This is a genomic window from Streptomyces sp. NPDC007929 (genome assembly GCF_042959065.1).
Taxonomy (GTDB): Bacteria; Actinomycetota; Actinomycetes; order Streptomycetales; family Streptomycetaceae; genus Streptomyces.
On the sequence record NZ_JBIBKD010000013.1, the window covers coordinates 125,883 to 180,381 of the forward strand.

47 protein-coding genes are annotated in these 54,499 nt (G+C 71.4%); 31 read left to right on the forward strand and 16 right to left on the reverse strand.

The window, feature by feature from the left end:
* Positions 1 to 237: 237 nt before the first annotated feature.
* A complete protein-coding gene (locus ACFZDE_RS34315; RefSeq protein ID WP_391206925.1) occupies positions 238 to 507 on the forward strand; it encodes a hypothetical protein in 270 nt (89 codons plus the stop codon).
* 112 nt (positions 508 to 619) lie between these two features.
* Here the strand turns inward: ACFZDE_RS34315 and ACFZDE_RS34320 are convergent, their stop codons facing one another.
* Both ACFZDE_RS34320 and ACFZDE_RS34325 read right to left on the reverse strand, forming a co-directional pair.
* On the reverse strand, positions 620 to 1,885 hold the full coding sequence (locus tag ACFZDE_RS34320; RefSeq protein ID WP_391206928.1) for a ParB/RepB/Spo0J family partition protein: 1,266 nt from the start codon (positions 1,883 to 1,885) through the stop codon (positions 620 to 622).
* Positions 1,882 to 3,147 carry an AAA family ATPase gene (locus ACFZDE_RS34325; protein ID WP_391206931.1) on the reverse strand — a complete coding sequence of 422 codons (1,266 nt, stop codon included), beginning with the start codon at positions 3,145 to 3,147 and terminating at the stop codon, positions 1,882 to 1,884. The genes ACFZDE_RS34320 and ACFZDE_RS34325 overlap by 4 nt, the downstream gene beginning before the upstream one ends.
* A 691-nt stretch (positions 3,148 to 3,838) precedes the next feature.
* On the opposite strand from ACFZDE_RS34325, the gene ACFZDE_RS34330 reads away from it, so the two are divergent.
* From ACFZDE_RS34330 to ACFZDE_RS34340, 3 genes are read left to right on the forward strand one after another with little or no spacing between them, the layout of a single operon-like run.
* A complete protein-coding gene (locus ACFZDE_RS34330) occupies positions 3,839 to 4,954 on the forward strand; it encodes a bifunctional DNA primase/polymerase (protein WP_391206940.1) in 1,116 nt (371 codons plus the stop codon).
* Positions 4,951 to 6,474: a phage/plasmid primase, P4 family gene (locus tag ACFZDE_RS34335; protein ID WP_391005249.1), complete on the forward strand. Its 1,524-nt coding sequence runs from the start codon at positions 4,951 to 4,953 to the stop codon at positions 6,472 to 6,474. The genes ACFZDE_RS34330 and ACFZDE_RS34335 overlap by 4 nt, the downstream gene beginning before the upstream one ends.
* Positions 6,471 to 6,872 (forward strand): DUF6009 family protein, encoded by a 402-nt coding sequence (locus ACFZDE_RS34340; RefSeq protein WP_391005251.1) that lies wholly within the window; start codon positions 6,471 to 6,473, stop codon positions 6,870 to 6,872. Before ACFZDE_RS34335 ends, ACFZDE_RS34340 begins: the two co-directional genes overlap by 4 nt.
* Positions 6,873 to 7,007: 135 nt before the next feature.
* Here the strand turns inward: ACFZDE_RS34340 and ACFZDE_RS34345 are convergent, their stop codons facing one another.
* From ACFZDE_RS34345 to ACFZDE_RS34355, 3 genes are all read right to left on the reverse strand, one after another.
* Entirely contained in the window at positions 7,008 to 7,382 is a 375-nt protein-coding gene (locus ACFZDE_RS34345; protein ID WP_391005253.1) for a DUF6009 family protein, read from the reverse strand.
* Positions 7,383 to 7,570: 188 nt separating this feature from the next.
* Positions 7,571 to 9,067 (reverse strand): phage/plasmid primase, P4 family, encoded by a 1,497-nt coding sequence (locus tag ACFZDE_RS34350; protein ID WP_391207041.1) that lies wholly within the window; start codon positions 9,065 to 9,067, stop codon positions 7,571 to 7,573.
* A 1,566-nt stretch (positions 9,068 to 10,633) separates the two neighbouring features.
* Positions 10,634 to 11,542, reverse strand: a complete 909-nt coding sequence (locus tag ACFZDE_RS34355) for an EamA family transporter (protein ID WP_391206943.1) — start codon at positions 11,540 to 11,542, stop codon at positions 10,634 to 10,636.
* Between the two features lie 251 nt (positions 11,543 to 11,793).
* Between ACFZDE_RS34355 and ACFZDE_RS34360 the strand changes: the two genes are divergently transcribed.
* Both ACFZDE_RS34360 and ACFZDE_RS34365 read left to right on the forward strand, forming a co-directional pair.
* Positions 11,794 to 12,879, forward strand: coding sequence for an S-(hydroxymethyl)mycothiol dehydrogenase (locus ACFZDE_RS34360; protein ID WP_391005257.1), 1,086 nt, complete (start codon positions 11,794 to 11,796; stop codon positions 12,877 to 12,879).
* Positions 12,880 to 12,884: 5 nt separating this feature from the next.
* Positions 12,885 to 13,508, forward strand: coding sequence for an MBL fold metallo-hydrolase (locus ACFZDE_RS34365; protein ID WP_391206946.1), 624 nt, complete (start codon positions 12,885 to 12,887; stop codon positions 13,506 to 13,508).
* A gap of 24 nt (positions 13,509 to 13,532) precedes the next feature.
* Here the strand turns inward: ACFZDE_RS34365 and ACFZDE_RS34370 are convergent, their stop codons facing one another.
* Positions 13,533 to 14,168 carry a TetR family transcriptional regulator C-terminal domain-containing protein gene (locus tag ACFZDE_RS34370; RefSeq protein WP_391005261.1) on the reverse strand — a complete coding sequence of 212 codons (636 nt, stop codon included), beginning with the start codon at positions 14,166 to 14,168 and terminating at the stop codon, positions 13,533 to 13,535.
* Positions 14,169 to 15,118: 950 nt separating this feature from the next.
* Between ACFZDE_RS34370 and ACFZDE_RS34375 the strand changes: the two genes are divergently transcribed.
* From ACFZDE_RS34375 to ACFZDE_RS34390, 4 genes are read left to right on the forward strand one after another with little or no spacing between them, the layout of a single operon-like run.
* On the forward strand, positions 15,119 to 16,027 hold the full coding sequence (locus ACFZDE_RS34375; RefSeq protein ID WP_391005263.1) for an ABC transporter permease subunit: 909 nt from the start codon (positions 15,119 to 15,121) through the stop codon (positions 16,025 to 16,027).
* Entirely contained in the window at positions 16,012 to 16,932 is a 921-nt protein-coding gene (locus ACFZDE_RS34380) for an ABC transporter permease subunit (protein WP_391005265.1), read from the forward strand. Before ACFZDE_RS34375 ends, ACFZDE_RS34380 begins: the two co-directional genes overlap by 16 nt.
* The gene (locus tag ACFZDE_RS34385; protein WP_391206949.1) at positions 16,929 to 17,924 is read left to right on the forward strand and encodes an oligopeptide/dipeptide ABC transporter ATP-binding protein; all 996 of its coding nucleotides are present in this window, start codon (positions 16,929 to 16,931) and stop codon (positions 17,922 to 17,924) included. Before ACFZDE_RS34380 ends, ACFZDE_RS34385 begins: the two co-directional genes overlap by 4 nt.
* On the forward strand, positions 17,921 to 18,748 hold the full coding sequence (locus ACFZDE_RS34390) for an ATP-binding cassette domain-containing protein (protein WP_391005269.1): 828 nt from the start codon (positions 17,921 to 17,923) through the stop codon (positions 18,746 to 18,748). Before ACFZDE_RS34385 ends, ACFZDE_RS34390 begins: the two co-directional genes overlap by 4 nt.
* A 22-nt stretch (positions 18,749 to 18,770) precedes the next feature.
* Here the strand turns inward: ACFZDE_RS34390 and ACFZDE_RS34395 are convergent, their stop codons facing one another.
* Entirely contained in the window at positions 18,771 to 19,754 is a 984-nt protein-coding gene (locus tag ACFZDE_RS34395) for a lytic transglycosylase domain-containing protein (RefSeq protein ID WP_391206953.1), read from the reverse strand.
* 332 nt (positions 19,755 to 20,086) lie between these two features.
* On the opposite strand from ACFZDE_RS34395, the gene ACFZDE_RS34400 reads away from it, so the two are divergent.
* Both ACFZDE_RS34400 and ACFZDE_RS34405 read left to right on the forward strand, forming a co-directional pair.
* Entirely contained in the window at positions 20,087 to 21,442 is a 1,356-nt protein-coding gene (locus tag ACFZDE_RS34400; RefSeq protein ID WP_391206956.1) for a hypothetical protein, read from the forward strand.
* Positions 21,443 to 21,490: 48 nt separating this feature from the next.
* Positions 21,491 to 21,886, forward strand: a complete 396-nt coding sequence (locus ACFZDE_RS34405) for a PAAR domain-containing protein (protein WP_391005275.1) — start codon at positions 21,491 to 21,493, stop codon at positions 21,884 to 21,886.
* A gap of 29 nt (positions 21,887 to 21,915) precedes the next feature.
* Here the strand turns inward: ACFZDE_RS34405 and ACFZDE_RS34410 are convergent, their stop codons facing one another.
* A complete protein-coding gene (locus ACFZDE_RS34410; RefSeq protein WP_391206967.1) occupies positions 21,916 to 22,842 on the reverse strand; it encodes a helix-turn-helix domain-containing protein in 927 nt (308 codons plus the stop codon).
* A gap of 242 nt (positions 22,843 to 23,084) precedes the next feature.
* On the opposite strand from ACFZDE_RS34410, the gene ACFZDE_RS34415 reads away from it, so the two are divergent.
* Positions 23,085 to 25,979 (forward strand): AAA family ATPase, encoded by a 2,895-nt coding sequence (locus tag ACFZDE_RS34415; RefSeq protein ID WP_391206971.1) that lies wholly within the window; start codon positions 23,085 to 23,087, stop codon positions 25,977 to 25,979.
* A 291-nt stretch (positions 25,980 to 26,270) separates the two neighbouring features.
* The gene (locus tag ACFZDE_RS34420) at positions 26,271 to 28,508 is read left to right on the forward strand and encodes a sulfatase-like hydrolase/transferase (protein WP_391206973.1); all 2,238 of its coding nucleotides are present in this window, start codon (positions 26,271 to 26,273) and stop codon (positions 28,506 to 28,508) included.
* Between the two features lie 62 nt (positions 28,509 to 28,570).
* On the opposite strand, the gene ACFZDE_RS34425 is transcribed toward ACFZDE_RS34420, so the two are convergent.
* From ACFZDE_RS34425 to ACFZDE_RS34445, 5 genes are all read right to left on the reverse strand, one after another.
* Entirely contained in the window at positions 28,571 to 29,800 is a 1,230-nt protein-coding gene (locus ACFZDE_RS34425) for a mannosyltransferase family protein (protein WP_391005284.1), read from the reverse strand.
* Between the two features lie 8 nt (positions 29,801 to 29,808).
* A complete protein-coding gene (locus ACFZDE_RS34430) occupies positions 29,809 to 30,192 on the reverse strand; it encodes a hypothetical protein (RefSeq protein ID WP_391206976.1) in 384 nt (127 codons plus the stop codon).
* On the reverse strand, positions 30,185 to 30,682 hold the full coding sequence (locus tag ACFZDE_RS34435; protein ID WP_391005288.1) for a SigE family RNA polymerase sigma factor: 498 nt from the start codon (positions 30,680 to 30,682) through the stop codon (positions 30,185 to 30,187). The genes ACFZDE_RS34430 and ACFZDE_RS34435 overlap by 8 nt, the downstream gene beginning before the upstream one ends.
* Before the next feature lie 240 nt (positions 30,683 to 30,922).
* Positions 30,923 to 31,399: a phenolic acid decarboxylase gene (locus ACFZDE_RS34440; RefSeq protein WP_391005290.1), complete on the reverse strand. Its 477-nt coding sequence runs from the start codon at positions 31,397 to 31,399 to the stop codon at positions 30,923 to 30,925.
* Between the two features lie 106 nt (positions 31,400 to 31,505).
* Complete coding sequence (locus tag ACFZDE_RS34445) at positions 31,506 to 32,771, reverse strand: RICIN domain-containing protein (RefSeq protein WP_391206979.1); 1,266 nt, start codon at positions 32,769 to 32,771, stop codon at positions 31,506 to 31,508.
* 744 nt (positions 32,772 to 33,515) lie between these two features.
* Between ACFZDE_RS34445 and ACFZDE_RS34450 the strand changes: the two genes are divergently transcribed.
* The 9 genes from ACFZDE_RS34450 (at position 33,516) to ACFZDE_RS34490 (ending at position 43,185) form a co-directional block, all read left to right on the forward strand.
* Positions 33,516 to 34,592, forward strand: a complete 1,077-nt coding sequence (locus ACFZDE_RS34450; protein WP_391005296.1) for a substrate-binding domain-containing protein — start codon at positions 33,516 to 33,518, stop codon at positions 34,590 to 34,592.
* Between the two features lie 45 nt (positions 34,593 to 34,637).
* Positions 34,638 to 36,203: an ATP-binding cassette domain-containing protein gene (locus ACFZDE_RS34455; RefSeq protein WP_391206982.1), complete on the forward strand. Its 1,566-nt coding sequence runs from the start codon at positions 34,638 to 34,640 to the stop codon at positions 36,201 to 36,203.
* Positions 36,196 to 37,236, forward strand: coding sequence for an ABC transporter permease (locus ACFZDE_RS34460; RefSeq protein WP_391005300.1), 1,041 nt, complete (start codon positions 36,196 to 36,198; stop codon positions 37,234 to 37,236). The genes ACFZDE_RS34455 and ACFZDE_RS34460 overlap by 8 nt, the downstream gene beginning before the upstream one ends.
* A gap of 88 nt (positions 37,237 to 37,324) precedes the next feature.
* A complete protein-coding gene (locus tag ACFZDE_RS34465) occupies positions 37,325 to 38,650 on the forward strand; it encodes an enolase C-terminal domain-like protein (RefSeq protein ID WP_391206986.1) in 1,326 nt (441 codons plus the stop codon).
* Positions 38,643 to 39,542 carry an amidohydrolase family protein gene (locus ACFZDE_RS34470; RefSeq protein ID WP_391206989.1) on the forward strand — a complete coding sequence of 300 codons (900 nt, stop codon included), beginning with the start codon at positions 38,643 to 38,645 and terminating at the stop codon, positions 39,540 to 39,542. Before ACFZDE_RS34465 ends, ACFZDE_RS34470 begins: the two co-directional genes overlap by 8 nt.
* Before the next feature lie 47 nt (positions 39,543 to 39,589).
* Positions 39,590 to 40,633, forward strand: a complete 1,044-nt coding sequence (locus ACFZDE_RS34475; protein WP_391206992.1) for an alcohol dehydrogenase catalytic domain-containing protein — start codon at positions 39,590 to 39,592, stop codon at positions 40,631 to 40,633.
* Positions 40,630 to 41,391 (forward strand): SDR family NAD(P)-dependent oxidoreductase, encoded by a 762-nt coding sequence (locus ACFZDE_RS34480; RefSeq protein WP_391206995.1) that lies wholly within the window; start codon positions 40,630 to 40,632, stop codon positions 41,389 to 41,391. The genes ACFZDE_RS34475 and ACFZDE_RS34480 overlap by 4 nt, the downstream gene beginning before the upstream one ends.
* Before the next feature lie 40 nt (positions 41,392 to 41,431).
* Positions 41,432 to 42,460: an aldo/keto reductase gene (locus ACFZDE_RS34485; RefSeq protein ID WP_391206998.1), complete on the forward strand. Its 1,029-nt coding sequence runs from the start codon at positions 41,432 to 41,434 to the stop codon at positions 42,458 to 42,460.
* Positions 42,451 to 43,185 (forward strand): FCD domain-containing protein, encoded by a 735-nt coding sequence (locus ACFZDE_RS34490; RefSeq protein ID WP_391207001.1) that lies wholly within the window; start codon positions 42,451 to 42,453, stop codon positions 43,183 to 43,185. The genes ACFZDE_RS34485 and ACFZDE_RS34490 overlap by 10 nt, the downstream gene beginning before the upstream one ends.
* A gap of 15 nt (positions 43,186 to 43,200) precedes the next feature.
* On the opposite strand, the gene ACFZDE_RS34495 is transcribed toward ACFZDE_RS34490, so the two are convergent.
* Positions 43,201 to 44,181 (reverse strand): hypothetical protein, encoded by a 981-nt coding sequence (locus ACFZDE_RS34495; protein ID WP_391207004.1) that lies wholly within the window; start codon positions 44,179 to 44,181, stop codon positions 43,201 to 43,203.
* Positions 44,182 to 45,317: 1,136 nt separating this feature from the next.
* On the opposite strand from ACFZDE_RS34495, the gene ACFZDE_RS34500 reads away from it, so the two are divergent.
* The 4 genes from ACFZDE_RS34500 to ACFZDE_RS34515 all read left to right on the forward strand — a co-directional run bounded on the left by ACFZDE_RS34500 (position 45,318) and on the right by ACFZDE_RS34515 (position 49,834).
* Entirely contained in the window at positions 45,318 to 46,796 is a 1,479-nt protein-coding gene (locus tag ACFZDE_RS34500) for a cellulose binding domain-containing protein (protein ID WP_391207007.1), read from the forward strand.
* Between the two features lie 108 nt (positions 46,797 to 46,904).
* Positions 46,905 to 47,297 (forward strand): hypothetical protein, encoded by a 393-nt coding sequence (locus tag ACFZDE_RS34505; protein ID WP_391005318.1) that lies wholly within the window; start codon positions 46,905 to 46,907, stop codon positions 47,295 to 47,297.
* Positions 47,294 to 49,456: a SpoIIE family protein phosphatase gene (locus ACFZDE_RS34510; RefSeq protein WP_391207011.1), complete on the forward strand. Its 2,163-nt coding sequence runs from the start codon at positions 47,294 to 47,296 to the stop codon at positions 49,454 to 49,456. Before ACFZDE_RS34505 ends, ACFZDE_RS34510 begins: the two co-directional genes overlap by 4 nt.
* Before the next feature lie 150 nt (positions 49,457 to 49,606).
* Positions 49,607 to 49,834: a hypothetical protein gene (locus tag ACFZDE_RS34515; RefSeq protein WP_391005322.1), complete on the forward strand. Its 228-nt coding sequence runs from the start codon at positions 49,607 to 49,609 to the stop codon at positions 49,832 to 49,834.
* Positions 49,835 to 50,009: 175 nt separating this feature from the next.
* On the opposite strand, the gene ACFZDE_RS34520 is transcribed toward ACFZDE_RS34515, so the two are convergent.
* Positions 50,010 to 50,375 carry a hypothetical protein gene (locus ACFZDE_RS34520; protein WP_391207014.1) on the reverse strand — a complete coding sequence of 122 codons (366 nt, stop codon included), beginning with the start codon at positions 50,373 to 50,375 and terminating at the stop codon, positions 50,010 to 50,012.
* Positions 50,376 to 50,527: 152 nt separating this feature from the next.
* Between ACFZDE_RS34520 and ACFZDE_RS34525 the strand changes: the two genes are divergently transcribed.
* From ACFZDE_RS34525 to ACFZDE_RS34535, 3 genes are all read left to right on the forward strand, one after another.
* Positions 50,528 to 50,881: a hypothetical protein gene (locus ACFZDE_RS34525; RefSeq protein WP_391005326.1), complete on the forward strand. Its 354-nt coding sequence runs from the start codon at positions 50,528 to 50,530 to the stop codon at positions 50,879 to 50,881.
* Entirely contained in the window at positions 50,878 to 51,687 is an 810-nt protein-coding gene (locus ACFZDE_RS34530) for a hypothetical protein (RefSeq protein WP_391207017.1), read from the forward strand. Before ACFZDE_RS34525 ends, ACFZDE_RS34530 begins: the two co-directional genes overlap by 4 nt.
* Positions 51,688 to 51,815: 128 nt before the next feature.
* Positions 51,816 to 52,205 (forward strand): roadblock/LC7 domain-containing protein, encoded by a 390-nt coding sequence (locus ACFZDE_RS34535; RefSeq protein ID WP_391005330.1) that lies wholly within the window; start codon positions 51,816 to 51,818, stop codon positions 52,203 to 52,205.
* Positions 52,206 to 52,333: 128 nt separating this feature from the next.
* Here ACFZDE_RS34535 and ACFZDE_RS34540 read toward each other — a convergent pair whose 3' ends face one another.
* Positions 52,334 to 53,116 (reverse strand): SDR family NAD(P)-dependent oxidoreductase, encoded by a 783-nt coding sequence (locus tag ACFZDE_RS34540; RefSeq protein WP_391207021.1) that lies wholly within the window; start codon positions 53,114 to 53,116, stop codon positions 52,334 to 52,336.
* Between the two features lie 99 nt (positions 53,117 to 53,215).
* Here ACFZDE_RS34540 and ACFZDE_RS34545 point away from each other — a divergent pair, with 99 nt between their 5' ends.
* On the forward strand, positions 53,216 to 53,809 hold the full coding sequence (locus ACFZDE_RS34545; protein ID WP_391207023.1) for a WHG domain-containing protein: 594 nt from the start codon (positions 53,216 to 53,218) through the stop codon (positions 53,807 to 53,809).
* Positions 53,810 to 54,499 lie beyond the last annotated feature (690 nt).

The window sequence follows — 54,499 nt, forward strand, 5'->3', positions numbered from 1 at the left end:
AGCGAAGGCCAGGCTCCGGGGATCCGGCGCGACACTGCGCACCGAACGTGCGCGGGGCGAAGTGCCGCCGCCATGCGGCTGCTTACGGCGCGAAGAGGACAAGTCCCCAAACGAGTCGAGCGGTTGTCGACAGGGCGGGTGAACATCTGGCAGGACACCACCTGTTGGCGCGATGCTGCCCCGGCAGACGGAAGCCCCCGGTACGCCGCCACCTGTCGTAGCGGACCGGCACAGCTCGTGATGTCCCTGGGGGGCCGCACCACATTCGTGCACGGCCCGGCGGCCCTGCACGGGGCGGACGCGCCCCTGCTGCACACCGCGCTGCTGGAGCACGACTACGGCCTGGTCCTGCGGCGCTCGGGGCATACGGCGCTCACCGACAAGTGGTGCGACGAGGCACAGCAGCGGCTTCGCAAGCTCCAGGCCCCGCCCTTCCTCGAACGCTGCGCCCAGGACATGTCCCGGCCCGCGCAGCCCGCCACGGGGGCCGGGGAACTTCCGTCGTGATCGAACTCAGCGCCAGGGAACGGGAAGATCGAGTATCACCTCAGCCGCGTCTACGAGAAGCTGGGCATCAGCAACCGCCGCGCACTGCGGGACCAGGTGCAGCGCGGCATCCTCACTCAGGAGCAGGAGCGGGCTTCTCCCTTCGCTGCTGGTGCTGATTGAGAAGGACCAGCATCTTGTCGAACTCGGTGTCGCTCATCTTCTTGATCAGATGCATCGCGACGAAGATCCCGTCGTCGTAGGGGATCCTCGTCAGCTCGCGGGGCTTCGGAACGGATTGCGGGGACGTCGCCGGGGCCGAGGTGGGCTGCCGGAGGACGGCAGGTGCCGTCGGCCGCTCGCCGTCCGTGCCACCCAGGGGGGCACCCTGTCGGGAGTCCTCGGTGATTACGTCGTAATCACTTCCGCCGAGGGAAGCCACTCCCCCACCGCCGTTGCCGTTCACGACGCTTCCGCCGGCTCCGGCGCTCCCAGAGGTGATTACGTCGTAATCACCGGCCCGGCCGGGGAGGTCTCCGCCGCCGCGCTCCTCTGTGCCGCCGTCGGTGATTACGTCGTAATCACTCGGACCCGCGGGCGCCGCCGCGGGCGGGTTGTCTTCGGCCGCCCGAAGAGGCGGCGCCGCCTTCACCGTCGGAGCTGTCGGAGCTGCCTGGGCTGCCTTCGCTGCCTGGGCCTCGGCTCGTTGCGTCTTCAGTTCCTCCAGCGCCGCTTCCTGCTCCTCCGGGGGCCGGTTGCCGACCGCCCTCAGAAGATCGATCGGCTCCTCTCCGATACGTGCCTGGAGCGCGGGAGTCAGATTCCGCAGGGCGAGCCGCTGAGAGACCCAGCCCTGGGAGCGGTGCAGCCGCTTGGCGAGAGCGCGCTGGCTGCCGTGGATGGCCAGCAGCCGCTCCAGGGCGCGGGCTTCGTCGAGCTCGTCGAGGTCCTGCCGGTGGATATTGGCGACCAGCGCGGACTCCAGGAGTTCCTCGGATGTGGATCCCTGGTCGTCGCTCACCATCACCTTGATGGTGGGGAGGTCGGCTTCGCGGGCGGCGGCGAGCCGGCTGCTGCCGTCGATGACCACATACGTGGTGTCCGGTTCCAGGTCGCTTTCGCGCTCCGGATTCACCTTGATGTAGACGTCGCGGTTCATGACCGTGATGGCCTGCTTCTGCCCGTGCGTCCGCAGGCTGCCGGCGAGGTCCGTCAGGTCGCCGAGGTCCGAACGGGGGTTGTCCGGGTTCAGGCTGATGCGGTGCGGGGGGAGTTCGGTCGGTGGTGCCACCCCGTCCGTCGGTACTCCGGTCGCCGCGGCGACCGCTTGACGACGGGCGCTGACGGGACGGCCTCCGCCGCCGAACCGCCCGGTTCCCAGCTGACTGGCCTTGCTCACAGCACCTCCCTGGCAAGCGCACGCATGCCGACGGCCTGCTGGGAGCGGGGCGCATACGACAGCAGGGGCTTCTTCACGCGGACGGCCTCCTTCTGCTCCTTGAGATCACCGATGAGCCCGACGACCCTCGGATCCTTTATGTCGACCCAGCCCTGGAGCGACGAGGTCGCGATGTATCCACGGCGGGAGTCGTAGAGGTTGACGACGATGCCGAGATAGTCGATGTCGACCTGGAGGTCACCACGCAGATCGTCGATCTGGGTGGTCAGCAGCTCATAGGCGTCCGCGGAACTGTCCTCGGCCTGGACCACGATCAGCGCACCCGACTGCCCGGGCTTCTCGCCTTCGCGGCGACGGCCGTAGTACGCGGCGGCGTCCATGCTGAGCCCGAGGCTCGGCGGGCAGTCGACGATGATTACGTCGTAATCACTTTCCAGCGGGGCGAGGGCCCGCTCCAGTGCCGATTCGCGCGCCCGCACCGCGGACAGCCGCACATCCAGCAGGAAGGCGTCGTTGCACGCGGGCAGCAGGTGCAGCCGTCCGTCGAACGCCTCGTCGTCCACGGAGACGATGAGGTCACGCAGATCGCCCTTGGGGTCGCCCGCCATGTGGTTGGTGAGGCTGTCGCCGTTCATCGGCAGCGGCTCGGCACCGAGCTGGTTGGTGAGGTGGCACTGGGGGTCGAAGTCGACCAGGAGGACCCGCTGTCCAGGGCCGGGCAGACTCTCGACCTCAAGCGACATGTCGTCCACGTCGGCGTCGGCACCCTGCGTTTCGCTGGCCTTGAGTGCCTTGGTGAGGGCCTTGGAGACCCGGACCGGGTGGAGGGTGTCTGCGTCCTCCGCCAGAGCTTCGCCGAGTCCGGCCGTGATGGCCGTCTTGCCGACACCGCCCTTCTGGTTGCAGACGACGATGCGGCGGGTGACCTCGGGACGCTCCACGTCCGGGGCCGGATTGGTGTCGAGCCACAACTGCACGGACTGGGCGAGTCCCTGAATGAGGGACACCTTCCGGTCGGAGCTGATCTCCCGGAACTGCTCCCACTGGCCTTCCGGCAGGAAGGTGGAGAAGGAGTCGGCACCGGCCGTGTCCACGGAGGCCGTGGCGGAGGCGAGGTCACACCACGCGCTGATGCCCTGTTCCACCGCGGTCTGAATCTCCACGCCGTGCTGCGCGGCTCTGACTTTGAGGTTCTGCCGAAGCCATGTCGGCAGCTTGGAGACGACCTTCTCGCGGTCGCTGGGGGAGGTTGGCGCACTCATGGGGGACACCATACTAACGCTCAAGATCCTTTGAAGTAGTGACACGTTAGTTTTGCTGACGTCCCGCCAGTCGAGGGTTCGATATGTCCGATACGCAGGGGTGATTACGCCGTAATCACCCGGTGGGGCCCCCTGCCAGGAGAACACCGTCACTCCGCTGAGCAGAAGCAACTTCGCACCGCGAGTGAGCACATCGCGCACCTCACTGCTCAGCCTGCTGGGCGGGGGAGTGATGGCCGGTCGCTTCAGTCGCTGCCCCCTTTCGCCCCTCACCCAGCAGCGACTGAAGCCCAGCTACTCAGCGACTGTTCAGTCGCTGCTTCAGTCGAGGGGTAAAACCGCAGGTCAGACGCCCTACACTCGCCAAGACAGCGACTGAAGCGACTGAAGTTCCGCATATATGAAGGACTCCTGTGTGCGCGTGTGCGTGATATATAGGGACCTTCAGTCGCTTCAGTCGCTGTTTCGTTGTGCACACCCCCTCTGAACTGGGCTTTTATCTCGCCCGTTTGAGTAGCTACCGAAACCTCCTCAGTAGCTGCCCCGCCCGTTCAGTCGCTGGGCACCCCTCCGACGGTCGCATCATCGACACAGAGGTCCTTCGTTACGCATGTGCTCCACGTTCCCTCGCACCACGTTCGCTAGTGTGTGTCCGTCGTTGAGTCGCTTCGGTCGCTGTCAGGGGGTGCGGATGTCTGCTGAACTGCGGTTTCCCTTCAGCGACTCACGGGTGCGCGACGAGCGTCCGGCAGTCGCTGAGCAGTCGTTGGCGATCGCCCGCTGGTGTGCCCGCCGGGGATGGCCCGTCCACCCCCTGTCCGCGGGCCTCAAGACCCCGGCCGCCAACTGCCGCGAGTGCCGCACCCACCCGCACCCGCCCGCCGCCTGCCCCTGCATCCCCGCCGGTCGCTGGTGCCACGGCTTCCACGCCGCCACCCTCGACCAGAACCGCATCGGCGACTGGTGGGGCAGGCACCCCGAGTACGGCATCGGCGTCTCCTGCGGCCCGGCCGGGCTGGTCGTCGTCGACATCGACGCCCACCACGCCGAACCCCCCACCCGCGACCGCATCCTGCCGGGCATCCCCATCGCCGACCACGTCGACCTCACCGGGCTGGCCAACGGCTTCCACACCCTCGCCCTGCTCGCCGCGCTCAGGGGCAGGCCGAGCCCCGCCGACGACGAGACCACCCTGCGCGTGCGCACCCCCTCGGGCGGCATGCACGTCTGGTACCGGGCCAGGGACAGCCGCCGCTGGCAGTCCTCCGTCGGATCCGGCCGGGGCCGCGCCCTGGCCTGGCAGGTCGACATCCGCGCCCACGGCAGCTACATCGTCGCGCCCGGCACCACCACACGGCACGGCACCTACACCCCCGTGGGCCAGCCCCGCCAGCCGGCCGCCCTGCCCCTCTGGCTCGCCCAGGAGCTGGAACGCACCGGGCATCTGCCCGCCCCGCACATCCCCGCCCCCAGACCCGTCCCACCCCGCGCCCGGCAGGCCGTCCTCGCCGCGGGCGGCGGCAAGGACCGTGCCCGGTACGTCCTCGCCACCGTGCTGGCCCCCGTGGAGGCCTGCGGGCAGGTCGCCGAGGGCGCCGGGTTCTCCGACGCCCTCAACCGGGCGGCCTTCACCCTCGGCGGACTGGTCGCGGCGGGACGCCTCGGCCGGGAGGAGGCCCAACAGGCGCTGCGAGAAGCCGCTGTGGCGGCCCGTCCGGGGCAGACGCGACGCATCGAGCAGATCATCCGCAGCGGTCTGACCGCGGGCCAGGAAAAGCCCCTGCACGGAGGAGGGAGGCGTTCGTGACGTCACCCAAGCCGGAAGCACTCTTCGAGTTCAACCCCGAAGCCGTCGCCGCTCAGATCCGTGCTCAGGGCGCGACCACCGTCCCGCGCCCGGCGCAGCCCGGCAGCGACCGTGCCCCGACGGGCGCGGCGACGGCCGACGGGCTGCTGCCGGACACCCTGACCGACCGCGGCAACGCCAAGCTGTTCGTGAAGCTGTACGCCAACGACTACCGGCACGTCCCCGGCATCGGCTGGTACCGCTGGGACACCACCCGCTGGCAGATCGACGAGGACGACACCGTCCTGTGGGCGGCGGGAGACTTGGCCGAAAGCATCGCCGCCCACGATCCGCGCGGCGTCTTCACGACCACCGCCCTGCAACAGCACCGCCGCCGGGCCCTGTCCACCACCGGCATCAACGCCATGCTGGCCCAGGCCAAATCCGCTCCCGGCATGGTCCTGAACGCCTCCCGGCTGGACGCCGACCCCTACGCCCTGTGCACCCCCGACGGCATCGTCGACCTGCGCACCGGGCTCGTGCAGAACCCCGACCCCAACAAGGACTTCCACTCCCGGTCCACCACGGTCGGCCCACAGCACGGCCCCACGCCCCGCTGGGCGCGGTTCCTCACCGACACCTTCGGCGAGGCCGCCGAGGACAGCGAGATGATCGACTATCTCCAGCTGCTCCTCGGGTACTCCCTGACCGGCGACGTGGGCGCGCAGATCCTGCCCTTCCTCTTCGGCTCCGGCAAGAACGGCAAGTCGGTCCTGCTCGACGTCCTGATGAAGCTCCTGGGGGACTACGCGGACGCGGCGCCGCCCGGCTTCCTGATGGCCCGCCCGTACGAGGGGCACCCCACGGACCTGGCCGAACTGCACGGCCGCCGCGTCATCGTCTGCTCGGAGGTCAAGCCCGGCGACAAGTTCGACGAGGCCCGGGTGAAGCTGCTGACCGGCGGCGACCGCATCAAGGCCCGCCGGATGCGCCAGGACTTCTTCTCCTTCACCCCGACCCACAAGCTCTGGCTGCTGGGCAACCACCGTCCCGAAGTCGGCACCGGCGGCTTCGCGTTCTGGCGCCGCATGCGGCTGATCCCCTTCGAGCACGTCGTGCCCGACCACCGCAAGATCGACAACCTGGCCGACATCCTCGTCACCGAGGAAGGGCCGGGCATCCTCGGCTGGCTCATCGACGGCGCCCGCCGCTACCTCGCCGGCGACCGCGACCTCACCGGCCCCGAGCGCGTCCGCATCGCCACGACCGCCTACGCCGAGACCGAGGACCACACCGGCCGCTTCTACGACGAGGCCTGCGTCCTGGGGCCGGATCTGAGGGCCGAGCAGACGGCCCTCTACGCCGCGTACAAGACCTGGTGCCAGAATGAGGGGGCACCACTGATGTCCTCGAGGGCATTCGCCGCCCGCACTCGGGAACTCGTAGGAATCGCCTCGCCCAAGGAGATGGTCCTGTCCAACCAGCGTAAGCACTACCCGGGTATCGGACTGCTCACCGACCAGGAGGACGCAGGCGCATGAGCTCCCTGATCACCGAGGACGAGATCAGCCACGAGACCTCGCTCGTCTGGCTGGAGGACGTCGAGGACCTCGACTACGTCCGCCAGAGCCTGGACCGCCTGCCCACGCGCAAGGGCAAGCCCGCCTACCACCGCGACGGCCGCATGGTCGGCTACGCCCTGCTGGGACCCACGGCCAAGGCCTCCCGGGCCTCCGGCACCTTCCGCCGTCGCGTCTTCTGGCTGCTGCCCCACGACCGGGACAGCGAACCGGAGGGCCTGTACGCCAAGAGCGCCCCCGCCGAGGCGGTCGACCCGCGCACGCTCCAGGCCCGGGTGAAGGGCTACAAGACGGAGCGCTCCGAGGGCGGCCCGCCCTCGTCCGCCATGCGCAAGCTCGGCATAACTCTGCCCCTGTGACCTCCGGCCGGGGAGCGGCAGCGGTCCGGCTCAGCGCCGGGGGAGTGGCCTCGGTGCAGCCCTCCGCCGTCGCGTGACCGTAGGACCCCGGGCGCCCGGTGCGCCCCGCGCCCGGAGCTCTGCCGACCGGTCCGGTCAGCTCGTCATGGCCGCCGGCCCGCGCTGGGAGCGAGGCGTCTTCTCGCCGACCTTGCGCGGACGGATGGTCCGCGGGTCCACCGCCTCGCCCGGCGCCCCCTCCTGGTAGATCCCGTCGGGCTGGTTGTCACGGTCGTGCGGCAGCAGGAAGAACACGCGCCGCCGGTACAGCCCGCTGTCGGGATCGGCGGGGGCCGAGTCGTCGAGCTCCGTGTATCCGACCATGCGCCCGTCGCGCGCGTACCGCGGCTTGTTGCGGCGGCGCGGTGTCTTGTCGAGGGCCTGGCGCACGTAGTCGAGGCTGCCCACGTTCTCCAGCCACACCACCTGGGCCTCGTAGGTGAGATCGCTGTCGCTCAGTAGCGAACTCATGACCTCGATCCCTCCTCGTTCCGGCCCGCCGGGCGCGACGCCCCGCGGCGGACCGCGCCGACCGTGGCCGGAGCGACGCGCCCGGCGCCGACTTCGGTGTGCGGCCCGCCGCCATCGTATGAGCCGCCCGCAGGAGCCGCGAAGCGTTTCACCTGTCCCGGGCAGCGCGCCCGATCATTTCGCGACACCTAGTCCACCACCAGTCCGATGCCGGGATAGTACTTCCTGCCATTGGATTTGATCATCTCGGCCGGGCTGGACAGCCCCACCTCCTGCCGGACGCGGAGGGCGAACGTCCGTGTGCTGGCGGGACGGATCCCCTCCCCGGCCTGGCACCAGGCACTGTAGGCGGCGTACAGCAGGCCCTGCTCGACGCGGAGTTCGGCACTGGGCTCCGCGTCCCAGGTGCAGCACTCGGCGAGGAAGCGCCCGATGTGGTCCTCGGTCGTGGCGTAGGCGTGGGTGGCGATGCGCACCCGGTCGGGCCCGGTGAGCGGATCCCGGGTGCCGAGGTACCTCTTCGCGCCCTCCACCAGCCACTGCAGGATGCCGGGGCCCTCGTCCCGGACGAGTTCGAAGGCGAGGTTGTCGATCTTGCGTTCGTCGGGCACGACGCGCTCGAAGGGGATCAGCCGGATCCGGCGCCAGAACGCGAAGCCGCCGGTGGAGACTTCGGGCCGGTGATTGCCCAGCAGCCACAGATGGTGCGTCGGCGTGAAGGAGAAGAAGTCCTGCCGCATCCGCCGGGCCTTGATCTTGTCGCCGCCGGTCAGCAGCCGCACCCGGGCCTCGTCGAACTTGTCGTTGGGCTTCAGCTCGCTGCACACCACCAGGCGCCGCCCGTGCAGTTCCGTCAGCTCGGTGGAGTGCTCGGAGAACGAGCCACGGTCCATGAGGAACCCCGGGGGAGCGGCGTCCGCGTAGTCGCCCAGGATCTGGATCATCACGTCCAGCAGCACCGACTTGCCGTTCTTCCCCTCGCCGTGCAGGAACGGCAGCACCTGGGCGCCGACGTCGCCGGTGACGGAGTAGCCGAGCATGAGGTGCAGGAAGTCGATCATCTCCCGCCCCTCGTCGTCGTCGCCGAAGGTGTCCTCGAGGAAACGCCGCCAGCGCGGTATCGGCATGGCCTGCGCGGAGACGCTGGTGGCGCGCGAGTGGCAGCCGCGCTCGGGGTCCGGGGGGTCCAGCAGGCCCGTGTGCAGGTCGATGACCCCGGCGGGGGTGCACAGGGCGTACGGGTCGCCGTCGAGGCTGTCGGGCTCGACGGACAGCCTCGGTGACGCCTTCGCCTGGGTCAGCAGCGCCTTCATCCCCGCCGTCGACAGGGTCCGCCTGCGGTGCATGTACAACTCGCGCTCGGTGAAGCGCCCTCGCGGGTCTCTGTCGGGCATGGCCTCGGCCATCTCGCCAGCGGCCCACAGAGCGGCCTTCTCGCCGCCGGTGCGCTGCCAGCGGTAGCCGTCCCAGGAGAACCAGCCCAGGCCGTCCACGTGGCGGAACTGGCGGCTGAACCGTTCCACGAAGAGCTTGGCGTTGCCACGGTCCGTCAGGGACTCGGGCAGAGCCGCGGGAAGGCCCTCCACAGGCGCTGCGCCGCCCTGGGCGGCCCCGGGGGCCCCCGCGTCCTCAGCGGCCTCTCCAGGCTCCGGGAGGACGCTTTCCAGGGCTTCGAAGTCGAGCATCTGCTGTGCTGCGGCCACCGCGTCGAAGCGCATGCTGCGGCCGCCGCTCACGCGCTCCCCTGAGCCGGGTACCGGTACGGACGAGCCTGCGGGCGGGGGCGGCCCGTGCTGCTCATGCCGTCGCCCGACGCGGGCGTCGCGAGTCCCACCGGTGGACGGACCGATGCTCCGTGCGCGGCACACCGGCGCGCCGCGGTCACCAGTGTCGCGGGGAAGTGGTTCGCAGTCGAAGGCACGTGGTCGTCCTGGACGGTAGGGACTGTTCTTCTCGCAGGAGTTGTGAGCGAAGGCGAGTGAAGCACGGGGCTCCGCAGCACGTTCTATCAGTACTCCGGTCCCTTGAGTCCCTCGTGCCCGACAGCCGGGTACGAGGTCGCCCGGGTCCGTGCGCCGCTGAACTCCCGACCCCACACAAGCACAGTAATCCGATCGTCTGTTCCCACGGGGATGAGATGTTCCCCCGGCAGGGTCTGAAGCCCAGGGGACCGGATCGCCTTCGGTCCCTGACACGTTTTTGCCGGTCAGCGGGGTTTTCGACCCTGAAACAGGGACTGAAGGGACTGAACTTCCCCCTTATCAGCGCTTCACGTGTTTCGGGGGTGAGTTCTCGTATGTGTGTGCGCGCGTACACGTACATGTAAGTCATATATACATACCCATGTGTATTCTCCGCTGATAAGGGGGAAGTTGAGTCCCTTCAGTCCCTGCTGGAGGGCCTTGAATCGCTCTGACCTGCAGTTTCATGGGCAGGGACTGAAAGGGTCCGAGTCCCCGCGGTCTCGGCTCTCCGTCCCTCGGTCACTCCCGCCGTCCGGTGGACGGGCGACGACCCCGGCCCGGCACCCCGTCCCCGCCCCGCAGGCTTCGCGCCCCCGCCCACGAAATGCGGAGGCCGGGGGAGAGGGGGCGAAAGCAACCGGCTCTCCCGTCTGAGCCTTCATGGCCAAACCGTTTCTTCAAGCGGAAGGATTGGCGAATTCCGGGCAACGCGAAAGGTCCCTTCCAGGGGAAACCGCTCTCCCTCGCCGCCGATCTGGCCGAAACGGCGGAGGTACGGGAGCTGAGCGAAGTACGCGATCGCTCACCGGAGATGAGCATTTCCCTGAAGTCGGCCGGTTCTTACCCGTGGGTAGCTAAGATCGGGAAATCGTGCGTTCGGGGAAATGGCCCGCCGCGGCGCCCTCCATCCAGTCCCTGAGTGCCCAAGTCCCTGCGCCCCAGACGGGCCCAGACGGCCCGCTCAGGAGCCCGAGAGGCCGACGTGGGGCCCCGGAGTCCCCGGCCAACTCCCGGCCCGCCACAGGGCCGTTCAGAGCCCCAGGTGAGCCCGCCCGGTCGGAGCCGCCCGCTACTGCCCCCGCCCAGACCGCCGTTCCTCCGGGGCGACCCCACCGTCGCGACCCCACCGTCGCGACCGGACCGGCACTGGGGGAGGGGCGGGAAGTCCACACCAACGGGCGATGTCGTCACCGTGACCGCCCCTGACCACGACCGGACGCCCCGGGCAGGCGTGACGTGTCAGGGGCGACGGTCAGGTGCGCGGGAGGCGGCGGACGGACTCGTGCCTCACGGCGTCGCCGCGGCAGCCGGTACCGGTGTCTTCGCCGGGCGCAGCACGAGGTACATGGCGGCCACGATGAACGCTCCACCGACGAGGGTGCGCGTCCCCGGCGGCGAGCCGATCAGGAAACTGAACAGCGAGACGAACAGCGGCTCGCAGGCCATGACGACGGCGGTGGCGGCGGCCGGCACCCGGGCCTGCGCCCACGTCTGCACCCCGTACATGAACAGGGTCGCCATGACGGTCAGATAGCCGAGCCACGCCCAGCCGGATGCGCTCTCCGGCAGGTCCGGGCCCGAGCGCAGCAGGTCCACCGACGCGATCAGCCCCGCCGCCAGCAACTGCACCGCCGTCATGCCGTACACCGCCCGGCGGTCCCCGAACTGGGACAGCAGCACCATCTGGACGGCGTACCCGAGGGCACCGGCCAGGGTCAGCCAGCTGCCGATGCCCACGCTGACCCCGTTGAAGGAGATGACCGCGAGGCCCGCGGTCGCCACGATCACCGCGGCCCCCACGGCGGGCGTCACCCGGACCCGGAACGCCGCCCACGCCACCAGCGGTGTCAGGACGACGAACAGCGAGGCCAGAAAGCCCGACTGGGACGCGGACAGGTAGCGCTGCCCTTCGGTCTGGAGCAGGGTGGCCAGCCCCAGGCAGAGGCCGGGCGCCGCCCCCGCGAGGGCGGCACGCCGCCCGAGGGAGAACACCGCCCGGGGGCGCAGCAGGACCAGGATCGCGCCCGCCGCGAGGAACCGGACGGCCACCATGCTGGCGGCCCCCATCTCCGGCAGCAGCCACACCACCGCGATGTACGACCATCCCCACACCGCGCTCGCGCAGGCGAGGCCGACGAGCGCGACGCGGTACTCCCAGCGTCCCGCGAACAGGGCCTGCGCCCGGGTGATGGTCATGAGGGTCTCCAGAGGCAGGGTGCCGGGTGATGATACTGACCTATGAATCAGTCAACAGATGCCGTATATGCGCTGTCAAGCAGGTAAACAAGGGGCAAGAGGGCATCGGGAGCGCGGTGGATCACCGCACCGAATATTGACTCATGAATCAGTACCGCCATACGGTCCCCACGGGGTCCGCCCACCCGTCGGCGTGCTCGCCGGTGCACGGGCCCGGCGCCCTGATCACGCACGGACGGAAGGAAGACGACATGACGCAGCGGGTACAGGGGGTCGTGGCCCTGGAGAAGGACGGCCCGGTACGGGTGGAGACGGTCCTGGTGCCGGACGCGGGTCCGGGCGAGGCGGTGGTGCGCGTCCAGGCCTGCGGGGTGTGCCACACCGACCTGCACTACCGGCAGGGCGGGATCGGCGACGACTTCCCGTTCCTGCTCGGCCACGAGGCCGCCGGAGTCGTGGAGCAGGTGGGCCCCGGCGTCACCGAGGTCGAGCCCGGTGACTTCGTGATCCTCAACTGGCGTGCCGTCTGCGGGCGCTGCCGGGCCTGCCTGCGCGGCCGGCCCTGGTACTGCTTCGACACCCACAACGCCCGGCAGCGGATGACCCTGGAGGACGGGCGCGAGCTCTCTGCGGCGCTGGGGATCGGCGCGTTCGCCGAGAAGACACTGGTGGCCGCCGGACAGTGCACCAAGGTCGACCCGGAGGTCGCGCCGGCCGTGGCCGGTCTGCTCGGCTGCGGCGTCATGGCGGGCATCGGCGCCGCGATCAACACCGGCAGCGTCGGCCGGGGCGACAGTGTCGCCGTCATCGGCTGCGGCGGTGTCGGTGACGCCGCGATCGTCGGGGCCCGGCTGGCCGGCGCAGCCCGGATCATCGCCGTGGACATCGACGACCGCAAGCTCGAGACCGCCCGGTCCATGGGCGCCACCCACACCGTCAACTCCCGCGACACCGAGCCGGTCGGCGCCATCCGTGACCTGACCGGCGGTTTCGGCGCTGACGTCGTCATCGACGCCGTCGGCCGCCCCGAGACCTACCGGCAGGCCTTCTACGCCCGTGACCTCGCGGGCACGGTCGTCCTCGTCGGTGTGCCCACGCCCGAGCTGCAGCTGGAACTGCCGCTGCTGGACGTGTTCGGCCGCGGCGGCTCCCTGAAGTCGTCCTGGTACGGCGACTGCCTGCCCTCGCGCGACTTCCCGATGCTGGTCGACCTGCACCGGCAGGGGCGGATCGACCTCGGGGCGTTCGTCACCGAGACCATCGGCCTGGACGGGGTGGAGGACGCCTTCGCGCGGATGAAGGACGGCGACGTCCTGCGCTCGGTGGTCGTGCTGTGAGCGGCGTGCGCATCGAACGGCTGGTCACCGCGGGGGAGTTCACCCTGGACGGCGGCTCCTGGCAGGTCGAGAACAACATCTGGGTCGTCGGGGACGACACCGAGGCGATCGTCATCGACCCCGCCCACGACGCCGGGGCCGTGCTCGGCCTGCTCGGCGGACGCGCCCTGCGGGCCGTGGTGTGCACCCACGCGCACAACGACCACATCGCCGCCGCCCCCGCTCTGGCCGCCGCGACCGGCGCCCCGGTGCTGCTGCACCCCGACGATCTGCCGCTGTGGGAGCTCACCCACCCCGACCGGCTGCCCGACGGGGAGCTGCACGACGGACAGACGCTGAGCGTGGCGGGCACCGACCTCACGGTGCTCCACACCCCGGGTCACGCGCCGGGAGCGGTGTGCCTCCACGCCCCCGCGCTGTCTACGGTCTTCACCGGCGACACGCTCTTCCAGGGCGGCCCCGGGGCGACGGGACGGCTGTACTCCAGCTTCCCGCTCATCATCGAGTCCATCCGGGAGCGGCTGCTGAACCTCCCCGCGGGCACGGAGGTCCGCACCGGGCACGGGGAGCCCACCACCATCGGCGCCGAGGCCCCCCACCTCCAGGACTGGATCCGGCGGGGCCACTAGCAACCTGCCGGGTCCCCCCTTCGCTCACCGCCGCGGGCCCAGCGCCTCCGGGTCGATGCCGAGTTCCGCGGCGGTGCGCTCACGCATCCACTGCATGGCCTCGTCGCGCTTCAGGGCTCCTCGCCGCGCGACCATCTGCACGGCGAGGCCGTCGAGGAACAGCGTGATCCGCCAGGTCGCCGCCCGGGCGTCCGCGCAGTGGAAGTCGCCGCTGGCCATGCCCTCCTCGATCAGCGAGGTGAAGATCTTCTTCCATTCGCCGTCCAGGTCCTGCATGACCTCCATCAGGCCACGGTCGCGCAGCCCGGCGGAGTAGCCGTCGATCCACAGCCGCCAGCCCGGCACCGCCTTGGCGGCGGGGCTGTAGACCCGCAGCAGCGCCTTCAGCCGGGTCACGACCGGGGCGGGACGCGAGAGCACGGCCCGGGCCGCGTCCAGCTCGTTGCGCGCGGCGTGCGCGAACGTCGCCTCGATCAACTGCTCCTTGGTCTCGAAGTGGTAGTAGATCAAGCCGCTGCTCACGCCGAGGGCGCCCGCCACATCCGTGATGCGGGTCGCCGCTATACCGCGCTGCTTGATCTGCTCCACCGTCGCGTCGAGGATCTCCTCGCGCCGCAGGACAACTTTTTTACGGACCACGCCGGTCACCATATCGCTCATCGAGAATGAGCCTTTCGCCGAGGCAGAATGATTGACACGTCAGTCAGCAAGGTACGTCTTGTAGCGATCGAATCCGTCAGTGGCCGGGCGATGCTCCGGTGGCGTCTCCGCTGTCTGGCTCTCCCCGTCGAAGCAGGGCTGGACTGGGATGATAACCCTGAACGAGGCGGTCGGGGTGGGGTCCGGGTGGGGTTCTCAGTCTCTGAGCTGACTTATGGGTCAGTCAGGCAACAGGCAGAAGACGGGCTGCGGAACTCTTGACGGGCCCGGAGGCTCTCTCTACTGTCGCGGTGTCTGCCAGAGCTTTCCGCCCGAGCGTAGTCGCACCGGGCCCGCGCAACCGGGCCCACACGACAGGAGAGCGATCGTGAGGGAACAGGCCTTCATCACCGTCCGCCGCTTACCGGCGACCACCCCGCCGTCAGCGACCATCCCGCCGTCCGTCGCGGGCGAGCCGACCGCTCGCTAGCCCCGGACCTTCGTCTCCCGCTCCGTGACCACCGCGTTCGCGAGCCGCGGATCCCGCGCACCGGACTCGTACCGCGACCCGGGCCCCCTGCCTCCCGCAGCGGCCGGCCACCTCGAGTACACCACCATCCACGTGAGGGCGGACGGCCGTCGTTCGGCCACCGCCCGCTCCCGACCCCCGGCCCGGCGCCGGCACGCGCCGTCCGGCGCCGCGGCGGAGCCAGGAGAGGACCAGAGGTTATGCACCACGACGATGTGGCCGGCGGCAGGTCCTGCCGCCGGCCGGGGATACGGCGGCACCCCCGTCGCGAAAGCCACCACCGCCCGACGGACCCACCCCCGGCCCCGACCACGAACGCCAGGGCCACGAACGCCAGGGCCACGGATGTCCGGGCCACCGCCGCGGCCGTCGGCACCGTCGACGGCCGTGTGCCGGGCGGCCCGGTCCGCCCCGGCGCCGGACCTCTGCGTACGGAGTGGCGATGAGCGGCCTGACTGTCACCTCGCCCGTCGCCGCCAAGGCCGCCCCCGAGGCGGTCGGTACCGCGACGGCCCCCGCCGGCCGCCGGCTGTGGCTCACCGGTGTGCTGCTGCTGTCGGCCCTGGCCCTGCTCGCCCTCCTCGCGCCGCTGACCGGCTCGCCCTACCGCATCCACACCTCGTCGCTGACCCAGCAGGGACTGCCCGGCGGACTGGGGACGGCCGGGCACCTGCTCGGGACGGACGCCATCGGCCGGGACATGCTCGCCCGGGCCGCCTACGGGCTGCGCTCCACCCTGATCATCGCCGCCCTCGCCAACCTGGCCTCCGTGGGCCTCGGCACCGTCGTCGGCCTGGTCGCCGGCTTCTACCGGGGCTGGATCGACCAGGTGCTGATGCGGCTCGTCGACGTCTTCCTGTCCGTGCCCACCGTGCTGTCCGGCCTCGCGCTCGCGAGCATCGTGGGACGCGGCCGCACCGGCGCCATCGTCGTCATCACCGCCCTGTACTGGGCCTGGACGGCCCGTCTCGTGCACGGCGAGGTGACCCGGCTGCGCTCGCGCGGCTACGTCGAGGCCGCCCTCGCGCACGGCGTACCGCCGCGGACCGTGCTGCGCCGGCACGTCCTGCCCCACCTGTCGACGATCCTGCTGAACGTCGCCGCCCTCAACGGCGCCTCCGTCGTGGTCGTCGGCGCCGGACTGTCCTTCCTCGGCGCCGGCATCCAGCCGCCCACCCCCGAGCTCGGCAACCTCCTCGCCGACGGCTCCAACAGCATGATGTACGCCCCGCACACCCTGGTCGTCCCACTCGTCCTCGTCATCGCGACGGTCCTGGCCTTCGTACTCATCGCCGAAGGGCTCAACCGGCGCAACCCTCTCTCGAAGAGACACTCATGGCTCGACGCATAGGCATCCGCATCCTCCTGGGTCTGCTCACCGTCTTCGCGGTGCTGCTGCTGACCTTCGTGCTCCAGTACGTGCTGCCCGGCGACCCGGCCCGCTCCATCGCCGGTCCCAAGGCGAGCGCCGAGGTGCTGGCACAGATCCGGGAGCAGCTGCACCTGAACGACCCGCTGCTCAGCCAGCTGGGTCACTACCTGGCCGGGGCGGCCACCGGCGACCTCGGCACCTCGTACGCCAAGGACGCCCCCGTGCTGTCCCTGATCCTCGACCGCATCCCCGCGACCGCCATGCTGGCCGCCGCCGCGCTGGCCATCGAACTCGTCCTCGGCACCCTGTGGGGCACCTGGGAGGCGCTGCGGCCCAAGCGCAGCTGGCTGCTGGCCACCTTCCACGTCGGCCTGCTGTCCGTGCCCGCGTTCTCCCTCGGCTTCGCCCTGCTGCTGCTGTTCGCCTACGAGATCCCGCTGTTCCCCATCGACGGCGGCACCGGCCTGGCCAAGATCGTGCTGCCCGCCATCACCCTCGGCGTCCTGGGCGCCCCCTTCTACGCCAACGTCGTACGCGACAGCATGCGCGACACGCTCGCCTCGCCCTACGTGCGCACCGCGGTCGGCAAGGGGCTGCGCCGGCGGCGGATCCTGCTGCGGCACGTCACCCGCAACACCGCCTCCCCGGTGGTGACCATGCTCGGCATGGACGTGGCGATCTTCTTCTCCAGCGTCGTCTTCGTCGAGAAGATCTTCGCCTGGCCGGGCGTCGGCCTGCTGCAGACCGAGGCGTTCGCCAACCTGGACCGTCCGCTGCTCACCGGCACGGTGGTCGTGGTCGCCGTCATCGTCGTCCTCGGCAACCTGACCGCCGACATCACCCGCATGTTCATCGACCCGCGCGTCAAGACGGAGGCGCTGTGACCGTACTGGACTCCGCCCCGGTCGCGCTGGGCGACGATGTGCGCATCGACGGGCTCACCGTCGCCTACGGCACCACCCCCGCGCTGCGCGACGCGCATCTGAACATCCCCGCCGGCACCACCACCGCCCTGGTCGGCGAGTCCGGCTCGGGCAAGTCCACGCTCGCCCTCGCGGCGAGCCGGCTGCTCCCGCAGGACGCGCGCATCACCGCCGGATCGGTGCACGTCGGCGACACCGACCTCGCCGCGCTGCGCGGCCGGTCGCTGCGCGAGGCCCGGGGGAGTGTGGCGGCCTACCTCGCCCAGGACGCGTCCGTCGCCCTCAACCCCGTGGTGCGCGTGGGCGCGCAGATCGCCGAGGTGCACCGGGTCCGGCACGGCGCCGGCCGCCGCGAGGCCGCCGAACTCGCCGTGCGCAACCTCGCCGACGTCGGCATCCCCGACCCCGCGCGCGTCGCGCGCTGCTACCCGCACGAACTGTCGGGCGGCATGCGCCAGCGGACCGTCATCGCCATCGCGCTGGCCTTCCGCCCCCGGCTGCTCATCGCCGACGAGCCGACCACCGCCCTCGACGTCACCGTCCAGGCGGAGATCCTCGCCCTGGTGGGCCGCCTCCAGCAGCAGTGCGGACTGACCGTCCTGTGGATCACCCACGACATGTCCGTGGTCGCCGAGATCGCCGATCACGTCGCCGTGATGTACGGCGGGCGGATCGTCGAACAGGGCGATGTGGTCTCGCTGTTCGAGGACGCCCGCCACCCGTACACCCAGGCCCTGCTGCGCTGCTTCCAGGAGGGGCGCACCGCGCGGCCCAAGCAGATCTTCACCACCATCACCGGCTCACCGCCGACCGGGGGAGTTCCCGGCGGCTGCCCCTTCCATCCCCGCTGCCCCAAGGCGGACGGCGACCGCTGCCGGACCGTCCTGCCCGAACCCCGCCTGCTCGGCGCGGACCGCCAGGCGGCCTGTCACCATCTGGAGCTTCCCTCATGACGACCGGGGAACAGCCGCCGCTGCTCAGCGTGCGGGGCGTCACCAAGAAGTTCGGTTCCTTCACCGCCCTCGACGACGTCAGCCTCGACCTGAGTCCGGGCACCACCGCGAGCCTGGTCGGCGAGTCCGGCTCGGGCAAGTCCACCCTGGCCCGGGTCATCGTGGGACTGGAGTCCGTCGACTCCGGCCGGGTGCACTACCGCGGCGCGCCCGTGCGGGGCCGCAAGGCCCGGCGGGAGTTCCGCCGCAGCGTCGGCATGGTCTTCCAGGACCCCTACGAGTCCATCGACCCGCGCTTCACCCTCGGCGACGTCGTGGCCGAACCGCTGCGCGCCCACGGCATGTACGGCAAGAACGGCAGACAGCGGGTGCGCGAACTGCTGGAGTCCGTCGGCATGGGCTCCGTCGACCCGGACTCCTACCCGCACAAGCTCTCCGGCGGCCAGCGCCAGCGCGTCTGCATCGCCCGCGCCCTGGCCACCGGCCCCGACCTGCTGGTCTGCGACGAACCGACCTCGGCGCTGGACGTCTCCGTACAGGCGCAGATCCTCAACCTGCTGCTGCGCCTGCAACAGGAGCACGGGCTGGCCTACCTCTTCATCACCCACGACCTCGACGTGGTCCGGCGCATCAGTGACGAGGTCCACGTCCTCTACCGGGGCTCGGTCGTGGAACACGGACCCGCCCTGACGGTCATCGACGACGCCCAGCACCCCTACACCCAGAAGCTGCTGGGCGCGGTGCTGTCGGACTCCCCGCGCACCCGGCGCGTCGGCAGGGCGCTGAGCGGCTGTCAGGTCGCGGCCGCGGAGGAGGCCGGCTGACCCGGCACCCGCCCTTCTTCCCTCACCGCTCCTCCTCACCGGCCTCTCCCGTCCCGCTGGGCGGGGGCGAGGAGGTGCCGGAGGGATCGGGCCCGTCCGGGGGAGGGACGGAGGACGACCGGCTCGCCGCGGGAGACACCTCGCCGGAGCCGCTGGGTGAGGGCGACGGCGACGGCCCGGTGTCCGAGGCCGACGGCGAGGGGCCGCCGGAGCGGCTGCCGCTCGGCCCGGGGACGGTCTCGGGCGCGGGCGTGCCGGAGAAGTGGTCGATCCAGGCCAGCACGGTGTCGGCATAACGGCCCGACCTGTTGTAGGTGAGGATCGCCGTGCGCAGCTGCCGCCGGTCGGACAGGTCCGGGCTCGCGGCGCACAGATAGCGCCCGGCGCTCAGCGCCGCGTCGTACATGTTGTGCGGGTTCGCCGTCCCGTCGTCGTTGCCGTCCGTGCCCCACACCGCCCAGGTGCCGGGGATGAACTGCATGGGCCCGACCGCCCGGTCCCACCGGGTGTCCCCGTCCAGCCGCCCGTCGTCGGTGTCCTCGACCGCGCCGACCCCGTCGCCGTCGAGGACGGGCCCGAGGACGGGCTCGACGGTGTCACCGCCCGCGGTGAGCGCGCCGCCGCGCGCCTGGCCGGACTCGACCTGGCCGATGCCGGCCAGCACCTGCCACCGCAGCCGGCACGACGGCTGGGACCGGCCGACGCGGCTCTCGGCCTCCGCATAGGCCCGGTAGACGGTGGTGGGCAGGACGGCGCCCGTGGCGGTCACCGTGCGGGAGGAATCCGCGGAAGGGGAAGGGGCGGGCGAGGGGGCGGGGGAGGGCCCCGGCGCGGGAGGCGCGGCCGTGTCGAAGGGCCGGGGCAGGGACTGGACACCGCTGCCCGTGGTGTCGACCGGCGGGTCCGGGGCGCGGCGCTCGTACACCGTCGCGCCGACCGTCACCAGCGTGGCCGCCACCGCGACCGCGGCGAAGCCCTGTGTGGCGCGCTGAATCGCCTCCGCCATCCGTCATGTCCCCCGCGGTCGACCGCCGGGCGGCGCGTCCGTCGGCGACGGCCGGCTCCCGGCCCGGTGCCCGCGGCCCGTGCCGCGGCGCACCCTGCCTCGTCATGCTCGCAATCCGCGGTGGCCCGTGCGTGACCCGGCGGGGAGGGCGACGGGGCAGGGCCCGGTGCCCGAACGGGCAGCGGCAAGGCCGGTGTCCGCCGCCCGGGCCGTCATGGGCGCGGGACACCGGCCGTGACCGGCGGTCCGGCCCCTTCGTGCAGATCACCGGGCCCTTATCGACGCCCCGCCGTCGCTACGTCCCTCACGCCGGGGCAGTGAAAGCTGACCGGGTGGGCGCCATCGTATTGCTGCTGGACGACGACGAGTCGGCCGTTCCCGGAGAGGAGACCCGGCGGGCGGCGCAGATCTGCAACTCCGGTTCCGTGGTGGACCGGTTCGAGCTGGACATCGTCGGCGACGCCAAGGACTGGATCCGCGTCGAACCGTCGGAGGTCAACGTCTTCCCCGACCAGTCCGTCGGTGTGGAGCTGGTGTTCACTCCGCCCCGGTCGGCCGATCTCCCGGCCGGGAAGGTGCCGTTCGCGCTGCGGGTGATGTCGCACGAGGACATCGAGGGCTCGGTGGTCGAGGAGACCAGCGTGAGCGTCGGTGCCTTCACCGACTTCGACGTGCGCCTGACCCCCACGACCAGGAGGGCCCGGTTCGGGGCGCGCTTCCACGCGGTCGTCGACAACCGGGGCAACGCCCCGCTGCGGGTGCGGATGTATGCCTCCGACCGGGATTCGGCCCTGCGCTTCACCTTCGTCTACCCCGAGACGGAGGTCGCCCACGGCAAGGGCGCGCTCGTCCCGGTCAAGGCCACGCCCCTGACCCGGCGGTGGCGGGGGGCCGATCTGGCGCTGCCGTTCCAGGTGCTGGTGGTGCACCACGGCGATGACGCGGTGCAGGAGCGGACCGCGGACGCCGCGGTCGTCCAGGCGCCCCTGCTCTCCGACGCGGTGGTGAAGTTCGTGATGGCGGTGACAGCCGCCGTGCTGGCCCTGATCGCGCTGTGGCTGTTCGTCCTCAAACCCAGTGTCGAGTCCGAGGCCCGCAAGCAACTGCCCCCGGTGGCCGACCCGGCTGACGGTGCCTCGGGGTCCCCGTCGCCCTCGAACGGCACCAGCCCGGGGCCGTCCCCCTCGGGGCCGTCGCCGTCGCCCGGGGGAGCGGACCCGCCCCCCGCGCCGCCCCCGCCCGTCGGCAGCGGCGGCCAGGGCGGGGCCGGGCAGCCCTCCGGCGCGGGCGACGGCGCGGACCGGGAGGGCCCGGACGGCAGGGACGGCCGGGCCTTCGACCAGCGCATCGAGGCGGACGTGACGCCCTCGGCCGCGTTCGACACCCGGGCCCGCTACACCGTGCCCGAGGACGCCACGCTCTTCGTCAGCGACGTCGTCTTCGAGAACGTCGCCGCGGACAAGGGCGTCATCAGGCTCCAGCGCGGGGACACGGTGCTGCGCCGGCTCGCCCTCGACACCTTCAGCAACGAGGAGGAGCACTACGACGAGCCCATCCGCTTCGGACCCGGCGAGGAGGTCGTCCTCGCCGTCAGCTGCCGCACGCCCGGCACGCTCGTCGAGCCCGCCGGCGCGAAGAGCTGCACCCCGGCCGCCTACTTCTCCGGCCGCCTGGTCACCACGTCATGACACGGCCGCGCCCGGCAGGCCGGTCGAGAAGAGAGGAACGAGGACGACATGCCCGGATCACCCGCGGCGGCCTTCGGCGACCGCATCGTCGGCACGGACACGCACATCGTGATGGTGCCCTCGGCCGGAGGCCCGGTCCCCACCCCCGTGGCGCTGCCGTTCACCGGCCCCCTGGTGCAGGGCTGCTGTCCCAGCGTGCTGATCGCGGGCAGGCCGGCCGCGACCGAGGGCAGTGTCGCGCTCAACTCCCCGCCGCACGTACCGCCGGCGGGGGTCTTCCGTACCCCGCCCGACAACAGGGGCACGGTCTCGCGCGGCAGCGCCACGGTGTTCATCGGCGGCCGGCCGGCGGCCCGCGCCCAGGACCCCGCCACGACCTGCAACGATCCCGCGCTCCAGCACACCTCGCGCGTGGTCGCCTCCGCCACGGTCCTGATCGGCTGACGGTGTTCCCGGTCAGCCGGCCAATTTCCTCATCCGCCGACCGCGCGGGCGTCCGAACGCCCCGTCCGGCTGCGGTAGTTCAGCGGCGCGAGCCCCGTGACGGCCTTGAACTGCCTGCTGAACAGGAAGGAGTCGGTGTATCCCAGCTCCGCGGCCACCTGCGCGACCGACCGGTCGTGCCGCTGGAGCAGCACGGCGGCCCGCTGGACGCGCCGGGCGACGATCCACTCCCGGGGCGGCATGCCGAAGGTGCGGCGGAAGACCCGCGAGAAGTAGTCGGGGGACAGCCCGGCGATCCGCGCCAGATCGGAGACCCGGGGCCGCTGGGCGAGGGTGCTGTCCACGTAGTCCTCGACGGCGTACCGCGCCGAGGCGCTGAGCAGCACACCGTCCGGCCGCCAGCTCGCCCGCCGGAACAGCGCGGAGAACAGCACGAGCAGCAGACCGCGTACGAGTTCGTCCCGGTAGGGCTGCGTGGACGGCAGCTCCGCCGTCAGCGCGTCGAACCCGGCCCGCAGGTCCCAGGCGTCCTCCAGACACAGGGCGGGGCCGAGCGGGGCGTCGGTGGCCGGGTCGCCGGTCAGGCGGAAGCGGTGGACGGTGGTGGGCCGGAGTCCGGCGCCGCGCAGCACGAAGGGCGTGCCGGGGCGGATCCACAGCACGCTGCCCGCGGTGAGCGGCCGGTGCTCCCCGTGCGCCGACACGGTGCAGGCCCCCGCGGCGACGAACTGGACGAGGTGGTCGGGCAGCCCGGTGGGGTACTCCAGGCTCCAGCCGGCGGCGAGATCGTGCAGTCCGTGCAGCGGCCCGGGCCGGGAGACGACCCGCTGTGCGCCGACACCGCCCAGCCAGGTGCGCAGGGTGTCCTCGTCCGGATCCGGCGGGCCGGGAGGGGAGGGCGTCGCGGGAACGGGGGACCGTGGGGTGAGCACGGGTGTGACAGAACGATTCAGCATGGTTCTCTCCATGCTGGTCACGCCGGACGGCGACGCACTGGCAGGAACTGCCAGTTACCGTGGGTAGCAGTGAGGGGGTCCGGCGGCTGGGCGCGATGTGCCCCGGGAGTGACTAACATTTTCCGCCAGGGAACGAAGACGGGGCCCCACCCGGCCCCGGCCGTGACCGGCACCGGCCACTGCGTGCGTCACCCGGCGCACGGCGGCCCACCCGGCCCCGGGACGACAAGGGAGGTTCCGCCGTGACGCCGCAGCCCCCCGGCGCCCCGGACCCACACACCCCCGGCGCCTCCGATACGCCGGGCCCGGCGGACGCCGGACCGGGTGCCTCCGGCGGGCGGGAGCGGCGTGGCGTGGCCGATGCGCACGGGGACGTCACCTTCGTGGGACGCGCCACCGAGCTGGAACACATGTCCCAATGCCTGCGCCAGGCCTGGTCCGGCAAGGCCTCCAGCGTGCTCGTCCAGGGCCCGGCCGGCATCGGCAAGACCGCCCTCGTACGCCACTGGCTCGCGCGCCTCACCCCGCAGCGGCACCCCGTCCTGCGCGCCGCCTGCGACCCGGCGGAGGAGGACCTGGCCTACGGCATGATCCGGCAGCTCACCTCCCGCGTCCCGGCCCCCCTCCTCGGCCGCTTCGCACTGCTCACCGGCGTCACCCCGACCGCCGAGCCCTTCCACGTGGGTGCCGAACTGCTGGAACTGATCGGCGAGTTGCAGAGCGACGGCCCGGTGCTCATCGTCGTCGACGACGTCCAGTGGGCCGACCGCCCCTCCGCCCAGGCACTCGGCTTCGTCCTGCGCCGTCTGGAGGCCGACGCCGTCATGACCGTGCTGATCGCCCGCAGCAGCACCGAACCCGGCCGGGCCGGCGGGCTGGACCTGCCCCACCTGATCGCCGGCATGCCGCACAGCTACGACCTGACCCTGACCGGACTGGACACCACCGACGTGGCCGAACTGGCCGCGCGGGTGTACGGCCGCGCCGTCGGCACCGCGACCGTCGAACGGCTGCGGGAGCACACCGCGGGGCATGCCCTGTACCTCCAGACGCTGCTCGCGGAGGTACCGCTGGAGCGGGTGTCCCGCCAGGAGGCCTCCCTGCCGGTGCCCACCTCCCTCGCGCAGGCCCTGCGCCGCCAGCTGGACGCCCTGCCCGGCCCGGCGCGCGGCCTGGTCGAGGGCATCGCCGTGCTCGGCGGCCCGGCCCCCCTGGCCACCGCCGCCCAGGTCGCCTCCGTCCCCGAGCCCGACTCCGCGCTCGAACCCCTGCTGGCGAACGGCATGGTGCGCTGGTGGCCCAGCCGTCCCACGACCCCGGTCGCGATCGATCACGCGCTGCAACGCGACGCGATTCTGGACGCCGTCGCACCCCGCCGGCTGCGGGAGCTGCACGCGGCCGCCGCCGCCCTCGTGGACCGCCCCGCCAGCTGGTCGCACCGGGTCGCGGCCACCCACGGCAGCGACGCGACACTCGCCCGCGAACTGGAGCGGGCCGCGACCGACAGCCGCACCGGCGGCGAGGACGACAGGGCCGCGACCCTGCTGCTGTGGGCGTCGGAAGTGGCCGCCACCCGCGCCGAGCGGGACCGTCTGCTGCTCGTCGCCGCCGCCCGGCTGCTGTGGGCGCAGCAGTACACCCGCGTCGAGCCCCTGCTGAGCCGGATCGAGACCGCCGAGCCCGGCCCCCTGCGCAGCCTGGTATTGGGCGGCTACGCCACGACCCGCCGGGCCCCCGAAGCGGCCGGCCTGCTCATCGAGGCGCTGCACACCGGCCCGGACGGCCCCGACGCCGCGTTCGTGACGGCCATGGCCGGCACCTGGCTGGGCATCAACCGCGTCCTGGACGGCAGCGCCGCACAGGCGGAGCCCCTGCTGCGCGACGTGCTGGCGACCGACCCCCTCGAACCGCAGCTCGCGCCCTGGGTCCTCGGCAGCTGGGGCCTGGCCCGCAGTTACGCCGCCGGGGCCCGCGCCGCCCTGTCCGAGTACGACGCCCTCTCCCGCACCACCGGCGCCCACTCCGCCGCGGACCGGACCATCGAGCGTGCCTACCGGGGCATGCTCCAGATGTGGGCCGGTGACCTCGCCGACGCCCGGCACGAGCTCACCGCCGCTCTGGACATGGCCCGCGCCCAGGGCTGCGCGGCGACGGCGGAGTTCACCTACGCCAACCTCGCGGCCGCGCAGTACTTCCTCGGCGACTGGGACGAGGCCGTCATCAACGCCGATCTCGCCCTCGCCATCGCGGACGCCGAGAACAAACCCTGGGCGTTCTCCTACGCCTACTGTGTGGCCTCCTTCGTGCCCGCGGGGCGCGGCCAGTGGCAGCGGGCCCGCCGGTTCGCCCAGCAGTCGCAGCAGTGGACGCGGACCATGCCGGTCTACGGAGCGCACCACGTCGCTCTCGCGGAGGCCGTCCTGGCGCAGGCCCGGGGCGACCATCGCGCCGTGCTGACCGCCCTGCGCGCCGTTCTGGACGCCCGTCCCGACTCGGGACCGCTGGCGTTCCAGACCTGGTGGCGCCCCCTGCACGTGGAGGCGCTCATCGGCACCGGCGACCTGGACGCCGCCGGTCCGGCCCTCGCCGACCTGGTGGCGCTGAGCGACCAGGCCCCCTCACTGCGGCTCGCCGTGGCCTGGCTCTCCGGGCTTCTCGCCCAGGAACGCGGCGACACCAAGCGGGCCCGGGACCTGTACACCGAAGGCCTCGAGGGTCCGGTCGGCGCCGACGATCCGCCCCTGCACCGGGCGATGCTCGCGCACAGCCACGGCCGGCTGCTGGCCGCGGCGGGGGACCGGCTGCGTGCGGCCGCGTCCTTCACCGAGGCCCGCGAGCTGCTGACGGCCCTGGGGGCGGAGCCGTTTTGCACCCGCTTCCCGGACGACGTCACCCACCGGCCCCCCTCGCCCGGCCCGGCGGCTGCCAGGCTCCCGCTCGCCGAACTGACCGACCGCGAGCGCGACATCTCCCAGCTCATCGGGCGGGGGCTGACCAACAGGGAGATCGCCGCGAGGCTGTTCGTCAGCAGCAAAACGGTCGAGTACCACCTGAGCCACATCTACCAGAAGTTCTCCCTGGCGGGCCGCCGGGAACTGCGCAACCTGGTGCAGCAGCACAACGCCCTCAGCACCTGACCCACTTCCGGTCTCTCCGCTCCCTACGGTCCCTCGCACCCCTTCACCGATCGCCCTGGAACCCCGTGCGGTGAAAATAGTTAGCACGACACTTGCCAAATGGCTTACTCAGAGAAAAAGATTCTCACGCAGTGCGTAAGCAAGTGCGTAAGCAAGTGCGTAAGCAAGTGCGTAAGCAAGTGCGTACGCAAGTGAGAAGGCGAGTGAGAAGGCGAGTGCGTGAGCGGCTCGTCGTCCCGGTCCGCAGGCCATCCCCAAGTCCACCGCGACACCACGTAGTTCGGAGGCGTCATGCCCAACCGCCGCCAGTTCCTGGCCGGATCCGCCGCGGCCCTCTCCCTCGCGGCGCTGCCGCGGACACCGGCCGTGGCAGCGCCCCACGCCGCCGGCCGGGCCCCCAACATCGTGCTGATCCTCGCCGACGACCTCGGTTACGGCGAGCTCGGCTGCTACGGCCAGCAGACCATCCGCACACCGAGGATCGACGCGCTCGCCGCCGAGGGCCTGCGCTTCACCGAGGCCTACTCGTCCTCCCCGGTGTGCGCACCCTCGCGCTGCTCCCTCCTGACGAGCCTGCACACCGGTCACTCGGCCGTGCGGCAGAACCCCTTTCCGGGCGACCCGGGCCAGGGGAGCCTGCGCGCCGGCGACACCACGTTCGCCGAGGTCCTGCGCTCGCGCGGCTACCGCACCGCGTGCATCGGCAAGTGGGGCTTCGGACCGGAACTCGCCGACCAGCCCAGCCATCCCCAGGCCCGCGGCTTCGAGGAGTTCTACGGCTACATCGACCACGGGCACGCCCACGACTACTACCCGGACTACCTCTGGCACAACGGCGAGAAGTCCCCCCTTCCGCAGAACGCGGGCACCGCGCAGGGCGCGTTCGCGGCCGACCTCTTCGAAGAGCGGGCCCTGGACTTCATCGACACACACGCCGCCGGGCCGGATCCGTTCCTGCTGTTCCTCGCACCGACCCTCCCGCACTTCCCCAACGTCGTCCCCGCCGAGGACATGGTCGGCTACACGAAGGAAGGGTGGGGTGCCCCGGAGAAGGCGCACGCCTCACAGGTGGCCCGCCTCGACACCGTCGTCGGCGCGGTCGTCGACCGGCTCGCCCAGCGCGGCATCCGCGAGGACACCCTGATCGTGTTCACCAGCGACAACGGCCCGCACGAGGAGGGCAGTCCGGCGGTCGACCCGGACAAGTACGACGCGAACGGCCCCCTGCGCGGCTACAAGCGCAATCTGTACGAGGGCGGCATCCGCATCCCGCTGATCGTCTCGCAGCCCGGCACGATCGTGCCGGGCACCACCCACCGCCCCACCCCGCAGCTCGACCTGCTGCCCACCTTCGCCGAACTGGCCGCGGCTCCCGCGCCCGGCGACATCGACGGCATGTCGATCGCCCCCCTGCTCGCCGCCGGCACCGCCGCCCCGCACCCGCATCTGTTCTGGCTGCGCAACGACCCCTACCAGGGCACCAAGTCCAACCAGGCGGACGGCGGCCGGGGCAACAGATGGGCGGAGGCCGTGCGCAAGGGCGATCTGAAAGCCGTCCGCTTCGCCCCCGCGCGCGATCCGAAGGCCCCGGACAGCCAGTGGGTGGTGCAGCTGTACAACCTCGCGGCGGACCCGTCGGAGGCGACGGACCTCGCCGCCCGGCCGGAGCACCAGGCGGCCCTCACCGAACTGACGGCGCTGATGCGCACCTCCCAGCGGGCGCACGCCGAGCGCACGCCCTACGGGGTGACGATCGGCGGGACCACCATCGCCGTTCCCGGGCAGGCCTTCACCGTCACCACCACGCTCGCCAACACCTCGGACACCGCCTGGACCAGCACCGCGATGTCGCTCACCGTCCCCGACGGCTGGACGGCCCAGGCGGTCACGGAGCCGACGGCGCAGTCCGTGGCCGCGGGGCAGTCCCGTACGACGACCTGGAAGGTGACGGCGCCCGCCGGGGCCGCCAAGGGCGCGCGGTTCCGGCTGCGCGCGAAGGCCACGGCGACGCTCGACGCCAACTCCCTGACGTTCACCGGCGACAGGGTGCTCACCACGGTCGCGTCCCTGCCCGCCCCGCCCACGGCGACGGCGTACCTGAGTGATCTGGACTGGGCGTGGATGGTCAACGCGTGGGGCCCGGCGGAGCGGGACATGTCCAACGGCAAGCAGGCCGCGGGCGACGGACCCCCCATCAGCCTGGCCGGCAAGACCTACGCCAAGGGTCTCGGCGTGCACGCCAGGTCCGAGATCATCTTCCATCTGGGCGGTGTGGCCGACCGGTTCACCGCCCTGGTCGGCCTGGACGACTTCTCGGTCCGCGTCTCCGGCGCCGGCGGGGTCCGCGCCCGGGTCTTCGGGGACGGCGTGCCCCTCTTCGACAGCCGCCCGCTGAACCCCGCGAGCGGCCCGAAGCAGGTCGACGTGGACGTCACCGGCGTACACGCCCTGCGGCTGCTCGTGGAGGACGCCAACAGCAACGGCTCCTACGACCACACCTCATGGGCGGACGCCAAGGTCACCGTCTGACAGCTGAAGGCGCCCGCGCCCCGGCGCGCGGGCGCCCTTCACCGCCCGGTGCGGTCCGACGGTCAGCCGGCCCACCTCCCGGAGAAGAACGTGACGGCGAAGACGGTGCTCAGCGGAGCCACGACGCACAGGCACAGGGTGCAGATCTGCGGACGGCGCAGACTCGCGGCGGCCACGGCGATCCACAAGGGCCACCACAGCAGCGTGGCCCTGGGGACGGACATGTACCAGTAGGAGGTGCCCAGCGCCCACAGGCTCAGGCCGACGTACACCGCTTCCGCCCAGCGGCGCCGCCGGATCAGCAGCCCCACCAGGAACAGGCCCACCAGCATCGCGACGAGTTCCGCCTGGAGCATGAAGGCGTATCCGGTGCCGTAGGTGTGGTCGAAGGCCCCGTTCCAGGTGTTGCCCCACGCGTCCCAGGGGGTGTGGAAGTCGCGGTACCAGCCCCGCGCCTGGGCCTTCTGCCAGGCCATCCAGTCGCCCGTGTGCGCTTCGAGGAACCAGCTGAAGACGAGGACCGGCAGGGCGGGCAGCACCAGCCAGGGCGCCGACGCCCAGTCCCCGCGCCGCCGTGCGGTCAGCAGGAACTGCACGGCGATCGCGGCGGCGAGGAACAGCCCGCTGATGCGTACGGAGGTGGCCAGGGTGGTCAGGAGCGCGGCGAGGGCCCAGTTGCGGCGCTCGGCGGCGAGCCAGGCCGGCAGGGCGAGAGCCAGGAACACCGCCTCGGTGTAGCCGACGGCCAGGAAGATCGCACACGGCGAGAGCAGCAGAAGCATGACGGTACGGCGGCCGGCGTCCTGGCCGGGCAGAGACCTCTGCGCGATCCGGGCCAGGGACACGACGGCCACGGCACCCGCGACCAGAGAGATCAGCAGACCGGCCGACGTCCAGTGCGCAACGACCAGGTGGACCCCGCGCAGCAGCAGCGGAAAGCCGGGGAAGAAGGCCTCACGGTTGTCCCAGTCCTTCTGCCAGGGCCCGTCAAGGCCGGGGAAGTAGCCGTCCTGGGCTATGCGCGCGTAGTGATGCCAGTCCCACTGCTCGAACGGCGCGAGGAGCGGCCCGGGGTCGCGGGTGTCCTCGTCGGAGGGGAACAACCAGCGTGTGGAGCAGGCCGTGACCCACACACCGATCCGCGTCAGCAGGTACAGCCACAGCACCTGACGGTCCATGGGCCGCAGCCGCCCGGCCCACGACTCCCACCAGGGCCTCTTGCGCCGGCCGGACCCGGGGCGGGGCCGGGCCGGAGACTCCGGCTCCGCTCGTCTTCGCTGCAGGACGGGCACCGGGCTCCTCACGGCTGCCCGGAACGCTGATGTGTCGTCGTCGCACCGCCGGGCAGCGTGGTGGTCGGCGGCGGGAACGTGGTGTGCTCGTCCGGCGGCGGCCAGGTCGTGGTGGCGGAGGACGTGGACGTGGTCGTCGGCGGCTCGGAGGGCTGGTGGAAGGAGGGTGGAGTGGCCGGGACGGCGGGAGCCGGATCCCGGGGCAGCATCACCGCGGTGGCCGCGCCCGCACCGGCCAGGGTCAGACCGGCCACGGCCATCAGGACATGGCGTCGCCGGGTCCGCAGCCCGCGCGCGTTGATCTCCGACACCGGCGCGATGACCGCCCGCCGGCGTCCGGCCTCCGCGGCCTGCTCGAACAGTGAGCGCAGCGGGTCGTGAGACTCAGGCATCGGGGGCCTCCTCAAAGCGCGGGTCCTGAAGCCGATGGGCCAGGGCGATACGGCCGCGGCTCAGATGCGTCTTCACCGTGCTGGCGGACATGCCCGTCTCCCGGGCGATCTGCTCGACGGTGAGGTCGCACAGGTAGTGCAGGGTCAGCGAACGCCGCTGCTGGGCGGGCAGTTCGCGCAGCGCCTCGACCAGCACGATCTGCTCAGGACCAGGCCCTTCCACATGGGACGGGGGCGTACTGCTGCGCCACGCGTCCGAGGACCGGCGGCGAAAACGCCACCGGCTCACGGCCAGCCGCCAGGCGACGGTGCGGATCCACGCCTCGGGCTGCCCGTCCCGGTCGAGCTGGAGGCGCCGGCTCCATCCCTTGACGAACGCCTCCTGCACGACGTCCTGCGCTTCTTGAAGATCGCCGAGCATCACGTACAGCTGCCCGGTGAGCCGCGCGACCGTCTGTACGTAGAACGACTCGAACTCCTCGACGGTCAATGGGCACTCCCCGATTTCAGCTTCATGGCGCATACGCCGGGGAGGGGTCGTTCGGTCGACACCCGGAGCAGGGTTTCCCAGTGACGGTCGTCACAGTCTCATCGGGAGCACCTCGGCCCAGCCCCCGGCAACCCACGGCCCCGGCCCACCCATGCTCACCCCGAAGCAGCCGCACACCGTCAGGGAGAAGTCCTAGTACGGCTTCCCACGACGTCATCCGCCATGAGCCGAGCCTGCCCGTCAGACGGCGATGACCTCCTCGTTGTCCTCGCCGACGTACTCGATCGACATGATCTTCGCGAAGTTCGCGAGGACCTGGACGGGATAGGTCGGACCGGTGTCCCGGAGGGCGCGCATCTCCTCCAGGTGCTCGTTCTGGAACAGGGCGGTCCGGGTGCCGTCGAGCTGGATCCAGCGCGGGAAGAAGATCGTGCCGTGCGCCAGGCGCGCCTCCGGCAGCAGGTTGACCACCACCGACGTGCCCGTCGGCTCGTGCCATGACACCTTGTAGACGCCGTCGGCCAGCCGCACCAGGTCGATCTCCTGGTCCTTCACCCACCGTCCGGCCACCATCCCGCTGTGCACCCGGTAGTCGAGGGTGACGGCGTTCTTCAGGTACATCTCGTACCGCCACCCGTTGGCGTAGGTGTACTTCAGGCGGTGGCCCACGATCCCGGACAGGTCCTGCGCCGGTACGAAGTCGTCGGGGACCGTCATGACTGGCTCCTCGGTGCCGGCCGGAATCAGCGTTGCCGTCCCGTCATTGTGTCCCCCCGGCGTCCGTGCCGCGCGCTGGAGAGCGGCCCTGTTCAGAGGGACGTGATCAATACTTGATCATGGCGTAGCGCTCGGTTCCCCGGACGGTGAGGAAAGCCCAATATCCGTAGCCGTACAAGCTGGAACGACAGAATATCTGCTCGTCCCCGTCGTGGGGCCGGGCCAGTACGACGGGCTGTTCACCTGGACTGGTGCCGGCTTGAAGAGCGAGCCCTGACTGCTTGGCGATGATCCGGTATTCGGCACCGTCTTCTGACCCCGGATCCGTCTCGTCAGGGGCGAATCCTGACACCTGGGCACAGTCCCGGAACTCACCGTCCTGGAATTTCTGAAGCAGCCACTTCTGGCTGTCACCCTCGTGCCATCCGCTCTGTACCACGGCGGCTCCGGCAGCTGTTCCGCCGGCCTCGAGCGCCATGCTCGAATGGTGAACCAGAATACGGTGGTACCCTTCTCCGTCCGGTTCCAGAAGGAAATGCCCCAGCGTCCAGGGTTCGGGGAAGTCCGCTACGACGAGAGCGGCGCCTTCTCCTGCCGTCCGGCTCACCGGCGGTGCGGTGTCGGGGCCGGTGCTATGCCAGCCGATGGCCGCGACCGCGTCGGCGACGTCGGCCAAGGACCGCTCAGGGTTCAGAGAGCGGACGACCTCCTCGGTGAGAGGCTGCCCAGCCAGGATGTGCTGAATCGCCGCCGTTCGCGCTGATGAGGCCTGTTCCACACCCAGCCCCTCCGCCAGCATGATCGTCCCTGGCCCTGGTGCGATGAGATCGGCCAATACCTCATCCGCGCAATCCGTAACCAAGTGCCCTTCTTCGTCGGCGGGGCTGAACTCGGCCGTCCTCCACTCCACGTCTCCCGGAAGCCGCCACATAACCGCTGTGACGAGGGGCATTTCATCACAGTACGAATGGTCTTCGGGTTCATTGTCGCCGTGCCAGAGACAGTGACGCAGAGATTCGGGAACCTGCGCGATGATTTCTTCCCATACCTCGGGCAATTCCGGGCTGAGCCGTCCGGGATGGAAGTCGGCATCGGTGTCCCACAAGAAGACAACGGTGCCGACGTCGCCGTGAAAATGAACGCTCACCGTCCGCTCGCCCTCATTCGGCACATGAAGCAGCCAGCCGTCCGCACTGGGACAGCGTGAAGGACGGTACGTATAACCGCAGTCGGAGGCGCCCGGCGGCGCCTCAGCGCTGATCGCCGAGATCACGGCCAGCGCCCTCGCCCGCTCCTGCAACACCGGTACGTCCGGCAGCCTGGCCGCGGCCCTGTGAACACTGATCCCGTCGCTGAGCTCTGTCTCGTCCATGCCGCCCATGTAACCCGCCACCACTGACACCGTCGTCAACGGCCGCTTCGGCAGACGATCCGTCCCTGCCGCCCCCCACCCCGTCCCTGAACAGGTACTTCTAGCCGTCAGGCCTCTTGCCGGGGACAGCACTGTGCCGCTCGATCCCCCTACAACTGCTCACCCGGTGTGCCCAGTTGCGGTGGCTGCCGGCTGCTCGTCAGATGGCTCGGCCTGGAGCAGGCCACAGCACCGCTTCGGTGCCGGGCCGGTGCCCCACCGCGCACGGCGGATGAGCGATCCACCCTCCCCCTGGGGCTCGATCCCGCCCGGTTTGCGCAGTGCGGCACCCGCGCGGCCCGCCCGCACGACGGCGTCCCCAGCCGTCTCCCGGACGCGTTTGCGCTCGTCACTCCCCGCAGCGCCCACCTTGGATGCCATGATCCCAAGGGCATATCGGCCGAACGATCGGTGCCTCATGTGGAAGGTACGGTCGTCAATGCAAGGGACGGCCGTGAGGGAGCGCCTCCGGACGATGGCGTGGTCCACTCACTCGCGCCCCGGATTAATGGGATGAAAGAGCCCCCTCGAAGACCCGTCGCGCCGTGACGGGATCGATCACATGGGATCTTGCTGCGCTCTTGCGATATCTGGACGGCCATCTCGCGAGCCACCTATACATACATCCCATGTCTTCGAGGAGGGCGGCTGCGGGTTGCCGCCACATCGAGCACCCCAGTCACCGAACCAGTGCCAGGAGTACCCATGAGACTCAAGAGCGTTGCCTGTTCGATCGCCTCCGCCGTATCGGCTCTGGCGCTGCTCGCCGCCTGCGGCGGTGGGTCCGGCGGGTCCGGCGGATCCGGTAAGGCCGCCTCCGGCGACCCACTCGTGGGCGTCGACTACCCGCGCTCGGACACCGACTTCTGGAACTCCTACATCAAGTACACCCCGCTCCAGGCCAAGGAGCTCGGCCTGAAGCTGAAGACCACCAACTCCCAGAACGACGTCGCCAAGCTGACCTCCAACATCCAGACGCTGGTCAGCCAGGGCGTCAAGGGCCTGGCCATGGCCCCGCAGGACACCGCCGCCATCGCCCCGACCCTGGCTCAGATGGAGGCGAAGGGCATCCCCGTCGTCACGGTCGACACCCGCCCCGACAGCGGCAAGGTCGCCATGGTGGTACGCGCCGACAACCGGGCCTACGGGGAGAAGTCCTGCAGGTACCTCGGGACGAAACTCGGCGGCAAGGGCAAGGTCGTGATGCTGCAGGGCGACCTGAACTCCATCAACGGCCGTGACCGCACCGAAGCCTTCAACGAGTGCATGAAGGCCAACTACCCGAAGATCCGCGTGTTCGGCGAAGCCACCAACTGGGACGGCGCCGTCGCCGCGCAGAAGCTCCAGACCAGGCTGACCGCCCACCCCGACATCAAGGGCGTCTACATGCAGTCCAGCTTCGCCCTGGCGGGGACCCTCCAGGTCCTCAAGCAGCGGGGCCTGCTGGTCGGACCCGAGAACGAGAAGCACGTCTTCGTGGTCTCCAACGACGGCATCCCCGAGGAGCTCAAGCTGATCGCCGAGGGCAAGATCGACGCCACCGTCTCCCAGCCGGCCGACCTCTACGCCAAGTACGCCCTGTACTACCTGAAGGCCGCGCTCGAAGGAAAGAAGTTCAAGCCCGGCAAGACCGACCACGACAGCACCATCGTGCAGGTGCGCGAGGGCCTGCTGGAGGACCAGCTCGCGGCTCCCCTGGTCACCGCCGACGGCGAGACCTACGACGGCGTGCCCAGCGTCAAGAGCGACGACACGTCCCTGTGGGGCAACGACAAGGGCTGACGCGGCCGACGGCACACCGACAGCTGCACGGACAAGGTGATGTAGATGAGTGACGGGGAGCGAGCAGCCACCCCAGCGCCCGCCCCGGACGACGGCCGGATCCGAGAGGATCGGACCCGGCCGGTCGCCGAAGCGACGGGCATAGTCAAGCGGTTCGGGCCCACGGTGGCCCTGAACAAAGCCCGGATCACGGTGAGGCCCGGCGAGACACATGCCCTCGTCGGCCGCAACGGAGCCGGCAAATCGACCCTGGTGTCCCTCCTCACCGGCCTCCAGGCACCGGACGAGGGGACGGTGACCTTCGACGGCAGCCCCGCGCCCCGGCTCGCGGACCGCGACGCCTGGCGCCGCAAAGTGGCGTGCGTCTACCAGAAGTCGACGATCATCCCCACCCTGACCGTCGCCGAGAACCTCTTTCTCAACCGGCACGACCACGGCCCCGGCCGCCTGATCAGCTGGCCCAGCGTACGCAGGCGGGCGCAGGAGGTGCTGACGACCTGGTCGGTGGACGTCGACCCGCAGACCCCCGCCGGGGACCTGGACGTCGAGCAGCGGCAGTTCGTGGAGATCGCCCGCGCCCTGTCGTTCGGCGCCCGGTTCATCATCCTCGACGAGCCGACCGCCCAGCTCGACGCGGCGGCGATCAACCGGCTCTTCGACCGCATCCGCGACCTCCAGCAGCAAGGCGTGACCTTCCTGTTCATCAGCCACCATCTCCAGGAGATCTACGAGATCTGCGACATGGTGACGGTGTTCAGGGACGCCGGCCACATCCTCACCGCTCCGGTCGCCGAGGTCTCACGCCCCGACCTGGTGGCCGCCATGACCGGCGAGGCGGCCGCCGCACAGCGGGAACAGCGGGCCAGCACCCTCGACGCGAAGGCCACCCCCGCGCTGAACGTGCGGGACCTGAGCGGCGACGCCTTCGACGACATCACCCTCCAGGTGGGGGCCGGGGAGATCGTCGGGCTGGCGGGAGCCGCCGGCAGCGGGCGCACGGAAGTCGCCGAAACCGTCGTGGGACTCAGGTCCCCCCAGGCGGGCGGCATCCAGATCGCCGGGCACCGCCCCCGGCCGGGCAGCGTACCCGCGGCCCTCGCCGCCGGTGCCGGCTTCGTCCCGCAGGACCGTCACTACCAGGGCCTGGTGCCGGACATGTCGATCGCCGACAACGCCACCCTGTCCGTGCCCCGGCGCCTGGGCCGCCACGGGCTCCTCAGCCGCTCGCGCCGCGACCGGCTGGCCGAGGGCATGATCGAGTATCTGGCGATCAAGACCCCGGGCCCCGAACTGCCCGTCTCCGCCCTGTCCGGAGGCAACCAGCAGAAGGTCGTCATGGCCCGTGCCCTGGCCGACGACCCCCGGCTCCTGATCCTGATCAGCCCGACCGCAGGCGTGGACGTGCGCTCCAAGGAGTTCCTCCTCGGCAAGGTCGAGGAGACCGCCGGCTCCGGCACGGGGGTGCTCATCGCTTCCGACGAACTCGACGACCTGCGCATGTGCGACCGGGTCCTGGTGATGTTCCAGGGCCGTGTGACCGCCGAAATCACCCGCGGCTGGAACGACCACGAACTGGTCGCCGCCATGGAAGGAGTGGACCTCGATGCCTGAAAACGTCCTCACCGAGGCGCCCTCGAAGGACACCGCGCCCGGCCCCGGCGGGCGGCGCGCGCTGCTCGGCGGCCGGGTGCCGCTGGCCCGGTTGCGCGATCTCGCGCTCGTCCCCGCGATCGTGGCCATCGCGGTCGTCGGCCAGTTCATCAACCCGGTGTTCCTGCAGTCGGACAACCTCATCAACGTCCTGCAGACCATGTCCGAGATAGCCCTGCTCGTCCTGGCCCAGACGATGGTCCTCATCGTCAAGAAGATGGACCTCTCACTCGAGTCGACCATGGGTCTCGCCCCGGGCATCGCGGCCTGGCTGGTGGTGTCCACGGGCGGACACGGACTCGGACTGCTCCCCGGAGGCTGGTCCATCCCCCTCACCCTCGCCGTCGGCGCCGTCATCGGCGTGATCAACGGCCTGCTGATCATCCGCTTCGGGCTGAACGGCTTCATCGTCACCCTCGGCATGCTGATCGTCCTGCGCGGCGTCCTCACCGGAATCTCCGGCGGCCAGACGTTCTTCCAGCTGCCGAAGTCGATGCTCTACCTGGGCACCACCCAGTGGTTCGGTGTACCCGCCTCCATCTGGCTCTGCCTCATCCTCTTCGCCGTCGCCATCGTCGTCCTCGGCTGGACCAGCTTCGGACGCTCGCTGTACGCGATCGGCGGCAATGTCGACGCCGCGAAGGCCGCCGGCATCCGCACCGACCGGGTGCTGTGGATCGTCATCGTCACCGGCAGCGTGCTGGCCGCCCTGGCCGGGCTCCTGCTGTCCGGGCGACTCGCCTCCGTGGCCTCGGCGCAGGGTGACGGTTACATCTTCACCGTCTTCGCCGCCGCCGTCATCGGCGGGATCAGCCTCAACGGCGGCAAGGGCACCATGTTCGGCGCCTTCTGCGGAATCCTGCTGCTCTTCATGATCCAGAACGTGCTCACCCTCGCCGGTGTCCCGGCGCAGTGGATCGGCGCGCTCAACGGCCTGATCATCCTGGTCGCCCTGGCCATCTCGCGCATCACCGGCGGCAAGGTCCAGGACTGAACCGGGCGGAGAAACGTTTCGCCCGACCCCGCCCTTCGCTCCCCTTCCCGTCGCAGGGGCACAGCCCCTGCCCGCCCCAGGAGTCACCATGTCCTCCGCCTCACCCCCGCCGGCCCGCATCACCGCGCTGCACGTCGTGGACGTACGGTTCCCCACGTCCGAGCACCTGGACGGGTCGGACGCGATGAATCCCGAACCCGACTACTCGGCCGCCTACGCCGTCCTGCGCACCGACGCCGGTGACGGCCTGGAGGGCCACGCCCTGGCCTTCACCACCGGCCGCGGCAACGATGTCCAGGCCGCCGCCATCGCGGCCCTGGCCCCCTACGTGGTCGGCCGCACCGTCGACGAGATCTGCGACGACCTGGGAGGCTTCTCCCGTTCCCTGGTCCATGACGCGCAACTGCGCTGGCTGGGGCCCGAGAAGGGCGTCATCCACATGGCCACCGGCGCCGTCGTGAACGCCGCCTGGGACCTCGCGGCCAAGCGCGCGGGCAAGCCCGTCTGGCGCTTCCTCGGCGAGATGCCGCCCGAGGACCTGGTCGCCCAGGTCGACTTCCGCTGGCTGAGCGACGCCCTCACCGAGAAGGAGGCCCTGGAGATCCTGCGGCAGGCCGAACCCGGCCGCGAGGAACGCATCGCCCGCCTCCTGGAACGGGGTTACCCCGCCTACACCACCACACCCGGCTGGCTCGGCTACTCGGACGAGAAGCTGGCACGCCTGGCCCGCGAGGCGGTCGCCGACGGCTTCACCCTCATCAAGCTGAAGGTCGGCGCGTCCCTGGAGGACGACGTGCGCCGGATGCGCACCGCCCGCGAGGCGGTCGGCGACGAGGTGCGCATCGCCGTCGACGCCAACCAGAGATGGGACGTCCAGCCCGCCATCGACTGGATGCGGGCGCTGGCCCCCTACGACCCCTACTGGATCGAGGAACCCACCTCGCCCGACGACATCCTCGGCCACGCCGCCGTCCGCCGGGCCGTGGCCCCCATCAAGGTCGCCACCGGTGAGCACGTCGCCAACCGGGTCGTCTTCAAGCAGCTGTTGCAGGCCGGTGCGGTGGACATCGTGCAGATCGACTCCGCCCGCGTGGGCGGCATCAACGAGAACATCGCGATCCTGCTGCTCGCCGCGAAGTTCGGGGTGCCGGTCTGCCCGCACGCCGGTGGGGTGGGCCTGTGCGAGATGGTGCAGCACCTCTCCCTGTTCGACTACGTCGCCGTGTCCGGCACGGTCGAGGACCGCGTCATCGAGTACGTCGACCACCTCCACGAGCACTTCGTCGAGCCGGTGCGCATCGCCGAGGGCCACTACCTCGCCCCCGCCCTGCCGGGGCTGGGCGCGCAGATGCACCAGGAGTCGCTCGACACCTACCGGTACCCCGACGGCCCCGTCTGGTCCGGCCGTGCCTGACACGGGGCCGCTGGTCGACGCCCACCACCACCTGTGGGATCTCGGCCGGCGCCCGCAGCCCTGGCTGGACGCGCCCGGGCACGAGCGGATCCGGCGCGACTTCGGCGTGCACGACCTGCGGGCCGCCGCGAGGCGCACCCTCGCCGGCCGGCGGCTGACGAGCACGGTGGCCGTCCAGTGCGTGGCGTCCGAGGAGGAGACCCGTGACCTCCTCGCCCTGGCCGCCGAAAACCCCCTGATCGGCGCCGTCGTCGGCTGGGCGGACCTCGCCTGCCCGGCGATCGAGGACAGACTCGACGCACTGGTGGAGGCGCCCGGGGGCCGGTTCCTGCGGTCCCTGCGGCACCTCGTCCAGGACGAGGCCGACCCCGCGTGGCTGCAACGCCCGGCGGTGGAACGGGGACTGGCGGCACTCGGTGACCGCGGGCTCGCCTACGACCTGCTCATCCGCAGCCACCAGTTCACCCAGGCCGTCCGGCTGGCGCAGCGCCTGCCGCAGCTGCCGCTGGTCCTCGACCACGCGGGCAAGCCGCCCCTGGCCTCGGGCACGCTGACCGCCTGGGCCCGTGGGATACGGCGGCTCGCCGAGCATCCCCAGGTGATGTGCAAGGTGTCCGGCCTGGTCACCGAGGCCGACCACGACAACTGGACCGTCGACGACATCCGCCCGGTGTGGGACGTGCTGCTGGACGCCTTCGGCCCCGACCGGCTGATGTTCGGCTCGGACTGGCCCGTCTGCGTGCTCGCGGGCGGCTGGAACCGGTGGGCCGCCACCGTGGAGGAACTCCTCGAAGGCTGTTCCGCCGCGGAGACCTCGGCGATCCTCGCCGGCACCGCGACCGGCTTCTACCGGCCGGCGCCCCGGGGAGGAGGTGAAGACGCCGAGCCCTGAGCCGGCCCCGACACCCGACTGCCCACCACGGAAAGGACCCCGACCCCATGACACTCGCCGTCCGCTACCTCGCCGCCCGCACCCTGGACACGACACGCGCCGACCCCTCGCCCCCCGGCCCCGGCGAAGTGGAAGTCGCCCCCGCCTACGTCGGTATCTGCGGCACCGACCTGCACATCTTCCACGGCGACATGGACGCACGGGTCGACGCGCCCACCGTCGTCGGACACGAGATGTCCGGGCGGGTCGTGCGCGTCGGTCCGGACGTGACCCAATGGCACCCCGGCGACGCGGTCACCGTGATGCCCCTGCGCTGGGACGGTACGTGCCCCGCCTGCCGGGCGGGCCATCAGCACATCTGCCGGCACCTGGACTTCATCGGCATCGACTCCCCGGGCGCCATGCAGCAGCGCTGGACCGTCCCCGCCGGCACCCTCGTCAGGCTCCCCGAGACCCTCGACCTGGAGCGGGCCGCACTGGTCGAACCCACCGCGGTCGCCGTGCACGACGTCGGCCGGGCCGGGGTCCGGCCCGGCGAGCGGGTCGTGGTGGTCGGCGGCGGACCCGTCGGCGTGCTCATCGCCCTGGTCGCACGCGCCGCGGGCGCCGACGTCCGGGTGGTCGAGCCGGGAGAGCACCGGCGCCGGGTGGCGCAGGACCTGGGCCTGACCGCCTGGGACCCGGCCGGCGTGGACGTGCCCACGGCGGTGGGGGAGTGGACCGGCGACGCGGGCGCGGACGTCGCCTTCGAGGTCTCCGGCGCCGCGGCGGGCGTGACCACCGCGGTGGAGGTGCTCGGGGTGCGCGGCAGGCTGTGCCTGGTCGCCATCCACCCCCGGCCCCGCGAGATCGACCTGCACCGCTTCTTCTGGCGCGAGCTCACCCTCGTCGGCGCCCGGCTCTACACCCGCGACGACTTCGAGCGCGCGGTGGGCCTGGTGGCCGACGGCACCCTGCCCTGCGAACGGCTGATCAGCAAGGTCGTGCCGCTCACCGAGGCGGCCGCGGCGTTCACCGCCCTCGAAGGCGGCGGAGACGTGATGAAGATCCTCCTCGACTGCACCGCCGTCACACCGGGAGCCGCCACGTGAACCCCTTCGACCTCACCGGCAGGCTCGCCGTCGTCACCGGCGCGCGGCGCGGCATCGGACGTGCCATGGCCCGCGCCCTCGCCGGCGCCGGGGCGGACATCATCGGCGTGAGCGCCGAACTGGAGGAACGGGGCAGCGCGGTGGAGGAGGACGTGCTCGCCGCCGGCCGCACCTTCGAAGCCGTCCGCGCCGACTTCGCCGACCCTCAGGCCGTACGCGCCCTCGGAGCCGAACTCGCCGGGCGGGCACGGCCGGTGGACATCCTGGTGAACAACGCCGGCACCATCCGCCGTGCCCCGGCGGCCGAACACTCCGACGCCGACTGGGACACGGTCCTCCAGGTCAACCTCAGCGCCCAGTTCTCCCTGACCCGCGCGGTCGGCGCGTCGATGGTGGCCCGGGGCCGGGGCAAAGTCGTCTTCACCGCGTCGCTGCTCAGCTTCCAGGGCGGGATCACCGTGCCCGGCTACACCGCCGCCAAGCACGGCATCGCCGGGCTCACCAAGGCCCTGGCCAACGAGTGGGCCCCCCACGGGGTGAACGTCAACGCCGTCGCCCCGGGCTACATCGCCACCGACAACACCCAGGCCCTGCGCGAGGACCCCGAGCGCAGCCGGGCGATCCTGGACCGTATCCCGGCAGGCCGCTGGGGCAGCGCGGACGACCTCGCGGGCGTCACCGTGTTCCTGGCCTCGGACGCCGCCGCCTATGTGCACGGCGCGGTCGTCCCCGTGGACGGGGGGTGGCTGGGCCGATGACCACCACAGGAGCCGCACCGCGCACGGGCAGGGGGCAGGGATGAATCAGGAGACGATCGGCCACCGGACGATCAGGAACACACCGGTGAAGGTCACGGAACTCGGTTTCGGGGCCGCCGCCCTCGGCAACCTCTACCGCGTCACCTCGCCCCAGGACGCCCAGGCCGCCGTCGAGGCGGCCTGGGCGGCCGGCATCCGCTACTTCGACACCGCACCGCACTACGGGCTGGGCCTGTCCGAACGGCGCCTGGGAGCCGCCCTGCGCGACCGGCCCCGCGACGAGTACGTCGTCTCGTCCAAAGCCGGACGCCTCCTCGTGCCCAACGAGCACCCCCGAGGCGTCGACGACGAGGGCTTCGTCGTACGGGACGACCTGCGCAGACAGTGGGACTTCAGCCGCGACGGCGTGCTCCGCTCCCTCGACGAAACCCTGTCCAGAACGGGCCTGGACCGTCTGGACGTGATGTACCTGCACGACCCGGACGACCACGAGAGGCAGGCGTTCGACGAGGCCATGCCCGCCCTGGCGGAGCTGCGCGACCAGGGGGTGGTCGGCGCCATCGGGGTCGGCATGAACCAGTCGGCCATGCTCGCCCGCTTCCTGCGCGAGAGCGCGGCCGACGTGGTGATGCTGGCCGGCCGCTACACCCTCCTCGACCAGTCCGCCCTCGACGACGTCCTGCCGGCCGCGCGGGAACACGGCAAGAGCGTGGTGGCGGTCGGTGTGTTCAACTCCGGGCTGCTCTCCGGCGACCGGCCGGCCGAAGGGATGAAGTACGACTACCGGGACGCCCCGCCCGAACTGGTGGCCCGCGCCCGGGCCATCGCCGAGGTCTGCGAAGCCCACGGCACGAGCCTGCCCGCGGCGGCGATCGCCTTCGCGTACACCCACCCCGCCGTCGTCAACGTCACGCTCGGCATGCGCAGCGCGGCGCAGGTCACGCGGAACGTGGAGCTGCACCGTCGGCACATCCCGGCCGGCCTCTGGCAGGATCTGCGTGCCGAAGGCCTCATCAGAGAGGACGTGCCGACGGACGGTCTGCGCACGAGGAGTACGCATTGTCCCTGACCGACAGAGCCATAGAGCAGATCCGCGAGCTGATCCGCACCGGCGAGCTGCCGCCCGGCTCGAAGCTTCCCCCCGAGCCGGATCTGGCGGCCCAGCTCGGGCTGTCCCGCAACCTCGCCCGGGAAGCGGTCAAGGCCCTTGCCGTGGCCCGTGTCCTGGAGGTCCGGCGGGGCGACGGGACGTATGTGACGAGTCTCCAGCCGAGCCTGCTGCTCGAAGGACTCGGTGGCGCCGTGGAGCTCCTGCAGGGCGACTCGGGCGCCCTGCAGGACCTGATGGAAGTACGCAGGCTCCTGGAACCGGCGGCCACCGCGCTGGCCGCCACCCGTGTCTCCGACGCCCAGCTGGCCGAGGTGAAGAAGCATCTGGACGCCATGCGCGAGGCCCGCGAGGACGTCGAGCGGCTGAACGCGCACGACGCCGCCTTCCACCGGGCCGTCGTGATGGCCACGGGCAACGAGTCGCTGATCACCCTGCTCGAAGGCGTGTCCGGGCGCACCCTGCGCGCCCGGATGTGGCGCGGTCTCGTCGACGACCAGGCCGCCGGCCGGACGGTGGCCGAACACGAGGCGATCTTCACGGCCCTGTCCAACCGGGACCCGCACCTCGGCCATGCCGCCGCCCTGCTGCACGTCAGCAACACCGAGCAGTGGCTGCGGGAGCATCTGCGCTCCCACCCCCGGCCCTTCGGCAGGAGCGCCGGGGGGCCCGCGGCGCAGGGCTGACCCTCCCGGCGGTGCTCACTTCGTGAGGGTCACGTCCGCCCTGGAGACCTCGGCCTTGAGATCGGCGCCCTTCGCGCTGTTCACGATCTGCACCGACTCGATCTGGGACTTCTTCGGAATGGGGTCGTTGCCCAGGTACTTCGCGTACTTCTTGGCGATGGCCGTGAAGTCCAGGCTGATACGGCTCTTCTTGCCCGGCTGCAGCCTCTGGCCGTGGATGGTCACCCGGCAGCCGTCCGGCTTACCGGCACCCGTCCGGCACTTGTTGGTCCACAGCACCCCGTCCGCGTTCGGCTTCATGAAGGAGCCGGGGTCGAAGTGGACCACGGAGATGACGTTGGTGCCACGGGCGGTCTTGTAGATGAAGTCGGTGGTCAGGATGGCCCGCTTCTCCGAGCAGCTGAAACCGCCGCTCTGCTTGACGAGGGCGTCGTAGGCGACGTTCACACGGCCGTCGGAGAACTGGTACACGCCCCCGCCCGCGGGCCGCTTGAGGGAACTGCCTATGTATTCGTAGGAGAAGGTCACCTCCTTGAGTTCGCAGTTCTGCTTGTTCTGCGCCGTCTTGAGGTTCCTTGAGTTGTTCTGGAGCACGAGCTTGAGCGGCGATCCGGACGGGCCCTGCACCTGGTGGTCGAAGCCGGGGTACTTGCGCAGCTTGCTCTCGTCCCAGTTGTAGGTGACGAAGCGCCAGGCCGGGCACTCCACCCCGCGCCGGGAGGTGTAACCGAACCAGGTGCACCTGCTGTTGACCCGGTTGGCGTTGTCGATGTTCTTGCAGTCGGTCGACCGGTTGCCGTAGTTCTTGCCGCCCGCCTCGTCGGAGACGCTGTAGCAGCGCTGCTTGGGGCCCGGGTCGTAGACGATCGACTCGGTCTTCGGCTTCGGAGTGGAGGCGGAACCGTAGAAGGGGATGAGCGCGGCGGCGGCAGCTGCCGCGACGACGGCGGTGACCGCCGTCAGCCCTGCACGCTTGTTGCGACGATGCATTGTCATGGCTGTTCCTCGGCCGCCGGAAAGGCGGATGTGCGTGACGGGTGGAGACTTGCCCGCCCCGGCCGGCAGATGACCTGAGCCGGCCCGCGGGCGGGAAGGGCGACGCGTCGATGAAGGGCGGCCTCCGACCCCCGGTCGGATCCGCGCGTGCAGGCCGTGTGGGCCGCCGCGTGAACGAGCCAGAGGTATCGGCGATCGCTCGACGGCGGGCGCCAACTTACCCGTCTGCCGGGCCGTTTCCACCGCCGTGCGAAGGAATCCGCCAGGCCGGGCACGGGTCTCGGGCGGCACCGGCATGCCGCGGATGCACCACGGACGGTGCCATCTCCCTGGGCCGCCCGCGCGGAACCCCCCCATATGCCCTGCCCACAGCAGGAGTGGGCAGCGCCCCGCCCGCACCGTCCGGCGCCCGGCGCGGGCGGTGTCGGCACGCGGGGTCCGAAGCGGCAATGCGCACCGAACCTGAGCGTCGGATCCCGCGCATCCGGTGCGGGGCGGAGCCGACGCCCGCGCGGGTCCAAGGGCCGTTTCAGGACACCGAACCGATCAGAAAATCCGAGCACTGTCCGCCCGCCGCCATGGCCCGGAACCGGACCGCGCCCCCCTGCCGGCCAGGGCCGCCCGGCCCCCGGAACCGGCGGGAACACACTCCGCCCGGCGAGCGCCGCGCCCCGGACGGCCCCACCCGCACCCCGCGGCCACCACCGGAACGGCGGGGACGCAGCGGCCGATGTTCCCGGGCCGGAGGCGGCCGACGTGCCCGAACGAGGACAGCGGCGCCCACCGGCGCGCTCCCGGCACGGCGAGCGGCGGCCCGGACGCCTCACGCCACCGACCGGCACCCGATGTCCCGCCGACGACATGACGACCGCGGCGGCCGACACCTGCCCGCGGTGTTCCCCGCACCGCCCACCCGCCTCACGGACCCGCACGGGCAGGACAGGCCCCCTCAACCGGTGTTGTATCCCTGATCCACAAGTGGCACGCTCGGCGCGACAGCGCCCGGGCCCTCGGCGACCGCGGGGCGCAGCGGCCCCCTCTGCCACGCTCAGGTGGTCGTCGCGCTCCCCCCCACGGCCTGGAGAGGACTTTTGTCGAACTCGCTCGCCCCCCGTCCACCGGCCCATCGGTTTCTCATGCACAGCACCCAGCGCGGCCCCGCCGCCGACCGCCGTCTGTGGGACGACGAACCCGGCCCGGTCGGCATCTACGCGCAGCTGTGCACCGGCACAGCCGAGGCCGCGCGGGCACTCGCCGCACTGGCCGACGACGAACCCGGCACCGCACAACGGGGGGAACGGTCCTGGGCGGAGGGACTGCCCACCGTGCCCGTCGCTCTGAACGCGGTACTCGACGCGGCGCGGGAGCTGGCCGCTTCGCCCGGGGGAGCCGGGCTGCTGTCCCCGGCGCTCGTGCGGTGGCTGGAGGAGAACACACCGGGCGGCCCCGCCCGCACGGCCGCCAGGAGATCCCTCGCGCTGCGCGCCCTGCGCCGACTGGAACCACCCGACGCGGAACTGTTCTGGTGGAGCTGCGTCGAACGGCTTCCCGACCAGGTTGTGGCACGGCGGCTGCGCCGGCCGCAGGACGAGGTGTCCGGGGACGTCGCCCGGGTGAAGGCGGAGTTCCGGGAGCGGAGCTGGCAGCTCCACCGCACGCATGTCCAGGACCCCGTCTGCCGCTCCTACGCCGGACTGCTGGACGCCACCGCGCGCCAGAGCGCCGCCGCCACACCTGAGGACCTGCTGGAGCATCTGCGCCAGTGCGCCGTGTGCACCGAGGCCTTCGACTGCCTGAGCGTGACCAACAGCCTGCTCTCCACCCTCATCGCCGAGGCCGCGCTGGGATGGAACGGCTCCGGCTATGTGGCCCGGCGGCGCCGGCACCTGTCCGAGTTCCCCGGCGGCGCGGTGCGGCGGCCCCCAGGCTCCACGCCCGCCGGGCGGCGACGCCGGCCGCACGACAAGCGGCGCGCGGCGAAGACGGCCGGGATCGCGATGAGCGTCCTGCTGCTCGGCTGCGCGCTCCTCACGCTGATCGACGGCGATCAAGGTGACCAGCCTCCCCTCTTCCCCGACCGGCCGGGGCTCGGGATCACCTCCGGCCCCTCCGACCCGGAGCCCGGGCCCGGACCCGGGGCGGGGAAGGTCCGTCCCAGCCCGTCCGTGACCGGTTCGGCGCAGGCGCCGGGCCGCGACTCGCCCGCCCCGTCCGCGTCCGAGGCGTCACCGAGCCCGTCACCGCCCGCCGACGAACAGCCACTGCGCGAGCGGGCGAGCCAGAGCCCCGAGCCCACCTGCACGGCGGTGCTGGACGTACGCAACAGCTGGAAGGAAGGCGTCGAGGGCAACCTGCGCATCACCTCGCAGGAAGCGCTCGACGGAGGCTGGACGGTGACGTTCCGCGTACCGGAGGGCACCAGGACCGAGGTGTGGAACGGTGAGGCCACCAAGGAGGGCACCCTCGTCACGGTGACCGCGAGCGCCCACAACCAGTCGGTCCCGGCGGGGGCCACCTTGACCATCGGTGTGGTCGTCGCGTTCGACAACGGCGGCTACCCACCCGCCGCCTGGCTGTCGCAGGTCCACGTCGACGGCCGCACCTGCTCCGGGTGAGGCCGCGCACCACATGGGCAGGCACCCCTCGGCCGAAGTGCTGTCGTCAGGGACCGGGCGTATCGTCCCTGTATGGGAGACGCGCGATGTGCCTGGTGCGGAGCTCCCGTGCAACTGGCGGGAGCGGCCGCACACGGGCGCCGGTACTGCCGGCCGGCGCACCGGCAGGCGGCCTGGCGCGCCCGGCGCCGCTGGCGCGAGGCCAAGCTCGCCCACGACAAGGTGGCCGAGGCAGGCGAGGTCCTCCTGCTGCACGTCATGAGCGTCACCCAGCTGCCCGCGCAGCCCCCCTCGCCCGCGTCACCCGCTCCGTGGCAGTGCGCTGCCGCCGCGCGCGTTCCCGAGCTGGCGGAGCAGCTGCTGCGGGCGGCGGTGCTGGCGGACCGGCGGGCCGGGGCGAGCTGGGAGCAGATCGGCGCCGGTCTCGGCATCAGCGCGGAAGCGGCCCGGGGCCGCTTCGGGCGCGTGCGCGGCACAGCTCGTGCCGACCGGCGAGGATGAGGACCGTGCGATCTCCCGCTGGCCCCGGTGCCGACCGCAACGAGATCCTGCCGGACTTCGTTCTGGCCGACGTGATGCGCGAGACCGGCGCCTCGGTGGGCATGGTGTATCTGCTGCCGCCGGGGGAGCAGGTGCTGCACCTGGAGATGACATCGGGCGTGTCCCGGCAGATCGCGGCCCCGTGGTCCCGTATTCCGGTGAACACCTCGATCCCGGTGGTGGACGCCATGCGGGAGCGGCACCTGGTGTGGCTGGGCAGCCAGGAGGACATCGCGCGCCGCTATCCCCGCCTCGGGATCGTCCTGCCGTACGACTTCATGCTCGCCGCGGCCCCGATCATCAGCGACGCCGCCGTGTGGGGTGGCATCGTGCTGCTGTGGCCGGCCTGGCACGCGCCGCAGCTCAGCGCGGCGGAACGGAAGGCCATCACCGCCGGCTGCCACCGTGCGGCAGCCCTCCTGGACCGGGCCACCGAGGGCGGCCGCGCGCTGCGCCTGTCGGACGAGCCCCGCCTGCTCATGGCGCCGCCGTCCCGCGAGGCCGACCCGGCCCGGGCCGCGGCGGCCCTGGACTTCACCGACCGCACGCCGCTGGGCTGCTGCTCCCTCGACCTCGACGGCCGGATCACCTTCATCAACCCCGCCGGGGCCCACCTCGTGGATGCCGGCGCCGCCGCCCTGCTGGGCAACCGCCCCTGGGAGGTGCTCCTGTGGATGCACGACCCGGTCTTCGAGGACGCCTACCGGACGGCGGTGATCTCCCGCCGGCCCCACACCTTCACCGCCCGGAGCCCCGCCGACGTCTGGCTGCGCTTCCAGCTCTACCCGGACGACCGAGGCATCAGCATCCACATCGCTCCCGTCGCCGGGCAGCACACCGGCACCGAGCAGGATCCGCGGTCCGTCGGCACCGAGCAGGATCCGCAGCGCGCCGGCCCGGTCTCGTCGGTCGGCGCGGGCGGGCTGTACCACCTGACGCACCTGGCCGCCGCACTGGCGGAAGCCGCCAGCGTCCACGACGTGGTCGAACTGGCCGCCGACCAGACCGTGCCCGCCTTCGGCCCCCGCGCCATGGCCCTGCTGACGGTGAACGAGGGACGGCTGCGCATCACCGGCTACCGCGGCTACGGCCCCGAACTGATGGCCCGCTTCGACGCGGCCCCCCTGACCGCCGACACCCCCGCCGCCCGCGCCATCATCACCGGCGCACCCGCCTTCTTCCCCACCTTCGCCGACCTCAAGAAGAGCTACCCCGCGGCGGTGCACCAGGACGACATGGCCGCCTGGGCCTTCCTCCCCCTGATCGTCACCGGCCGGCCGGTCGGAACTCTCGTCCTCGCCTACGACCACGTCCGCCCGTTCCCGCCCGCCGAACGCTCGCTGCTGAGCTCACTGTCCGGCCTGATCGCCCAGGCCCTGGACCGAGCCCGCCTCTACGACGCCAAGAACGACCTCGCCCACACCCTGCAGACCAGCCTGCTGCCGCACACCCTCCCCGCGGTTCCCGGCCTGGACGTGGCCGCCCGATACCGGCCCGCCAGCCACGGCATGGACATCGGCGGCGACTTCTACGACCTCATCGATCCCGCACCCCGCATCGCCACCGCGGCGATCGGCGACGTCCAGGGCCACAACACGACCGCCGCCGCCCTCATGGGGCAGGTCCGCACCGCGGTGCGCGCCCACGCCACCGCCGGCTCCTCACCCGGTGACATCCTCACCCGCACCAACCGCCTTCTGACGGGCATCGACCCCGGCCTGTTCGCCAGCTGCCTCGTCGCCCACCTCGACCTGGGCCGCCACCGCGCCCGCCTCGCCACCGCCGGACACCCTCCACCCCTGCTGCGCCACCCCGGCAAACGCACCGAAACCCTCCGCCTGCCCCCGGGACTGCTCCTCGGCATCGACGAGCACGCCGACTACCCCACCACCGAGATCGACCTCCCGCCCGGCGCCGTCCTCGCCCTCTACACGGACGGACTCGTCGAACGCCCCGGCACCGACATCGACGACGGCATCACCGCACTCGCCCACCAGCTCACAGCGGACCACACCTCCCTGGACGACCTCGCCGACGCGCTCATCGACCACGCCGAACGAACCGCACCCCGCAACGACGACATCGCCCTGCTCCTGCTGCGCCCGCACCACGGAACCTGACCAAGTGCCGCTGCCCGAACGGGAAGCCCCTCTGCCTCATCGTCCCCCGTCAACGGGCCGATCCGGATGGTGTACTGCGGGTGGACGAAGGCGACGGCCCCCGGTCGAGCGCCCGCGTCCTTCCGTCATCCTTCGCAAGGGGGGTACAGCGTGCAGACCACGTCCTATACGTTTCTCTCCGGTCACCCGAAGAACCACGAGGCCACCCCCATTTTCGACCGCCTGGTCTTCGAGCGCGGCGACGTTCCCGCGCAGGTGCGCCGCGACGCCCAGCGCCTGGAGCGTGACCTGGCCCGGGCGATGAATTTCGCAGGAGGCGACACCGCCATCCCCCTGCAGCAGGCCCACGGCCTGCCTCCCATTCACCCCACGCCCTAGCGCGCCCCCGCATTCACGCCGAATTCCGGGTGCGGGTGCGGGTGCATTGCTCATTGATTCTGAGCGATATGGAATTCACGGCGAGGCTTTCCGCCGTCGAAGGCGTCGTCCTGTGACAACCTCCGACGGCGCGGCGTGGGGCGAACTTCACACTGGGTCAGACATTCACGCTGGGTCAGACATGCACGCTGGTCGCGATCTTCTTGAGCGTATGGCGGGCAAGCGCGAGGTTGCTGCGCGCGCGGTCGAGCGCGAGGTAGACGAACAGGCCGCCGCTCTTGGCGGGCAGCAGCCGGATCAGGTGATACTGCTCGCCGAGAGTGATCAGGATGTCCTCGATGGAGTCGTCCATCCCAAGTGCCTTCAGCGTGCGCGTCTTGGCGCGGACGACCTCGGTGTTACCGGCCGCCGCGACCTCCAGATCCAGGCCCCTGCCGCCACCGGCAGCGCCCAGCGACATACCGCTTTCACAGTCGACCACCGCCGCTCCGATGGCGCCGTCGATGGCCATGGCCTCTTTGAGCGCGGTCTCGATCTCCATACTTCCGCCTTCCACGAATTCACGCCTGATGGCATGTCAGAAAAAGGGCCTCCGGATGGCCTGTTCTGAAGCTTGCGGCTTAAACTAGTGTGCTTTCCGGTTAATCGTGAAGTCTCCAGTTCATCGTGAAGTCTCCAGAGAAAGGGTTCCTGGTGCCGTCCGTCGAAGACCACCTGCATGCTCTTCTCGACGAACCGGGGGTCGCCGGCGCCGTTCTGGCCGACGCGGTGACCGGACTGACCTACGGCGAGGCCGGGAACCACCCGGCGGACGGCGAGGGCTGCAGCCGTATCGCCGTACTGGCGGAGGACCGCCTCCATGCCGCCGGAGGGCGGGGAGCACTGGAGAGCATCGTCGTCACAAGCGCCCGCCGGACAGTCGTCCTGCGTCTGCTGCCCGGACCCACAGACCCGCTGCTGCTGACGGTGACACTGGAGCGCGAACAGGCGAACCTCGCCCTCGTGATGCGTCGCCTGGAGCGCTACGGCGACGAGGCCGCCGGATGAGCCCGCGCGCGAACCGGCCCAGAAACCTGCCGGCCCTGCTCCTGGACCTGCACACCCAGGAACACACCGGGACGGTCGTCGTCTCCGGTTCTCCCGGCAGCCGCATTCATCTGCGCGCGGGCCGGGTACAAGCCGTCGAGACACCCGGATCGCCCGGCGTGGAAACACTGCTGCGCGGTTCCGGTCGGCTGACCGAGGAGGCCTGGTCCGCCCTCTGCGCGGCGGCCGAGTCGGCGGACGGCGATCTCGCCGCCCACCTCGAGGAGCGCGGACTGCTCAGCCGGCACACCTTCGACGTCATCTGCACATCCGCGGTGTTCGACGCGGCCTTCGTCACGGCGCTCACCGTGCCCGACGGCTGGGAGGTGACCGAGGAGGCCACCCCCGTGCCCTGGTCGGGCCCCTCCTTCGCCCCCCGCCGCCTGGCCGCCGAGACGACTCGGCGCCTGGACGTGCTCACCGCGCACTGGGGCGCGCCGGCCCCCGAGGTCGCCCGCACACCCGTCCTCGCGGCCGCGAACCCGCCGCAGCGCATCCCTCCCCGGTACGCGGCCCTGCTCCAGGCCGCCAACGGCCGCCGGACCCCCCGGGACATCGCCTTCGCCCTGGGGCGCGGCACCTACGCCGTCATGCTCGACCTTGCCAGGATGCGCGAACTCGGCCTACTGCGTGGCCCCACCGGCCCCGGCACGCCGCGGCCGAGCACAGCGCCCCGCCGACCGGACCGGCGCTCACCCGGCCGCGGCAGGTCGGCATCCCTGCCGCGCCGAAACCCCGGCAGCCACCGCGCCGACCCGGACCAGTGACAGATGACCCGCTAGGGCCCGGACGAACGCCCGGACGCGAACCCGCTGTTGCCTGTCCGGACCCGCCTGAAGAACCTGCCGTGAACGGGCCCCCAAGCCAGGGACCCGCCGCCCCTCGAGGAGCAGCATTGTCAAGTCTTCCTGCGCACGCACCAGTCGTCGAAGTCCTGGCCGGCCTGCGCGAGAACGTGACGGGACTGAACGAGACGGTCCTGTCGACCGTGGACGGCCTCGCCGTCGCCGCGGACGCCGACACCGTGTGCCCCGACTCCGTCGCCGCGCTCTGTGCCGCCTCCCACAGCCTCTCCCTGCGCCTGGCCCAGGAGGTCGGAGGCGGGCCGCTGCGGGAAGTGATCACCCGCAGCGCGGGACGGTGCATCATCATCGAGACCGTGGGCGAGCGGGCGTTGCTCACCGTCGTCGGAGACGAGGGCCTGGACCTCCTCGCGCTGCGCCGGGAGCTCAGAAGGGCCGTCGAACGGCTGGAGGAGATACTGAGGGCCGACTCCCCGGCCTGACCGGAGAACCCGGAGCATCTCGCAGCTCACCTTCGGCGTCGAGGAGGAGGGATATCAGGTCTTCCGCGTCGAGTAGGGCACGTGGAAGTTCTCCGCGAGGCAGTGACGAGCCCCTGGTCCGGTGGACGTCAGGCGTTGAGTGCGCGTCCGGCGGTGGCCAGCACGAGGCGACGCGGCGCGAACCGGGGCGCCAGGGCGGACAGACGGTTCGTTATACCCGCCACAGTGCTCGCCGGCGTCCTGCGGCGTTCCAGGGCGCGCCGCGCGGCCGTCACCACCTCCGCCGGGGAGGACACCCGCCCGACCGCGGCTTCCTGTGTGCCGACCACGTCGAAGAACTCGGTGCTGACCGGTCCCGGCGACACCGCCAGCACCCGCAGCGGCGACCGGCGCGTCTCATGGGCGAGAGCCTCGGTCAGACTGAGAACGAACGCCTTGGTCGCGCCGTACACGGCCATCGCGGGGGTCGGCTGATACGCGGCGGTGCTGGCCACCATCACCAGCGCGCCCCTGCCGTCGGCCACCAGCTCCGGCAGGAAGACGCGGCTCAGCTCGGCGACCGCGCCGACGTTGACCTGGATCATGCGGGTGATCTGCTCGGGCTCCTGCTCGGTGAAGGCACCGTGGCTGCCGAAGCCGGCGTTGTTGATCAGCGTCTGCACCGTGATGCCGCGCTGGGCGAGCTGCGCCTTGAGGGCGGCCGCGGCACCCGGCCGGGCGAGATCGGCGGCCAGGGGCGTGGCGGTGATGCCGTGCTCGCGCTCCAGGGCGCCGGCCAGTTCCTTGAGACGGTCCAGGCGCCGGGCCACGAGCACCACGTCGGCGCCGCGCTCGGCCCACTGGCGGGCGAATTCCTCACCGAGGCCGGCACTGGCCCCGGTGATGAGCGCCGTCGTTCCTTGGTAGGACATGCGCGTCATGGTGGTGCTCCGCTCCGATGGGCGATGGGACAATCAATGTAGGCAGCTGACATCATTGTAGTCAACCGACAACATTGAGAGGGGATCGCCGTGACCGACGGCTCCTACCACCACGGCAACCTCAGGACCGCCCTGCTGGAGCGGGCCGAGGCCGTCCTGACCGAAACCGGGCCCACCGGACTCTCGTTGCGTGGTCTCGCCCGCGACCTCGGCGTCAGCCACGCCGCACCCACGCGCCACTTCCGGGACCGTCAGGCCCTGCTCGACGCTCTGGCGATCACTGGCTTCACCGAGTTCAACCGGCGACTCCAGGCGGCGGCGGAAGGCCGGGGCACCGTCGAGGAACGGCTGGCGGCGCTCGGCAAGGCCTACCTGGACTTCGCGGTCGAGCGGCACGCACTGCTGACACTGATGTTCACGGCCAAACACGAGGAACACCCCGACGACGGACTTCGCGAACTCGGGCACCAGGCCCTGGACATCACTTCCCGGCTCCTCGCCGAAGCGCAGACGGCCAACGTGGTGCGCCCCGGAGACCCCGTGCGACTGGCCCAGGTCGCCTTCTCCACCGTGCACGGACTGGCCGTCCTGGCCGTCGGCGGCCTGCTGGACGACACGCCGCTCGCCGAAGCCACGGACCTGGCACTGAACATCCTGCTGACCGGCCTGCGGCCCGCGACCTGAAGCAAGCGAGCCGACGAGAACATGACCCGCAAACGATCAGCACCCGGCCCGGTGCCGCACAAGGACCGCTATCGAGCAGTCGCCCTTCGCGGTGGGCGCCAACGGCGAAGTGGGCACGATGTGGATCAGAACACGACGTCGCTCACGCGCCGCTCACGGCTCACGGCACACTATGGAATCACCCGGCGTCACCGTTCTCGATCTAGACTTGGCGGCCGCCCTGGACGTCTCACGGCAGGAAACCTGGGCCGCGGCGCACAGCCAGTACACCGCGCCATCGACCCCGGACCGGCCCGACGAAGCGATCAACGCTGACCAGGATGGTGGTACCGTACCTGATCCCAGACTCTACACAGGGTGCAGTCGTGATGCAGCGTGAGGAGTTCGGTTTCGAAGGGGAGGGGCTTCGGGTGGAGCGCAGCGGAACCCGTCAGTGAGGCCGGCTGTCGGTCAGTTTTGAAAGGCTGTCATCTCTGTTGTGGAGGTGACAGGTTGATTCCCCAGTGGTTGCACAGGCCTGCACATGGTGCCACCTGACTTTTGTAGCTAGCTGGAATCCCGCTTGCGGGATTCCTGTCAATTCGCGCAAGCGCGAATTGACACACTGCCAGAATTCCGCTTGCGGAATTCAATTCCCGCGCTTGCGCGGGAATTTGGCGGAGTGTTACTTGGCGGAGCGTTAGCGGAGCC

What these genes read in the sequence shown, in the direction of transcription:
- ACFZDE_RS34325 (WP_391206931.1), bottom strand. Translation starts at nt 3,147, where the DNA reads ATGAGTGCGCCAACCTCCCCCAGCGACCGCGAGAAGGTCGTCTCCAAG.
- ACFZDE_RS34330 (WP_391206940.1), top strand. Translation starts at nt 3,839, where the DNA reads ATGTCTGCTGAACTGCGGTTTCCCTTCAGCGACTCACGGGTGCGCGAC.
- ACFZDE_RS34340 (WP_391005251.1), top strand. Translation starts at nt 6,471, where the DNA reads ATGAGCTCCCTGATCACCGAGGACGAGATCAGCCACGAGACCTCGCTC.
- ACFZDE_RS34345 (WP_391005253.1), bottom strand. Translation starts at nt 7,382, where the DNA reads ATGAGTTCGCTACTGAGCGACAGCGATCTCACCTACGAGGCCCAGGTG.
- ACFZDE_RS34350 (WP_391207041.1), bottom strand. Translation starts at nt 9,067, where the DNA reads ATGCTCGACTTCGAAGCCCTGGAAAGCGTCCTCCCGGAGCCTGGAGAG.
- ACFZDE_RS34355 (WP_391206943.1), bottom strand. Translation starts at nt 11,542, where the DNA reads ATGACCATCACCCGGGCGCAGGCCCTGTTCGCGGGACGCTGGGAGTAC.
- ACFZDE_RS34360 (WP_391005257.1), top strand. Translation starts at nt 11,794, where the DNA reads ATGACGCAGCGGGTACAGGGGGTCGTGGCCCTGGAGAAGGACGGCCCG.
- ACFZDE_RS34370 (WP_391005261.1), bottom strand. Translation starts at nt 14,168, where the DNA reads ATGAGCGATATGGTGACCGGCGTGGTCCGTAAAAAAGTTGTCCTGCGG.
- ACFZDE_RS34375 (WP_391005263.1), top strand. Translation starts at nt 15,119, where the DNA reads ATGAGCGGCCTGACTGTCACCTCGCCCGTCGCCGCCAAGGCCGCCCCC.
- ACFZDE_RS34380 (WP_391005265.1), top strand. Translation starts at nt 16,012, where the DNA reads ATGGCTCGACGCATAGGCATCCGCATCCTCCTGGGTCTGCTCACCGTC.
- ACFZDE_RS34390 (WP_391005269.1), top strand. Translation starts at nt 17,921, where the DNA reads ATGACGACCGGGGAACAGCCGCCGCTGCTCAGCGTGCGGGGCGTCACC.
- ACFZDE_RS34395 (WP_391206953.1), bottom strand. Translation starts at nt 19,754, where the DNA reads ATGGCGGAGGCGATTCAGCGCGCCACACAGGGCTTCGCCGCGGTCGCG.
- ACFZDE_RS34405 (WP_391005275.1), top strand. Translation starts at nt 21,491, where the DNA reads ATGCCCGGATCACCCGCGGCGGCCTTCGGCGACCGCATCGTCGGCACG.
- ACFZDE_RS34410 (WP_391206967.1), bottom strand. Translation starts at nt 22,842, where the DNA reads ATGCTGAATCGTTCTGTCACACCCGTGCTCACCCCACGGTCCCCCGTT.
- ACFZDE_RS34420 (WP_391206973.1), top strand. Translation starts at nt 26,271, where the DNA reads ATGCCCAACCGCCGCCAGTTCCTGGCCGGATCCGCCGCGGCCCTCTCC.
- ACFZDE_RS34430 (WP_391206976.1), bottom strand. Translation starts at nt 30,192, where the DNA reads ATGCCTGAGTCTCACGACCCGCTGCGCTCACTGTTCGAGCAGGCCGCG.
- ACFZDE_RS34440 (WP_391005290.1), bottom strand. Translation starts at nt 31,399, where the DNA reads ATGACGGTCCCCGACGACTTCGTACCGGCGCAGGACCTGTCCGGGATC.
- ACFZDE_RS34445 (WP_391206979.1), bottom strand. Translation starts at nt 32,771, where the DNA reads ATGGACGAGACAGAGCTCAGCGACGGGATCAGTGTTCACAGGGCCGCG.
- ACFZDE_RS34450 (WP_391005296.1), top strand. Translation starts at nt 33,516, where the DNA reads ATGAGACTCAAGAGCGTTGCCTGTTCGATCGCCTCCGCCGTATCGGCT.
- ACFZDE_RS34455 (WP_391206982.1), top strand. Translation starts at nt 34,638, where the DNA reads ATGAGTGACGGGGAGCGAGCAGCCACCCCAGCGCCCGCCCCGGACGAC.
- ACFZDE_RS34460 (WP_391005300.1), top strand. Translation starts at nt 36,196, where the DNA reads ATGCCTGAAAACGTCCTCACCGAGGCGCCCTCGAAGGACACCGCGCCC.
- ACFZDE_RS34465 (WP_391206986.1), top strand. Translation starts at nt 37,325, where the DNA reads ATGTCCTCCGCCTCACCCCCGCCGGCCCGCATCACCGCGCTGCACGTC.
- ACFZDE_RS34475 (WP_391206992.1), top strand. Translation starts at nt 39,590, where the DNA reads ATGACACTCGCCGTCCGCTACCTCGCCGCCCGCACCCTGGACACGACA.
- ACFZDE_RS34485 (WP_391206998.1), top strand. Translation starts at nt 41,432, where the DNA reads ATGAATCAGGAGACGATCGGCCACCGGACGATCAGGAACACACCGGTG.
- ACFZDE_RS34495 (WP_391207004.1), bottom strand. Translation starts at nt 44,181, where the DNA reads ATGACAATGCATCGTCGCAACAAGCGTGCAGGGCTGACGGCGGTCACC.
- ACFZDE_RS34500 (WP_391207007.1), top strand. Translation starts at nt 45,318, where the DNA reads ATGCACAGCACCCAGCGCGGCCCCGCCGCCGACCGCCGTCTGTGGGAC.
- ACFZDE_RS34510 (WP_391207011.1), top strand. Translation starts at nt 47,294, where the DNA reads ATGAGGACCGTGCGATCTCCCGCTGGCCCCGGTGCCGACCGCAACGAG.
- ACFZDE_RS34520 (WP_391207014.1), bottom strand. Translation starts at nt 50,375, where the DNA reads ATGGAGATCGAGACCGCGCTCAAAGAGGCCATGGCCATCGACGGCGCC.
- ACFZDE_RS34530 (WP_391207017.1), top strand. Translation starts at nt 50,878, where the DNA reads ATGAGCCCGCGCGCGAACCGGCCCAGAAACCTGCCGGCCCTGCTCCTG.
- ACFZDE_RS34540 (WP_391207021.1), bottom strand. Translation starts at nt 53,116, where the DNA reads ATGTCCTACCAAGGAACGACGGCGCTCATCACCGGGGCCAGTGCCGGC.